The 50,380-nt window shown below is 70.2% G+C and carries 53 protein-coding genes, 1 tRNA gene and 1 pseudogene; 29 read left to right on the forward strand and 26 right to left on the reverse strand.

Going from position 1 to position 50,380, the window contains the following annotated elements:
* Nucleotides 1–275 precede the first annotated feature (275 nt).
* From CJZ86_RS13520 to CJZ86_RS13535, 4 genes are all read left to right on the forward strand, one after another.
* Entirely contained in the window at nt 276–539 is a 264-nt protein-coding gene (locus tag CJZ86_RS13520; protein ID WP_094586658.1) for a UPF0367 protein family, read from the forward strand.
* Nucleotides 536–1,246, forward strand: coding sequence for an ABC transporter ATP-binding protein (locus CJZ86_RS13525; RefSeq protein WP_094586660.1), 711 nt, complete (start codon nt 536–538; stop codon nt 1,244–1,246). The genes CJZ86_RS13520 and CJZ86_RS13525 overlap by 4 nt, the downstream gene beginning before the upstream one ends.
* A gap of 30 nt (nt 1,247–1,276) precedes the next feature.
* Nucleotides 1,277–1,348: transfer RNA gene (locus CJZ86_RS13530), tRNA-Asn, on the forward strand.
* 203 nt (nt 1,349–1,551) lie between these two features.
* On the forward strand, nt 1,552–2,349 hold the full coding sequence (locus tag CJZ86_RS13535) for a response regulator transcription factor (protein ID WP_094586662.1): 798 nt from the start codon (nt 1,552–1,554) through the stop codon (nt 2,347–2,349).
* A gap of 23 nt (nt 2,350–2,372) precedes the next feature.
* Here the strand turns inward: CJZ86_RS13535 and CJZ86_RS13540 are convergent, their stop codons facing one another.
* Genes CJZ86_RS13540 through CJZ86_RS13550 form a run of 3 tightly spaced genes read right to left on the reverse strand, consistent with a single transcriptional unit; the run spans nt 2,373 to nt 6,404 of the window.
* Complete coding sequence (locus CJZ86_RS13540) at nt 2,373–3,350, reverse strand: DNA polymerase III subunit delta' (RefSeq protein WP_094586752.1); 978 nt, start codon at nt 3,348–3,350, stop codon at nt 2,373–2,375.
* Nucleotides 3,343–3,996: a dTMP kinase gene (gene tmk / locus CJZ86_RS13545; protein WP_094586664.1), complete on the reverse strand. Its 654-nt coding sequence runs from the start codon at nt 3,994–3,996 to the stop codon at nt 3,343–3,345. The genes CJZ86_RS13540 and tmk overlap by 8 nt, the downstream gene beginning before the upstream one ends.
* Nucleotides 3,993–6,404 (reverse strand): heavy metal translocating P-type ATPase, encoded by a 2,412-nt coding sequence (locus CJZ86_RS13550; protein WP_094586666.1) that lies wholly within the window; start codon nt 6,402–6,404, stop codon nt 3,993–3,995. Before CJZ86_RS13550 ends, tmk begins: the two co-directional genes overlap by 4 nt.
* 117 nt (nt 6,405–6,521) lie before the next feature.
* Here CJZ86_RS13550 and CJZ86_RS13555 point away from each other — a divergent pair, with 117 nt between their 5' ends.
* Nucleotides 6,522–7,043 (forward strand): photosystem I assembly protein Ycf3, encoded by a 522-nt coding sequence (locus tag CJZ86_RS13555; RefSeq protein WP_094586668.1) that lies wholly within the window; start codon nt 6,522–6,524, stop codon nt 7,041–7,043.
* Nucleotides 7,044–7,064: 21 nt separating this feature from the next.
* Here the strand turns inward: CJZ86_RS13555 and radA are convergent, their stop codons facing one another.
* Entirely contained in the window at nt 7,065–8,498 is a 1,434-nt protein-coding gene (gene radA / locus CJZ86_RS13560; RefSeq protein ID WP_094586670.1) for a DNA repair protein RadA, read from the reverse strand.
* Between the two features lie 103 nt (nt 8,499–8,601).
* On the opposite strand from radA, the gene rpaB reads away from it, so the two are divergent.
* The 5 genes from rpaB (at nt 8,602) to CJZ86_RS13585 (ending at nt 13,384) form a co-directional block, all read left to right on the forward strand.
* Nucleotides 8,602–9,348 (forward strand): response regulator transcription factor RpaB, encoded by a 747-nt coding sequence (rpaB, locus tag CJZ86_RS13565; RefSeq protein WP_015110442.1) that lies wholly within the window; start codon nt 8,602–8,604, stop codon nt 9,346–9,348.
* Nucleotides 9,329–10,681: a phosphate acyltransferase PlsX gene (gene plsX, locus CJZ86_RS13570; RefSeq protein WP_094586672.1), complete on the forward strand. Its 1,353-nt coding sequence runs from the start codon at nt 9,329–9,331 to the stop codon at nt 10,679–10,681. Before rpaB ends, plsX begins: the two co-directional genes overlap by 20 nt.
* Nucleotides 10,682–10,754: 73 nt before the next feature.
* A complete protein-coding gene (locus CJZ86_RS13575) occupies nt 10,755–11,762 on the forward strand; it encodes a beta-ketoacyl-ACP synthase III (protein ID WP_094586674.1) in 1,008 nt (335 codons plus the stop codon).
* A gap of 27 nt (nt 11,763–11,789) precedes the next feature.
* Entirely contained in the window at nt 11,790–12,662 is an 873-nt protein-coding gene (fabD, locus tag CJZ86_RS13580) for an ACP S-malonyltransferase (RefSeq protein WP_094586676.1), read from the forward strand.
* Nucleotides 12,659–13,384 (forward strand): lysophospholipid acyltransferase family protein, encoded by a 726-nt coding sequence (locus CJZ86_RS13585; RefSeq protein WP_094586678.1) that lies wholly within the window; start codon nt 12,659–12,661, stop codon nt 13,382–13,384. The genes fabD and CJZ86_RS13585 overlap by 4 nt, the downstream gene beginning before the upstream one ends.
* On the opposite strand, the gene CJZ86_RS13590 is transcribed toward CJZ86_RS13585, so the two are convergent.
* Genes CJZ86_RS13590 through CJZ86_RS13600 form a run of 3 tightly spaced genes read right to left on the reverse strand, consistent with a single transcriptional unit; the run spans nt 13,326 to nt 14,940 of the window.
* Nucleotides 13,326–14,036, reverse strand: coding sequence for a YdcF family protein (locus tag CJZ86_RS13590; RefSeq protein ID WP_353615230.1), 711 nt, complete (start codon nt 14,034–14,036; stop codon nt 13,326–13,328). The genes CJZ86_RS13585 and CJZ86_RS13590 overlap by 59 nt on opposite strands.
* Nucleotides 14,030–14,686 (reverse strand): tRNA (adenosine(37)-N6)-threonylcarbamoyltransferase complex dimerization subunit type 1 TsaB, encoded by a 657-nt coding sequence (gene tsaB / locus CJZ86_RS13595; protein ID WP_094586682.1) that lies wholly within the window; start codon nt 14,684–14,686, stop codon nt 14,030–14,032. The genes CJZ86_RS13590 and tsaB overlap by 7 nt, the downstream gene beginning before the upstream one ends.
* Nucleotides 14,683–14,940 carry a Ycf34 family protein gene (locus tag CJZ86_RS13600; protein WP_094586684.1) on the reverse strand — a complete coding sequence of 86 codons (258 nt, stop codon included), beginning with the start codon at nt 14,938–14,940 and terminating at the stop codon, nt 14,683–14,685. Before CJZ86_RS13600 ends, tsaB begins: the two co-directional genes overlap by 4 nt.
* A 94-nt stretch (nt 14,941–15,034) precedes the next feature.
* On the opposite strand from CJZ86_RS13600, the gene CJZ86_RS13605 reads away from it, so the two are divergent.
* Together CJZ86_RS13605 and CJZ86_RS13610 are read left to right on the forward strand one after the other, a co-directional pair.
* Nucleotides 15,035–16,300: a tRNA nucleotidyltransferase/poly(A) polymerase-related protein gene (locus CJZ86_RS13605; RefSeq protein ID WP_233134026.1), complete on the forward strand. Its 1,266-nt coding sequence runs from the start codon at nt 15,035–15,037 to the stop codon at nt 16,298–16,300.
* Nucleotides 16,301–16,366: 66 nt separating this feature from the next.
* A complete protein-coding gene (locus tag CJZ86_RS13610) occupies nt 16,367–16,795 on the forward strand; it encodes an RNA recognition motif domain-containing protein (RefSeq protein ID WP_094586688.1) in 429 nt (142 codons plus the stop codon).
* 51 nt (nt 16,796–16,846) lie between these two features.
* Here CJZ86_RS13610 and CJZ86_RS13615 read toward each other — a convergent pair whose 3' ends face one another.
* Together CJZ86_RS13615 and CJZ86_RS13620 are read right to left on the reverse strand one after the other, a co-directional pair.
* Complete coding sequence (locus CJZ86_RS13615; RefSeq protein ID WP_094586690.1) at nt 16,847–17,026, reverse strand: hypothetical protein; 180 nt, start codon at nt 17,024–17,026, stop codon at nt 16,847–16,849.
* A 38-nt stretch (nt 17,027–17,064) separates the two neighbouring features.
* On the reverse strand, nt 17,065–17,583 hold the full coding sequence (locus tag CJZ86_RS13620; RefSeq protein WP_094586692.1) for a Crp/Fnr family transcriptional regulator: 519 nt from the start codon (nt 17,581–17,583) through the stop codon (nt 17,065–17,067).
* A 157-nt stretch (nt 17,584–17,740) separates the two neighbouring features.
* Between CJZ86_RS13620 and CJZ86_RS13625 the strand changes: the two genes are divergently transcribed.
* Entirely contained in the window at nt 17,741–18,763 is a 1,023-nt protein-coding gene (locus CJZ86_RS13625; RefSeq protein ID WP_094586694.1) for an aromatic ring-hydroxylating dioxygenase subunit alpha, read from the forward strand.
* Between the two features lies 1 nt (nt 18,764).
* Nucleotides 18,765–19,781, forward strand: a complete 1,017-nt coding sequence (locus CJZ86_RS13630) for a Rieske 2Fe-2S domain-containing protein (RefSeq protein ID WP_094586696.1) — start codon at nt 18,765–18,767, stop codon at nt 19,779–19,781.
* 23 nt (nt 19,782–19,804) lie between these two features.
* Here CJZ86_RS13630 and CJZ86_RS13635 read toward each other — a convergent pair whose 3' ends face one another.
* On the reverse strand, nt 19,805–21,013 hold the full coding sequence (locus CJZ86_RS13635) for an MFS transporter (protein WP_158219573.1): 1,209 nt from the start codon (nt 21,011–21,013) through the stop codon (nt 19,805–19,807).
* 161 nt (nt 21,014–21,174) lie between these two features.
* Here CJZ86_RS13635 and CJZ86_RS13640 point away from each other — a divergent pair, with 161 nt between their 5' ends.
* The 5 genes from CJZ86_RS13640 to CJZ86_RS13660 are packed head-to-tail and all read left to right on the forward strand — an operon-like array spanning nt 21,175 to nt 26,168.
* Nucleotides 21,175–22,218, forward strand: a complete 1,044-nt coding sequence (locus tag CJZ86_RS13640; RefSeq protein ID WP_158219574.1) for an aromatic ring-hydroxylating dioxygenase subunit alpha — start codon at nt 21,175–21,177, stop codon at nt 22,216–22,218.
* Entirely contained in the window at nt 22,215–23,312 is a 1,098-nt protein-coding gene (locus CJZ86_RS13645; protein WP_094586700.1) for an HlyD family efflux transporter periplasmic adaptor subunit, read from the forward strand. Before CJZ86_RS13640 ends, CJZ86_RS13645 begins: the two co-directional genes overlap by 4 nt.
* Nucleotides 23,309–24,496: an ABC transporter permease DevC gene (gene devC / locus CJZ86_RS13650; protein ID WP_094586702.1), complete on the forward strand. Its 1,188-nt coding sequence runs from the start codon at nt 23,309–23,311 to the stop codon at nt 24,494–24,496. Before CJZ86_RS13645 ends, devC begins: the two co-directional genes overlap by 4 nt.
* Before the next feature lie 5 nt (nt 24,497–24,501).
* Nucleotides 24,502–25,185 carry an ABC transporter ATP-binding protein gene (locus tag CJZ86_RS13655; protein ID WP_094586704.1) on the forward strand — a complete coding sequence of 228 codons (684 nt, stop codon included), beginning with the start codon at nt 24,502–24,504 and terminating at the stop codon, nt 25,183–25,185.
* Between the two features lie 20 nt (nt 25,186–25,205).
* Complete coding sequence (locus tag CJZ86_RS13660) at nt 25,206–26,168, forward strand: alpha/beta fold hydrolase (protein ID WP_094586706.1); 963 nt, start codon at nt 25,206–25,208, stop codon at nt 26,166–26,168.
* Here CJZ86_RS13660 and CJZ86_RS13665 read toward each other — a convergent pair.
* The gene (locus tag CJZ86_RS13665; RefSeq protein ID WP_094586708.1) at nt 26,159–26,458 is read right to left on the reverse strand and encodes a hypothetical protein; all 300 of its coding nucleotides are present in this window, start codon (nt 26,456–26,458) and stop codon (nt 26,159–26,161) included. The genes CJZ86_RS13660 and CJZ86_RS13665 overlap by 10 nt on opposite strands.
* Entirely contained in the window at nt 26,445–27,221 is a 777-nt protein-coding gene (locus CJZ86_RS13670; protein ID WP_190610503.1) for a MinD/ParA family ATP-binding protein, read from the reverse strand. Before CJZ86_RS13670 ends, CJZ86_RS13665 begins: the two co-directional genes overlap by 14 nt.
* A gap of 110 nt (nt 27,222–27,331) precedes the next feature.
* Between CJZ86_RS13670 and CJZ86_RS13675 the strand changes: the two genes are divergently transcribed.
* The gene (locus tag CJZ86_RS13675; protein ID WP_143594163.1) at nt 27,332–28,819 is read left to right on the forward strand and encodes a HAMP domain-containing protein; all 1,488 of its coding nucleotides are present in this window, start codon (nt 27,332–27,334) and stop codon (nt 28,817–28,819) included.
* Here the strand turns inward: CJZ86_RS13675 and CJZ86_RS13680 are convergent.
* From CJZ86_RS13680 to pds, 3 genes are read right to left on the reverse strand one after another with little or no spacing between them, the layout of a single operon-like run.
* Nucleotides 28,710–30,323 (reverse strand): TolC family protein, encoded by a 1,614-nt coding sequence (locus CJZ86_RS13680; RefSeq protein ID WP_094586712.1) that lies wholly within the window; start codon nt 30,321–30,323, stop codon nt 28,710–28,712. The genes CJZ86_RS13675 and CJZ86_RS13680 overlap by 110 nt on opposite strands.
* Nucleotides 30,320–31,249: a phytoene synthase gene (locus CJZ86_RS13685; RefSeq protein WP_502690438.1), complete on the reverse strand. Its 930-nt coding sequence runs from the start codon at nt 31,247–31,249 to the stop codon at nt 30,320–30,322. The genes CJZ86_RS13680 and CJZ86_RS13685 overlap by 4 nt, the downstream gene beginning before the upstream one ends.
* Nucleotides 31,246–32,667 carry a 15-cis-phytoene desaturase gene (gene pds / locus CJZ86_RS13690; RefSeq protein ID WP_094586714.1) on the reverse strand — a complete coding sequence of 474 codons (1,422 nt, stop codon included), beginning with the start codon at nt 32,665–32,667 and terminating at the stop codon, nt 31,246–31,248. The genes CJZ86_RS13685 and pds overlap by 4 nt, the downstream gene beginning before the upstream one ends.
* Before the next feature lie 164 nt (nt 32,668–32,831).
* Here pds and CJZ86_RS13695 point away from each other — a divergent pair, with 164 nt between their 5' ends.
* Nucleotides 32,832–33,179, forward strand: coding sequence for an NAD(P)H-quinone oxidoreductase subunit M (locus tag CJZ86_RS13695; protein ID WP_094586716.1), 348 nt, complete (start codon nt 32,832–32,834; stop codon nt 33,177–33,179).
* Entirely contained in the window at nt 33,176–33,907 is a 732-nt protein-coding gene (locus CJZ86_RS13700; RefSeq protein ID WP_094586718.1) for a DUF3172 domain-containing protein, read from the forward strand. Before CJZ86_RS13695 ends, CJZ86_RS13700 begins: the two co-directional genes overlap by 4 nt.
* On the opposite strand, the gene CJZ86_RS13705 is transcribed toward CJZ86_RS13700, so the two are convergent.
* Complete coding sequence (locus CJZ86_RS13705; RefSeq protein WP_094586720.1) at nt 33,882–34,883, reverse strand: LysR family transcriptional regulator; 1,002 nt, start codon at nt 34,881–34,883, stop codon at nt 33,882–33,884. The genes CJZ86_RS13700 and CJZ86_RS13705 overlap by 26 nt on opposite strands.
* Before the next feature lie 119 nt (nt 34,884–35,002).
* Here CJZ86_RS13705 and CJZ86_RS13710 point away from each other — a divergent pair, with 119 nt between their 5' ends.
* The 6 genes from CJZ86_RS13710 (at nt 35,003) to CJZ86_RS13735 (ending at nt 42,320) form a co-directional block, all read left to right on the forward strand.
* Complete coding sequence (locus tag CJZ86_RS13710) at nt 35,003–35,755, forward strand: NnrU family protein (protein WP_094586722.1); 753 nt, start codon at nt 35,003–35,005, stop codon at nt 35,753–35,755.
* Nucleotides 35,756–35,852: 97 nt separating this feature from the next.
* Nucleotides 35,853–37,865 carry an NAD(P)H-quinone oxidoreductase subunit 5 gene (locus CJZ86_RS13715; RefSeq protein ID WP_094586724.1) on the forward strand — a complete coding sequence of 671 codons (2,013 nt, stop codon included), beginning with the start codon at nt 35,853–35,855 and terminating at the stop codon, nt 37,863–37,865.
* 69 nt (nt 37,866–37,934) lie between these two features.
* Entirely contained in the window at nt 37,935–39,554 is a 1,620-nt protein-coding gene (locus CJZ86_RS13720) for an NAD(P)H-quinone oxidoreductase subunit 4 (protein ID WP_094586726.1), read from the forward strand.
* 144 nt (nt 39,555–39,698) lie between these two features.
* A complete protein-coding gene (locus tag CJZ86_RS13725) occupies nt 39,699–40,091 on the forward strand; it encodes a lipopolysaccharide assembly protein LapA domain-containing protein (RefSeq protein ID WP_094586728.1) in 393 nt (130 codons plus the stop codon).
* A gap of 97 nt (nt 40,092–40,188) precedes the next feature.
* Nucleotides 40,189–41,091 carry a segregation/condensation protein A gene (locus tag CJZ86_RS13730; RefSeq protein ID WP_094586730.1) on the forward strand — a complete coding sequence of 301 codons (903 nt, stop codon included), beginning with the start codon at nt 40,189–40,191 and terminating at the stop codon, nt 41,089–41,091.
* A gap of 47 nt (nt 41,092–41,138) precedes the next feature.
* The gene (locus CJZ86_RS13735; RefSeq protein WP_094586732.1) at nt 41,139–42,320 is read left to right on the forward strand and encodes a nucleotidyltransferase family protein; all 1,182 of its coding nucleotides are present in this window, start codon (nt 41,139–41,141) and stop codon (nt 42,318–42,320) included.
* Here the strand turns inward: CJZ86_RS13735 and CJZ86_RS13740 are convergent.
* Nucleotides 42,255–43,211 (reverse strand): methylenetetrahydrofolate reductase, encoded by a 957-nt coding sequence (locus CJZ86_RS13740; protein WP_502690439.1) that lies wholly within the window; start codon nt 43,209–43,211, stop codon nt 42,255–42,257. The genes CJZ86_RS13735 and CJZ86_RS13740 overlap by 66 nt on opposite strands.
* 114 nt (nt 43,212–43,325) lie before the next feature.
* On the opposite strand from CJZ86_RS13740, the gene pedR reads away from it, so the two are divergent.
* Entirely contained in the window at nt 43,326–43,589 is a 264-nt protein-coding gene (pedR, locus tag CJZ86_RS13745; RefSeq protein WP_094586736.1) for a photosynthetic electron transport-dependent transcriptional regulator PedR, read from the forward strand.
* Between the two features lie 18 nt (nt 43,590–43,607).
* Here pedR and CJZ86_RS13750 read toward each other — a convergent pair whose 3' ends face one another.
* From CJZ86_RS13750 to CJZ86_RS13790, 9 genes and pseudogenes are all read right to left on the reverse strand, one after another.
* On the reverse strand, nt 43,608–44,192 hold the full coding sequence (locus CJZ86_RS13750) for a CYTH domain-containing protein (protein ID WP_094586738.1): 585 nt from the start codon (nt 44,190–44,192) through the stop codon (nt 43,608–43,610).
* Nucleotides 44,193–44,229: 37 nt separating this feature from the next.
* Nucleotides 44,230–45,216, reverse strand: coding sequence for an NAD(+) kinase (locus CJZ86_RS13755; RefSeq protein WP_094586740.1), 987 nt, complete (start codon nt 45,214–45,216; stop codon nt 44,230–44,232).
* 27 nt (nt 45,217–45,243) lie between these two features.
* A complete protein-coding gene (gene nuoK / locus CJZ86_RS13760) occupies nt 45,244–45,573 on the reverse strand; it encodes an NADH-quinone oxidoreductase subunit NuoK (RefSeq protein WP_094586742.1) in 330 nt (109 codons plus the stop codon).
* Nucleotides 45,570–46,196 carry an NADH-quinone oxidoreductase subunit J gene (locus tag CJZ86_RS13765; RefSeq protein WP_094586744.1) on the reverse strand — a complete coding sequence of 209 codons (627 nt, stop codon included), beginning with the start codon at nt 46,194–46,196 and terminating at the stop codon, nt 45,570–45,572. Before CJZ86_RS13765 ends, nuoK begins: the two co-directional genes overlap by 4 nt.
* Nucleotides 46,196–46,798, reverse strand: a complete 603-nt coding sequence (gene ndhI / locus CJZ86_RS13770) for an NAD(P)H-quinone oxidoreductase subunit I (protein WP_094586745.1) — start codon at nt 46,796–46,798, stop codon at nt 46,196–46,198. The genes CJZ86_RS13765 and ndhI overlap by 1 nt, the downstream gene beginning before the upstream one ends.
* 78 nt (nt 46,799–46,876) lie before the next feature.
* Nucleotides 46,877–48,028: an NADH-quinone oxidoreductase subunit NuoH gene (gene nuoH / locus CJZ86_RS13775; protein WP_094586747.1), complete on the reverse strand. Its 1,152-nt coding sequence runs from the start codon at nt 48,026–48,028 to the stop codon at nt 46,877–46,879.
* A 51-nt stretch (nt 48,029–48,079) separates the two neighbouring features.
* Nucleotides 48,080–49,222 (reverse strand): citrate synthase, encoded by a 1,143-nt coding sequence (locus tag CJZ86_RS13780; protein WP_094586749.1) that lies wholly within the window; start codon nt 49,220–49,222, stop codon nt 48,080–48,082.
* 143 nt (nt 49,223–49,365) lie between these two features.
* Nucleotides 49,366–49,896 carry a phosphohistidine phosphatase SixA gene (gene sixA / locus CJZ86_RS13785; RefSeq protein ID WP_094586750.1) on the reverse strand — a complete coding sequence of 177 codons (531 nt, stop codon included), beginning with the start codon at nt 49,894–49,896 and terminating at the stop codon, nt 49,366–49,368.
* A gap of 2 nt (nt 49,897–49,898) precedes the next feature.
* A pseudogene (locus CJZ86_RS13790) lies at nt 49,899–50,380 on the reverse strand (DUF3352 domain-containing protein); the annotation flags it as partial.

A 50,380-nucleotide genomic window follows, 5' to 3' on the forward strand; every position in this document is an offset into this window, starting at 1 on the left:
ACCCCACGAAAACGAAGCGGTCGCGCTTGAGCCAGTCGTCGAGGACGTCGAACCATCCACGCGTGGCCGGTGCACGCCCTAGGGCGATCGTCATGGGAGGTGCTTCACGAAGCGTTACAAGCCGATCGTAAGAGAAGAGCCCCTTTCTGTGCGGCCAAGGGGGCCGTTGCCATCAGGGAATGAGTACAAGTACCCACCTCTCCCGGACGGCCGGCGATTCGCCAGAGTGGCCTGGCTCGCCCTCTCCACCGTCCCGGCCCCCAGCCCCCTCCACCATGTACGTCGTCGAGATCTCCCTCCGGCTCAGCCCCATGCCCGTTGCCGTCCAGCGCAAGGAACTGGACGGCGCCCAGGCCCTGTACGGGGACGTGCGTCAGGCGCTCGAGAGCGGGCACCCCAAGGTGCTCGAGCTCACTTGCGAGAAGGACGAGCAGAAGCGCGTCAGTCTGCTGAGCGGCGAGATCGTCGCCGTGCAGATTTATGAGAAGTCGTCGGTCGCCGGCGGTGGCAAGCGTCCCGGCTTCAACTTCGAGCCTTGAGCGCATCGGCGACCTCCGGGGCGGTCGAGCCCCCCCTGGAGATCGAGGGACTCCGCTTCGGCTGGGGCGAAGGCGTTCCGGCCCTGCAGGACTGCCGGCTGCGGATTCCGGGGCCGGGCCTGTGGATGCTCGTCGGCAGCAACGGCAGCGGCAAGAGCACCCTGCTGCGCCTGGTCGCCGGCCTGCTCACGCCGACGGCCGGCCGTATCACCTGCCAGGGCCGACCGGCCCTGGTGTTCCAGAACCCCGACCACCAGCTGCTGCTGCCCAGTTGCGGCAGCGACCTGCAGCTGGCCCTCCCCGAGGGACTCGACGACGCGGCCCGTGCCGGGCGGGTGGCGTCGGCCCTGGCCCAGGTGGGGCTGGAGGGCCTGCAGCAGCGCCCCATCCACACCCTGAGCGGCGGCCAGAAGCAGCGGCTGGCGATCGCCGGGGCCCTGGCCAGCGCCGCGACACTGCTGCTCCTGGATGAACCCACCGCCCTGCTGGATCCGGACAGTCAGAAGGAGGTGCTGGAGCTGATCCATCGGCTCTGCCACCGCAGCCCATCCCCCCTCACCGCGCTGTGGATCACCCACCGTCTCGAGGAACTGGAGTGCTGTGACGGGGCCGCCCGCATGGAAGCCGGTGCGGTCGGCCCCTGGCAGAGCGGCGAAAGCCTGCGCCGCTCCCTGGCCCCCTTGCCCGCCGGCGGGGCCGAAAGGTAAGGTCTTCGGATCCCGGTCCGCCGGGTGTCTTCCTCGGTAGCTCAGTGGTAGAGCGGTCGGCTGTTAACCGATTGGTCGCAGGTTCGAATCCCGCCCGGGGAGTTTCTCCTTCCGCCCGTTGCCGGGCCCCATCACTCCGGTAACGGCCGGTGGCAGTGGTCGGCTGAGCCGGATTCAGCCCCCGGCCAGGTGCGCACCTGCACCCTCATCCCTGCAGTGTCAACGCAAAACCGCGACACTGTCCTCTCCCGTCCCCGTGCTCCCTACCCAGGCACCCACGACGACTCGCCTCGCCTCGAACACCCATGAAGCCCTCCATCCTGCTCATCGAAGATGACGGCGACATGCTCGATCTCGTCGCCGGACACCTTGAGCACGGCGGCTTCGATGTCCAGAGGGCCGCTGACGGCATCAAGGGCCAGGCCCTTGCCGTTCAGTACTGCCCCGATGTGATCCTGCTCGACCTGATGCTCCCCAAGGTCGACGGTCTCACCCTCTGTCAGCGCCTGCGGCGCGACGAGCGCACCGCCAAGATCCCCATCCTGATGCTCACGGCCCTCGGCAGCACCAAGGACAAGGTCAGCGGCTTCAACTCCGGCGCCGACGACTACCTCACCAAGCCCTTCGATCTCGAGGAGCTCATGGTCAGGGTCAAGGCACTCCTGCGGCGCAGCGAGCGCGCCCCCCTCTCCGCCAAGCACAACGAGATCCTCAGCTTCAGCTCCCTCACCCTCGTCCCCGAGCGCTTCGAGGCCATCTGGTTCGACGCGCCCGTCCGCCTCACGCACACCGAGTTCGAACTCCTCCACTGCCTGCTGCAGCGCCACGGCCAGACCGTTGCCCCTTCCCTGATCCTCAAGGAGGTCTGGGGCTACGAGCCGGACGACGACATCGAGACCATCCGGGTCCACATCCGCCACCTGCGCACCAAGCTCGAGCCCGATCCCCGCAAACCCCGCTTCATCAAGACCGTCTACGGCGCCGGCTACTGCCTCGAGCTGCCTCCCATCGATCAGATCGAACCCCTCGCCGCCGCCATCCGCTCCGCCAGGGAGGCCAGGCTCGCCGCGGTTCCCAAGACGGGCGAAGGGGCGGTGGCCTGAAGGCAGCCCTCAGCCGCCACCTCTCACCCGCCTAGATCCAGCAGGGCCACCTCCCAGGCCAGCCGCGGCTGCACGTAGGCCAGCAGGTGGCTGCGCAGCTGCTCGATGCGCCGCAGGGGTGCCGGTTCCTGGCGCCGCCGCCAGAGGTGCAGCTGCCACCAGTCGAGCAGCCAGAGCTGCTGCTCGCCATCGAGGGCCTCGCTGAGGTCGCGGGCCAGGCCCAGGGCCTCCATCGGCTCCCGGCCCAGGGCCAGCAACCGCTCCGCCAGTCCCTCGGGCAGGCCCTGCCAGACCCGCCGGTGGTGCAGCAGGGCGCCGGGAGATCCGGCGGCCAGCTCCAGCAGCTCGGGGGGATCGGCCACGGCCCGCTCCGGCGTCCCCTCAACCACCGGCAGTCGCCCCAGCACCTGGCGCACCAGGGCGGGGGACAGCCGCGCGAAGGGGATGGCCTGGCAGCGGGAGCGGATCGTGCTCAGCAGCCGGTCCGGCGTCGCCGTGAGCAGGATCAGCAGGCCGTGGCCCGGTTCCTCGAGGGTCTTGAGCAGGGCATTGGCGGCCGCTTCGGCCATCGCTTCGACCGTCTCCAGCACCACCAGGGAACGCTCCCCCTCCACCGGTCGGCGGGCCAGGAACCTGGTCACCTCCCGCACCTGCTCCAGGCGCAGCTGGGGGGGACTGCGGCGGCTGAGGCCCTGGGCCTCGGCCTCGGAAGCCTTCACCAGCCGGCCCTGGTGCAGGTAGGTGGGCTCGACCCAGAGCAGATCGGGGTGGTTGCCCGCCGCCAGGCGTCGCCGCAGCGGCACCGAACCGGCTGTGCCACCGGCGAGCACCCCCTCGAGCAGGCGCAGGGCCGCCAGCCGCCGGCCCACCCCGTCGGGGCCGACGAACAGGTAGGCGGGCGCCAGCCGCCGCCGTTCGAGGGCGGCCGTGAGCAGGGCCACGGCCTGGGGCTGGCCCACCAGATCGGCGAACAGCTCGGCATCGGCGAGCAACTCAGCCATGGCCCCCTGCGCCGGCGGCACCCAGGTGTTCCGTGATCAGGGAGCGGCAGCGGCCCGTCACCTGCTCGATCGGCCCTCCGGCCGCAACGCGGTGCCAGCCCCTCTCGGCGGCCAGGCTGGCGAAGCCGTCGCTGACCCGCTGCAGGAAGGCCTCGCCCGCGGCCTCGATGCGGTCGGCGGGCCGGTCGCCGCGGCGCTGCAGGGACCCGGCCAGGGGGAGATCCAGCCAGAGGGTGAGATCGGGCTCCAGGCCGCCGGTGGCCATCACTTCGAGCTGCCGGATGGTGGCCAGGGGCAGGCCGCGGCCATAGCCCTGGTAGGCCGCGGTGGAGCCGCTGAAGCGGTCGCTCAGCACCCAGTCGCCGGCGGCCAGGGCCGGACGCAGGCACTCCTCGACGTGCTGGGCCCGGTCGGCGGCGTAGAGCATCAGCTCGCAGAGGCTGCAGGGGGCGGCCCCCTCCGGCGGCCGCAGCAGCAGGGCGCGCAGGGCCTGGCCCAGGGCCGTCCCGCCCGGCTCCCGCGTCACCACCAGCCGGGCGCCGGGCGCCATCAGGCCGCTGAGCGGCAGCCAGGCACGCAGGGCCTCGATCTGGGTGGTCTTGCCGCAGCCGTCGATGCCCTCCAGCACCAGGAAGCGCCCGCTCATGGCGCGGAATCCCTTGGGAGACCCTGCAGGAGCAGGGCGTTGCCGACCACGGTGATCGAGCTGAAGGCCATCAGCAGGGCCGCCAGTTCGGGCGAGAGGCTCAGGCCGAAGCCCGGCAGGAGCGCACCGGCGGCGATCGGCAGCACGATCAGGTTGTAGCCGAAGGCCCAGGCCAGGTTCTGGCGGACCTTGGCCATGGTGCGCCGGGCGATCTCCAGAGCCCGGACGATGCCGTCGAGCCCCTCGCCCATCACCACCAGGGCCGCGCTCTCCTGGGCGATCTGGGTGCCCGTGCCGACGGCGATGCCCAGGTCGGCGGCGGCGAGGGCAGGGGCATCGTTGATCCCGTCACCCACCATCGCCACGGCCCCCTGGCGATGGGCCAGCAGGAGCCGTTCCAGCTTCTGCTCGGGTCGCAGTTCCCAGGCCAGCTCCTCGGGCCGCAGGCCCAGCCGGTGGCCCAGACCCTCGACGCTGGCGCGCCGATCACCGCTGAGCAGGCCCAGCCGCAGCCCCAGCCGCCGCAGGCGGGTCACGGTGGCGGCGGCATCGGCCCGGGGCCGGTCTTCCACGGCCAGGAGTCCCAGCAGCCGCCCCTCGGCGGCCACCGCCAGCAGGGTGGCACCACCGGCCTCCAGGTCCTGCTGCAGGGCCGTACCAGCGGGCTCCGCCATCACCCCCTGGCGGGCCAGCCAGTCCAGCCGGCCCACCCGCACCAGGCCGGTGCCCTCCACCAGCCCCTGCACCCCTTCGCCGGGGAGGGCCTGGGCCTCGCTGACGCTCAGGTGGGGAAGCCCCCGGCACTGGGCCTCCTGAAGCACGGCGTGGGCCAGGGGATGGCGGCTGTGCTGCTCGAGGCTCGCCGCCAGCTGCACCAGCCGGGCGGCCTCAGCCGCCTCCGCCGGGCTGCCCGGGGCCGCCCCCACGACCCGGACGGCCGTCACCAGGGGACGGCCGATGGTGAGGGTGCCGGTCTTGTCGAACAGCACCGCCTCCAGCCGGGAGGCGGTCTCGATCGCATCGCCGCCCCGGAACAGCAGGCCGGAACGGGCCGCCAGCCCGGAGCCCACGGTGATCGCCGTCGGCGTGGCCAGGCCAAGGGCGCAGGGGCAGGCCACCACCAGCACCGCGATGGCCAGCTGCAGCCCCAGGCTGAAGGGGGTGCCGGTCCCCACGACCCCGTGAGCCAGAGCTCCATGCCCATGGGCCCCGTGGCCAACGGCCGCGCCCATGGTGAGAACCTCGGGCCAGTGCCGGCATCCCCACAGCCACCAGAACAGCAGGGTGGCCAGCGCCAGCAGCAGCACCACGACGGTGAAGCGGCCGGCGACCCTGTCGGCCAGGCCCTGGATCGGCGCCTTGCGGGCCTGGGCCCGCTCCACCAGGCGCACGATGCGGGCGATGGCGCTGTCGGCACCACGGCGGCGCACCTCCAGCACCAGGGAACACTCGAGGTTGAGCAGGCCGGCGGCCAGCTCGCTGCCCGGCTCGACGGACTGGGGCAGGGGCTCGCCGGTGAGGCTGGAGGCATCGACGCGCGAGCAGCCCTCCAGCACCACCCCATCCACCGGCACCCGGTCGCCCGGCAGCAGCCGCAGCCGGTCCCCCGGCCGCAGCCCGCCCACCCGGACCTGGCGGGGGGGGCCGTCGCCCAGGAGCAGCAGGGCATGGTCGGGCTGGAGGGCGCCCAGCTCCTCGATGGCCCGGCCGGTGCGGTAGCGGGCGCGCTCCTCCAGGAAACGGCCGGTGAGGACGAAGCCGAGCAGCATCACCGGCTCGTTGAAGTAGCAGGGCCAGCCGCTGGCCGGCCACAGCCAGCCCACCAGGCTGGAGAGGTAGGCGCTGGCCACCCCCAGTCCCACCAGGGTGTCCATGCCGGGCACCCCGGCCAGGGCCGAGCGGACGCCGCGGACCAGGATCGGCCGGCCGGGGAAGGCCAGGGCCAGGGTGGCCACCAGGGCATGGAACCAGGGGCTGCCCAGCAGCGGCCAGGGACCGCTCCAGGCCAGCAGACCGGCGTCGGCCAGGTGCCCCAGGCCGGAGACAAGCAGCAGCAGCAGGGCCACCAGCAGCTGGCGCCAGTGGCGCCACCACTGCTCGGCCTGGCGCCGCTCCCGCTGGCTGGCGGGCTCCGGCTCCTGGGGGCGCAGCCGGGCCTGGAAGCCCAGGCCCTCGAGGCTGCCCAGCAGGGCGGGCAGCGGATCCACGCCGTCCCCATCGGGACCGTCAGAGCGGGGCTCCAGGTCGACCCAGGCCGTGCGGGTCAGCAGGTTGACGCTCGCCTGGCGCACCCCTTCGGTCTGGAGGAGGCGCTGCTCCACGGCGCGGACGCAGCCGCCGCATTTCATGCCCTCCACATCGAGGAGCAACGGCTCGCGGGAGCTGCTGGCGGGGGGGGTGGCGCTCAAGCGGGGGGTGCCGGTGCTGGGTGCCGGAGCGGGGGGCCGGGCCCCAGGCTAGGGAGCCGCCACGCCGTTGCCCCGGCCGCCCAAGGCAGGATGGGTGGAAGATCCGGACCTGGACCCTTGCCCCGCTCGCAGCGCAACGACAACTTCATCGACAAGAGCTTCACGGTCATGGCCGACCTGATCGTCAAGCTGCTGCCGATCGATCCCAAGGCGAAGGAGGCCTACGTCTATTACCGCGACGGCCTGTCGGCCCAGAACGACGGCGACTACGCCGAGGCGCTGGAGAACTACGAGGAGGCCCTGAAGCTCGAGGAGAACAGCATTGACCGGGGAGAGATCCTCAAGAACATGGCGATCATCTTCATGAGCAACGGCGAGGAGGAGAAGGCCCTCGACTTCTATCGCCAGTCCCTGGACGCCAACGGCAACTCCCCCTCCTGCCTCAAGAACATGGGCCTGATCTACGAGAAGTGGGGGCGGCTGGCGGAGGAGACCGGCGACCAGGACGCGGCCGACCGCTGGTTCGACGAGGCCGCCGCCTACTGGACCAAGGCGGTGCGCCTCTACCCGGGCGGCTACCTGGACATCGAGAACTGGCTCAAGTCCTCCGGCCGCAGCAACGTCGACGTCTACTTCTGAGCCGCGCTCCCTGGGCCGCACTCACGCGGCGGGGTTGACCCCCAGGCCGGCCACTAGGGCCTCGGCCACCGTGGCCGCCTCCAGCAGCTGCAGGCCCAGGCCGGCCGCCACCGGCCCGAGGGCGCTGCCGCGGGGCACCACCGCCCGGGCGAACCCCAGCCGGGCCGCCTCCTGCAGGCGCAGCTCCAGCTGGCCCACGGGCCGCAGCTGCCCCCCCAGGCCCAGTTCCCCCAGCAGCACCGTGCCCGCCGGCAGGGTGAGGTCGCGGTAGCTGGCCACCACGGCGGCCGCCACCCCCAGGTCCGCCGCCGGCTCCTCCACCTCCAGGCCGCCGGCCACCGCCAGGTAGCAGTCGAAGCGGGACAGGGGCAGGCCCATGTGCTTCTCCAGCACCGCCAGGATCTGGTGCAGGCGGTTGGTGCCGATGCCGGTGGCGGTGCGCCGCGGGCTGGCATAGCTGGTGGGGCTGACCAGGGCCTGAACCTCCACCAGCAGCGGGCGGGTGCCCTCGCAGGCCACGATCGTGGCGGTGCCGGGGCTGGGGCCATCCCCGGCCAGGAACAGCTCGCTGGGGTTGCTCACCTCCACCAGCCCCGCCCCCCGCATCTCGAACACCCCCAGTTCATGGGTGGCGCCGAAGCGGTTCTTCGCCGCCCGCAGCAGCCGGTGGCTGGCGAAGCGATCCCCCTCGAAGGTGAGCACCGCATCCACCAGATGCTCGAGCACCTTGGGGCCCGCCAGCATCCCCTCCTTGGTGACGTGCCCCACCAGCACCAGGGCGGTGTGCTGTCGCTTGGCGATGCGCTGGAGGGCGGCGGCACATTCCCGCACCTGGGACACCGACCCGGGGGCACTGCCCAGCTCGGCGTCGTGCAGGGCCTGGATGCTGTCGATGATCGCCACCTCGGGCCGCAGGGTCTCCAGCTCCTGCAGCACCAGCTCCAGGTCGGTCTCCGCCAGCAGGCGCAGGCCCTCGCTCTCGCCATCGCCCAGGCCGTCCTCGGCCAGGCGCCGCCAGCGCAGCTTCACCTGCTGGGCCGACTCCTCGGCGCTGACGTAGAGCACCACCGCCCGGGCGGCCATGGCCCGGGCGCTCTGCAGCAGCAGGGTGCTCTTGCCGATGCCCGGGTCGCCCCCCAGGAGCACCAGGGAACCGGGCACCAGGCCGCCCCCCAGCACCCGGTCCAGTTCGCCGTAGCCGCTGGCCAGACGCTGCAGGGGCCGGTCCCCCACCGCCTGGATCGGTTCGGAGCGGCGCGGCCGCCCCGGCGTCCCGGCCCCGTCAGCCCCCGGAGCGGCGGCGGCGGCCACCGGCCGGCGCCGCCGACTGTCGCCGCTCGGCTCGCTCTGCTCCACCAGGGTGTTCCAGCCGCCGCAGCCGGAGCAGCGGCCGAAGAACTGCCGCGTCCTGGCCCCACAGGCCTGGCAGACGAACGAGGAACCGGGACGGGCCAAGGGGAGCGGGCGGTGTGTATGAAGAAAGGTGGCGTTCGGTGAATTCCCGACCTTCCGGCCGGTTCAGTGGGTCGGAACCGTGTTGCATTCTCCTCGCCGCGCAATGACGGCCTCCCCCACCGCCAAGGAAACGATCCTCGTCGTCGATGACGAGGCCAGCATTCGCCGGATCCTCGAGACGCGCCTCTCGATGATCGGCTATCAGGTGGTCACCGCCAGCGACGGCGAGGAGGCCATCGAGGCCTTCCACCGCGTCCTGCCGGACCTGGTGGTCCTCGACGTGATGATGCCCAAGCTCGACGGCTACGGCGTCTGCCAGGAGCTGCGCAAGGAATCGGACGTGCCGATCGTCATGCTCACCGCCCTCGGTGACGTGGCTGACCGCATCACCGGCCTTGAGCTCGGCGCCGACGACTACGTCGTCAAACCCTTCAGCCCCAAGGAGCTGGAGGCGCGCATCCGCTGCGTGCTGCGGCGGGTCGAGAAGGACCCGGGCGCCGGGATCCCCAACTCCGGCGTGATCCAGGTGGGCGATCTCCGCATCGACACCAACAAGCGCCAGGTGTACCGGGGCGACGAGCGCATCCGCCTGACCGGCATGGAGTTCAGCCTGCTGGAGCTGCTGGTGAGCCGCTCCGGCGAGCCCTTCAGCCGCGGCGAGATCCTCAAGGAGGTGTGGGGCTACACGCCCGAGCGTCACGTGGACACCCGCGTGGTGGATGTCCACATCTCGCGGCTGCGCTCCAAACTGGAGGATGATCCGGCCAACCCCGAGCTGATCCTCACGGCGCGGGGCACCGGCTATCTGTTCCAGCGCATCGTTGAACCCGTTGCCACCGAAGGATCCTGAAGGCGCAGGGCGCGACGGCCGTCGCTTCGCCTCCAACCGCCCCAAACCCAACCGCACGATCCGCCGCCTGGTGATCTGGTACCGCCGCAATGCGGCTGTCACCAGCCTCGTGGGCACCGCCACCGCCACCGCCAGCGGCGCCGCCTCCGGGGCGGTGTCCGTGGCCGGCAGCATGGCCGGCGCCGCCACCAATGTGGCGGGATCCGTGCTCCAGCCCCTGGTGTTCGACCCCCTGCGGCGTCTGCAGCAGGGCAGCCACACCGGCGCCGCCATCGACGACCGCCAGCGCCTCTGGGTGGCCGTCGACGGCATGGGCGGGGACCACGCCCCGGGGCCGATCCTGGAGGGCTGCCTGAGGGCCGTGGCCCTGCTGCCCCTGCGCATCCGCTTCGTGGCCGAGCCGGAGCCGCTGCGGCAGGCGGTGACGGCCATGGGCCTGGGCCAGGAGCTGGAGGAGGCGGTGCAGCGTGGCCTGATCCAGCTGGTGCCCAGCGGCCCGTCGGTGGGCATGCACGAGGAGGCCACCGTGGTGCGCCGCAAGCGCGACGCCAGCATCAACGTGGCCATGGACCTGGTCAAGAAAGGCGAGGCCACCGCCGTCTATTCCGCCGGCAACTCCGGCGCCGTGATGGCGGCGGCGATCTTCCGCCTCGGCCGGCTGGCCGGCATCGACCGCCCGGCCATCGGCGCCCTGTTCCCCACCAAGGACCCCAGCCAGCAGGTGCTGGTGCTCGACGTGGGGGCCAACATGGACTGCAAGCCCGAATGGCTGCACCAGTTCGCCCTGCTCGGGAACATCTACAGCCGCGACGTGCTGCAGGTGAAGCGGCCCCGCATCGGCCTGGTGAACATCGGCGAGGAGGAGTGCAAGGGCAACGACCTCTGCCTGCGCACCCATCCGCTGCTGGCGGCCGACGAGCGCTTCGTGTTCGCCGGCAACTGCGAGGGGCGCGACATCCTCTCCGGCGACTTCGACGTGGTGGTCTGTGACGGCTTCACAGGCAACGTGCTGCTGAAGTTCCTCGAATCGGTGGGCAGCGTCCTGCTGGACGTGCTGCGGGCCGAGCTGCCCCGGGGACGCCGGGGCAAGGTGGGCTCGGCGTTCCTGCGCAGCAACCTGGTGCGGATCAAGAAGCGCCTCGACCACGCCGAGCACGGCGGCGCCCTGCTGCTCGGGGTCGATGGCATCTGCGTCATCGGCCACGGCAGCAGCCGGGCCCTCTCGGTGGTCAGCGCCCTGCGGCTGGCCCACTCCGCCGCCAGCCACGGCGTCATGGACGACCTGCACGCCCTCGGCGAGGGGAGCGCCGGAGTGGCAACCACCTGTGGTTGACTGTGGCCACCTGTGAACCGAATGGGTGCCGCTCGGCTCAGACAAGACGGTGACCACGGCCGCCTTGCGGGGCATGGCCCTGGTGGGCTGCGGACGCGCCCTCCCCGCCGCCAGCATCAGTAACGACCAGCTGAGCGAGCGGGTCGAGACCAACGACGACTGGATCCGCAGCCGCACCGGCATCGGTGCCCGGCGGGTGGCCGGCCCCGGGGAAACCGTCACCAGCCTGGCCGCCGAGGCGGGCCGGGCGGCCCTGGCCCATGCGGGCTGGGACCCTGAGCAGGTGGATCTGATCCTGCTGGCCACCTCCAGCCCGGACGACCTGTTCGGCACCGCCCCGCGGGTGCAGGCGGCCCTGGGGGCCCACCGGGCGGTGGCCTTTGATCTCACCGCCGCCTGCAGCGGCTTCCTGTTCGCCCTGATCACGGCGGCCCAGTACATCCGCGGCGGCACGATGCGGCGGGTGCTGGTGATCGGCGCCGACCAGCTGAGCCGCTGGCTCGACTGGGACGACCGCCGCACCTGCGTCCTGTTCGGCGACGGGGCCGGCGCCCTGGCCGTGGAGGCCTGTGACCCCGCCGAAGACGGCCTGGTGGGCTTCCGCATGCGCTCGGACGGCAGCCGCAACGCCTGCCTCACCCTGGCCCAGGTGGCCGACCACCAGCCGTTGGTGGGGGATCTCTCCGCCCAGGTGGGCGGCTTCGCGCCGATCCACATGAACGGCCAGGAGGTCTACAAGTTCGCCGTGCGCGAGGTGCCTGCCGTGCTGGCGGAGCTGCTGGAGGCCACGGGCACCGCCGCCGCCGACGTGGACTGGCTGCTGCTGCACCAGGCCAACCAGCGCATCCTCGACGCGGTGGCCGACCGCTTCGCCATGCCCGCCGAGCGGGTGCTCAGCAACCTTTCGGCCTACGGCAACACCTCCGCCGCCACGATCCCGCTGATGCTCGACGAAGCGGTGCGCGATGGGCGGGTGGGCGCCGGCGACCTGATCGCCAGCAGCGGCTTCGGCGCCGGCCTCAGCTGGGGCGCCGCCCTGTTCCGCTGGAGCGGTCCGGGGGTCCCCCCTACCGAGCCCTAATCTCCTGCCGTTGCACGGGAGGCTTGCATGGCCATCGCCTGGGTGTTTCCGGGACAGGGTTCGCAGAAGCCGGGGATGGCCGAGGGGGTGATCGACCTGCCGGGGGCCCGGGAGCGTTTCGATCGGGCCTCCGAGCTGCTCGGCCGCGACCTGCTGGCCATCTGCGCCGGAGACGAGCTCAACGACACCCGCAACACCCAGCCGGCCCTGTTCGTGGTCGAGAGCCTGCTGGTGGATGCGCTCCACGGCCAGGGCCGCAGCGCCCGGCTGGTGGCGGGCCACAGCCTGGGGGAACTGGTGGCGCTCTACGCCGCCGGGGTCTTCGATGCCGAGACCGGCCTGAAGCTGATGCGCCGCCGCAGCGAACTGATGGCCGCCGCCGGCGGCGGCGCCATGACCGCCGTGATGGGCTTCGACCGGGACGAGCTCGAGCAGGCGGTGGCCGCCACCGAGGGGGTGGTGATCGCCAACGACAACAGCGCCGCCCAGGTGGTGCTCTCCGGCACCCCGGAAGCGTTGGCCAGTGTCACGGCGACGGTGCGCTGCAAGCGGGCCATCCCCCTGGCGGTCTCCGGCGCCTTCCATTCCCCCTTCATGGCCGGCGCCGCCGAGGCCTTCGCCGCCGAACTGGAGGCGGTGCCGTTCGCTGACGCCCGGATCCCCGTGCTCAGCAACGCCGATCCCCGGCCCGAGACCGACGCCACGGTGCTCAAGGAGCGCCTGCGCCAGCAGATGACCATGGGGGTGCGCTGGCGGGAGACGATGGACCGGCTGCAGGCCGAGGGGATCAGCACCGCCGTGGAGATCGGGCCGGGCAACGTGCTCTCCGGCCTGATCAAGCGCAGCTGCCCCGGGCTCGGCACCGCCCAGATCGCCACCTCCGGCGACCTGGGCCAGTGAGACGCCGCCGCCGCCCCCCCGCCGATCCCCCCGCCCTGCTGAGCACGCCGAAGCCGAGCCTGACCTACCGGCTGATCAGCTACCTGCTGGTGTTCCCTGTGTTCCGGGTGCTGTTCCGGGGCCGGACCACCGGCAACGACAACGTGCCCCTGGAGGGGGCCGTGGTGGTGGTGGCCAACCACGGCTCCCACCTGGATCCGCCGCTGCTGGGGCACGCCCTCGGCCGGCCGGTGGCCTTCATGGCCAAGGCGGAGCTGTTCCGGGTGCCCCTGCTGGGGCCGATCATCCGGGCCTGCGGCGCCTACCCGGTGGAGCGCGGTGCCGGCGACCGCGAAGCGATCCGCACCGCCACCGACCGGCTGCTGCAGGGCTGGGCCACCGGCGTGTTCATCGACGGCACCCGGCAGGCGAACGGCCGCGTCAATGCCCCCCAGCCAGGGGCAGCCCTGCTGGCGGCCCGGGCCGGGGTGCCGCTACTGCCGGTGGCGATCATCAACAGCCACCGGGCCCTGGGACCCGGCGGCCACGGCCCGAGGCTGGTGCCGATCCACATCCGCATCGGCACACCGATCCCGCCGCCGGCCTCCCGGCGCCGCCCCGACCTGGACGCCGCCACCCGCGCCGCTCAGGAGCAGATCAACCGGATGCTCGACCTGGGTCCGATCAGCGGATCCCTGCTTTTTCCAGCCAGGGAGCCACCCGCTCTTCCACCCACGGCCTGATGTCCTGACCGCTGATCACCCAGAGGGCCGCCCGGGCGCCGTCGCCCCAGAGGCGCCGCCGGCCCTCGACGACGCAGAGCTCGCCGCAGGACACGGGCACCGGAGTGAGATGGATGCCGCGGCTGCCGGCCACGATCCGTCCCACCAGCAGGGCCCGCTCCATGTGGTCGGCGGAGGTGACCAGCAGGGCATGGCGGATGCGTGCCTTGCGCAGGTCGTCCACCAGGGAGGTGAAGTTGGACATCGTGTCGCGGGCCCGGTAGTCGAGCTGGACCTGGCGGGGGGACAGACCCTCCTTCTGCAGGAACAGCCAGTGGGCGTACTCGGGGTTGGTGCCGCCGGTGACCACCACCGGCAGGCCGTCCACCCGGGCCAGGCGGGCCGCCGCCGCCTCCCGATCCGCATCCCCCCCCAGCACCAGGATCATCTGGGGCGGCGGCGGCGTGGGCCACCACCCACCCCGCGACAGCCACAGCAGGGCCAGTCCCGCCAGGCCCGCCAGCACCACCCGCCCCGAAACCGGTCGCCGGCGGCGTGGCCCGCGGCGCGAGCGCTGGGGGGCGACGGCCGGGGGCATGGCGGCGGCGGCTGGGCGACGGGAGCGGCGACGGCGCGGCCGCGGCTCGGGGCGGGGTCCGGGGCGGCTCAGCATGGGAGCGCCTCCACCGGGCTGGTGGGATAGAGGGGCAGCACCGGTTGCCAGGGGGCGTCCCGCCCTTCCGCGGCGTTGGCAGCACCGATGCCCAGCAGCTGGATCACATCCTCCGGCAGCTGCACCTCGGCCGGATGGATCGGGTACGGGGTCAGCGCCTCGCTGCCCCGATGGAGACGGGGCGCCTCCAGCTCGGCGACGCCACCGGGCTGGTCCGGGTCGGCGCCGTAGAGCCCCGTCACCACCCCCCGCCGCGGCAGTTCCTGCAGCAACCAGAAGGGGCCTTCGCTGGGGGGCTCGGATCCGGTGAGCAGGCGGCGGGCCATCAGGCGGAAACTGCTGATCCCGTCCAGGGGCAGCGCCAGCTGCTGGGCCAGGGTGCGGGCCAGCACCACCGTCAATCGGGTGCCGGTGAAGCCTCCGGGGCCGGTGGCCACCGCCAGGCGGCCCAGCCGGGGCCAGGCGCTGGCCGGCAGCACCGACTCCAGACACTCGAACAGTCCGTTGGAGAGGGAGCGGCCGAGGGGGAACGTCTCCAGCCGCTCGGGCGCCGCCGCCCCGAGGCGCTGCAGCCCCACGCCGAGGCTTTCGCTGGAGCTGTGCAGCGCCAGCAGCCAGGGGCGCCCGTCCGGATCGGGGAGGACACTCATCGGGGCAGGGGTCCGTCGGGGCGACAGCGACGCCAGCGGCCCGGGTCGGAGCGGAAGTCGGAGCAGGCGCGCACGTCCCACTCCACCCCGACGCTGGTGCCGGCGGTGTCGAGATCGATCACCTGCACGTGGATGCGCGGCTGGCGGGGGCTGAAGTCAGGATGGGGATTGAGATGGGCGACGCCATGCTGGCGCTCGACGGCGTGGTAGGCCTGACACCGCTCGACCCAGTGGCAATCCACGCAGATGCACATGCCGCCGCGGCCCAGCAGGGCGCCCATTGTGGCGTGGGAGCCGGGACGTCAAGTCCCTGAACTGTGGCGGGCCCTGGCGCCGGAGACCTGGCCGGTGGCCCTCCACCAGCTGCCGGCGGGCACGGCGCTAGTGGGGGGGGCGGTGCGGGACGGCCTGCTGGGCCGCCTGAGCGCCCGGCCGGATCTGGACCTGGTGGTGCCCGTGGACGCCATCGACCTGGCCCGTCGCCTGGGGCGGCAGCTGGGCGGCAGCTGTGTGGTGCTGGACCAGGAGCGCTCGATCGCCCGACTGGTGCTGCAGGGCTGGACGATCGACCTGGCCCGCTGCGCCGGTGAGGATCTGGCCGCCGATCTCACCCGCCGGGACTTCACCGCCAACGCCATCGCCCTGCCCCTGGAGGGAGCGACGCCGTCAGGCCGCAAATCGGCCGCGGATCTGCGGCTGATCGACCCCTGCGGCGGCCTGCCGGATCTGGCGGCAGGCCGGCTGGTGGCCATCAGCGAAGCCAACCTGCTCGATGACCCCCTGCGGCTGCTGCGGGGGGTGCGGCTGGCCTGCGAACTGGCGTTCAGCATCGCTCCGGCCACCTGGGAGCTGATCGGGCGCCATCGGCAGCGGATCACCGCCGTGGCCGGGGAGCGGGTGCTGGCGGAGCTGGAACGGCTGGCCGCCGCTCCCGAGGGGCACCGGGGGCTGGAGCTGGCCCTGGAGGCGGGGCTGCTCCAGCCCTGGGGGGCCGCCGACGGGTCCGGGCCCCGGCTGGAGCCCCTGGGGCCGCAACGGCCGGAAGCCTGCGGCCTGATGCCGACGGAGGCGGCCTGGGCCCTGCCGCTGGCGCGGCTGGCGGCCGTGCTCGACGGCCCGACCCTGGAGCGGCTGCGGGCCAGCCGGCGCCTGCAGCAACGCTGCCAGCGGCTGCGTCACTGGCACGACCGTCTCCAGCGCAGCGATTCGCCCCGGGGCGGGCCGTCCCTGGAGGCCCTGGACGAAGCGGATCGGCTGCAGTTGCACCGCCAGCTGGAGGAGGATCTGCCCGCCCTGCTGTTGCAGCTCGATCCCATGGCGGCACGGGCGGCCATGGTGCGGTGGCGCAACCCGGCGGATCGCCTGTTCCACCCCCGCCCGCCCCTCGACGGCCGCCGGCTGCAACAGCTCCTGGCCATCCCGCCAGGGCCCCGTCTGGGCCAGCTGATCGATCACCTGACGGCCGAACGGGCCTTCGGTCGACTTGGCGGAACCGCAGCGACGGACACAGCGGAGTTGACCGACCCGCATGCAGTTGATGAGGCCGTTGCCGCGGCCCGGCTCTGGCTTGACCGCCGGGGACCCGGCGCGGACCCGGACCCACGGCGTGATTAACTGCTGGATGCAATGGCGCGATCGCACCGCCTGCCAGAGTTTTTTTCCTTTCCTGAGCCCCTCCCCATGAGCGTTCGTCTCTATGTCGGCAACCTGCCGCAAACCTTTGATGCCAAAGAGCTGGATGCTCTCTTCTCGAGCGTGGGAGAAGGGGTTCGCTTCAAGGCCGTGAACGACCGGGAGACCGGAACCTGCCGTGGCTTCGGCTTCGCCAACGTCGACGACCTGGCCCAGGCTGAGGCCGTGATCGCCCAGCTCAACGGCAAGGACTTCGGCGGCAGCACCCTGCGCATCGAGATTTCCGAGCAGCGCCGTGAGGTCCGCGGTGCCGCCGGCAACGACCGCCGCCCCGGCAGCGCCCCCACCGCCGCCCGCAAGAGCGTCAACAAGGTGGTCCATGCCGACGCCGTCGGCGAAGGCGCCCCCGATCCCCGCTGGGCCGGCGAGCTGGCCAAGCTGAAGAGCCTGCTGGCCAACCAGAAGGCCGCAGTCTGATCCGGCACCGCCACTCCCCTGGCCCTCCATCCCGCCGGAGCGGAGGCGGTGTCAGGGGAGAACGGCCATCAGCCCGACAACGCCCACGAAGATCGCCAGGAACAGAAAGCCCATGCGGCTCATCCTGCGCTCGTGGCTGTCGATGCCGGCCTCGACGTCGGCACTGATCAGCTCCCGGAATTCGGAGAGGGCGTGCTCCTTGTCTTCAGGGGGGACCGGCTGGATGCTCATGGAACGGGACCAGTGGAGATGGGCTGCGTGAACGGGGCTCAGCCCCGGTGAAAGTACCAGTAGGAACCGATCGCCAGAAGCACCATCAGCACGATCGGAACGGCGATGGCAGCCATGCCGCTGTGGCTGCGCACCACGCGGCCCTCATGGGCGACGACCGCATCGCGGATGCTCGCCTGCATCTCCTCGCGCAGCCGGGCCAGGTCGGACTCCAGGGTCTCGTTGGTGTAGAGGTCCCGGAGGCGGTCGAAGACGCTGCGTCCGAGCACCAGGCTGCGCTCGGGATGCTCGAACAGCAGGTCCATCAGCTCGTCGCGGTTGAAGACGAGCAGTTCCGTGGGCTGAGAGGCCCTGGCGGTGTGGGTGCGGGCCCGGCCGTCGATCAGCTCCACCTCACCGAACACGTGGCCCGGGCCATGGCGCCCGTCGATGCCTTCTCCGGTTTCGGGATAGAGGGTGACCAGTTCGATCGCCCCGGTGCGGACGAGATACACCTCCTGACCACTGTCTCCACTTCGGTAGGCGAACTCACCGGGGTCCAGGTGAAGCTTGCGCAATGGTCGCCACTCAACAGAAACCGATTCTAAATCGTTCAGCAATTCCTTCAGCCGGTTCATCTTGGATCCAGGCCCCATCGGTGCTAAACAGGGTCGGTCGGCCCGTGGAACCCGTGTCGCACCCAGCTCAGGAACGACCCGAGGAACGACCCGAGGAATGACCCAGGGACTCGAGAACTTCTGGTATGCGGTGGAGCATGCCCACGGGCTTCGCGACCAACCCGTCTCCGTAACCCTCCTGGGGCGCCGCTACCTCCTCTTCCGCGACGCGGGCGGCCAGGCCCATGCACTGGCCGACTACTGCGCCCACCGCGGCGCCAGCCTGGCCAGGGGGTGGGTGGAGGGCTCCTGCGTGCGCTGCCCGTACCACGGCTGGAGCTATGACGTGGATGGGCACTGCGTCCGGATTCCGGCCGACCCCCCGGGAACACCCATCCCGGCCCGGGCCCGGATGGCCACCTTCCCCATCCGGGAGCAGTCCGGCTTCCTCTGGATCTTCCCCGGCGAGGCCGATCGGGCCTCCGAGGTGCCCATCCCCCCCTTCCCGGAACTAGGTCAGCCGGGCTGGCGGGCGGTGAGCGGGTCCTACACCTGGAACGCCCACTTCAGCCGGGTGGTGGAGTCGGCGCTGGACACCTCCCACGCCCCCTTCGTCCACCGGCCCTTCTTCGGCAACCGGGAGGACGCGAGCGTGGAAAGCCTGGAGATCGTGAGCGAACCGGGTCTGGTGTCCACCCATCACAAGCTGAAGCCGCCGGCCCGCGTGGGCCTGCTGAAGTACATCGTCAAGCGGAAAAGGAGCCACTCCAGCTCCACCCTCACCGGCTACCTTCCCAACGTCAACAGGATCGCCCTGGACTTCAACTGGAAGGGGTATCAGTACATCTATTTCGCCAGCAACATCCCCGTCGACGACCACACCACCCTCACCAAGTGGATCGGCGTGCGCAATTTCCTCCCCTACGGCTGGGCCGACGGCAACTCGATCCGCAACACGGTCGACACCTACGAGGAGGACAAGGCGGTGGTGGAAACCCAGCCCCCGGGCCCGTCCTGGAGCACCCAGGGGGATGAGCTGCTGCTGGCCTCCGACCAGCTGATCCTGGCCTACAGGCGTGCCCTGGCCCGGGCCTGCCCGGCCACCGCCCCCGTGCCCACGCCCCCCGTCCCCACGCCCTGAGATGCCGACGCCGTCCCCCTGGCCCACCGACTGCTGGTATGCCGTCGGACTCTCCAGCCAGGTGGGCGACCAGCCCCTGGCCCACCGCTTCCAGGGCCGGGAGGTGGTGCTGATGCGCGATGGCGGCGGCCGGGTGCTGGCCTTCGATGGCCGCTGCGCCCACCGGGGCTGCTCTCTGGCGGGGGGCTGGGCGAAGGGGGACAGCCTGGTCTGTCCGTACCACGGCTGGCAGTACGACGCCCAGGGCACCTGCGTGCACATCCCGGCCCTGCGGGTCGAGGAGTCGATCCCGCGCCAGGCGCGGCTGCGCACCTTCCCCACCCGGGAGCGGCACGGGTTCGTCTGGCTGTGGCTCGCCGGCGGCCAGGCCAGCCCCGATGGCGATGTGCTCGACATCCCGGAACTGGACGGGCTGACCCTGCGGGCCGGCGGTGACATGGCCTACACCTACGCCACCCATTTCACCCGCACGATCGAGAACGGCATCGACCCCACCCACGCCGCCTTCGTGCACGGCAAAAGCATCGGACGGGTGGACCCGACCACGGATTTCAGCCTCGAGCACTATCCGGTGCAGGTGGAACCCGGCAGCCTTTACGGGCGCATGCCGATCAAGGTCAAGAAGCTCAACGGGCTCACCCGCCTGCTGCTGAAGGGGGACAGCGCCAATGCCTACAAGGAGTACCGCTTCCTCTACCCCAACGTGGTGGTCTCGATCATCCATTTCGGCGCGGTGACCCTGGCGGCCCTGCAGGCCCATGTGCCCGACAACGACGGCGAAACCACCGTCCGGGTCACCAACGGCCGCAATTTCCTCACCGCCACGCCGGTGCTGAATCGCCTGTTCGATCGCGTCACCCTGGACACGGGCCTGCAGATCTCCAAGGAGGACGCCGCCGTGATCAGCGAACAGCAGCCCAAGCGGGTGAGCTTCCGGGGCTCGAATGAGGTGCTGATCGAGTCCGACCTGATCCTGGTGGAGTACCGGCGGATGATGCGCGAACACGCCCGCGCCTGAGACGCCGACATCAGAGCGCCAGTTCAGCCGGCGATGTCGACGGGGACCGGCACCGGCTCCCTGACGCCGCGCAGCAGGGGCGCCCCCAGCAGGCAGACCACCGCCTGGAGCAGGAAGCAGAGGGTGGGGGAGAGGTCGTAGAGCACCCCCGCCAGCATCGGACCCAGGGCACTGGCCAGGCCCGTGATGGCCAGCAGGCTGCCCAGCATCACGCCCTGCCGGTTCTCCGGGACCAGCCGCGAGACCAGGCTGCGGGCCGTGGGGATCACGCAGGCCGCCCCCACCGACAGCATCACGGCGGCCGTGACAATCACGACGGCGGCAGCGGCTCCAAAAACACTGGCCAGGGGGATCAGGGCGATGCCGGCGGCGACCGCCAGCAGACCGTAGATGTTGAGGCGGGCCTCCCCATGGCGCCGCACCAGCGGGCCGGTGAGGGCCACCTGCACATAGGTGACGGTGAGGCCGACGATCACGAAGATGCCGCTCGACTGGGAGGCCGACCAGGAGAACTGATCCTTGAGATAGAGCACCAGCAGGGTGGTGAAGCCGCTGAAGGCGAAGTTGAAGCAGCAGAAGGCCAGCGCCACGCGGTTCGCCTTCGGCAGCGCCAGCAGGGCCATGACCGGGGCCAGTCCGTTGATCTGGGACCACTGGAAGCGGGGCCTGTTCGGGAGCGGCAGCGTCTCCTTGAGATACAGAAACGCCATCAGGAAGTTGTAGGCCGCCAGGGCGGCGGCCACGAACACCGGAATGCGCATGCCGAATCCCACCAGCGCCCCCCCCAGGGCCGGGCCGGCGATGGCCCCGAGGCCGAAGGCGGCGCCGCTGATGCCGAAGTTGCGGGCCCGGTTCGCCGGGGTGGAGATATCGGAGATGTAGGCCTGGGCGGTGCCGACGGTGGCCGTGGAGACGCCGTTGATCGCCCTGGAGAGAAAGATCAGCCCCAGGGTTCCGGCCAGGCCGAACATGAACAGGGACAGACAGTTGATGGCCACGCAGAGAAGGATCACCGGCCGCCTGCCGCAGGCATCACTGAGGGAACCGATGATCGGTGACGCCAGCACGGAAAACAGGGTGGCCGTGGAGGCCAGCAGCCCCAGGGTGAGTCCGTCGGGAGAGAACTTCTCGAGGATGAAGGGAAGCAGGGGATAGACGATGTTTTCGCCCAGCTTGTCCAGCAACAGGGTGAGAAACACGATCGCCAGGGGACTGCGCAGCTTGCGAATCACTTGCGAATCATTCGGACGGCAGTGTGGGGCGACCCAACCTTGGCGGCGGCGCCAATCTAGGGGGTGTCGCTCTCTCGATCGGGACGCTTCGCTTAAGATCCGCGCAGCATCGGCAGAGCATGTCATTGGCTGGGAGCGCCTCAGAGACATCCCCTCCCCAGGTGTCTCAACTGGCCCGGAACTGCTGGTACGCCGTCGCCTCTTCGTTCGCCTTCCGCCAGGGTCCGGTGGCCGTCCCCTTCGCGGGCCACGATTTCGTGCTCTTCCCGGATGCGGAAGGCCGGCCCAGGCTGTTCAGCGACCGCTGTCCCCACCGGGGGGCCTCCCTGGCCCTGGGGCGGCTGGAGGAGGGCGGCTGCCTGCGCTGCCCCTTCCACGGCTGGAAATTCGCCGCCGACGGGACCTGCCTGGAGGCTCCCGCCGAGCCGGCCGGCTCCAGCCCTCCGGCGCGCAGCGACCTGGTGGGTGAGCGGCCGGCGGTCGAGTCCCGGGGCTTCATCTGGATGTGGTGGGGCGAGGGCCCGCCCGATCCTGCCCTGCTGCCCGATCTGCCCGTCTTCCCGGACGACGCCTGGGGCCATGTGGAGAGCAGCTTCGACTGGGACACCCACTTCAGCCGGGTGATCGAGTCCAACCTCGACAATTCCCATGCTTACTGGGTGCACAAGAGCACCTTCGCCAGCCAGGATTCACCCCTGTCGATCCCCGTCGATCTCCGCAAGGAGGACCGCATGATCGCCGCCACGGTGAGCTTCGAACTGCCGGTGAAAGGGGTCCTGAAGCTGCTGCGCACCCTGAGCGGCCAGAGCGGCCCCCTGTGCGCCACCACCACCTTCAGCTTCTATTACCCCAACCTCAACATCGTCGACACCAGCATCGGCGACCAGCTGCGCTTCGTCTTCTTCAACGCCAGCCTTCCCCAGAGCGACACCCACACCCTGGCCCGCTGGGTGAAGTATTCCAAACGCAAGCGCCTGCGGCTGCCCGGCAGCGAAGCCCAGTCGATCGCCATCTCCCGCACCATCTTCCAGGAGGACCATGGGGTGGTGCGCAGCCAGCGACCGACCCCCGTCCCCCTGGATCTCACCCAGGAGCGGCATGTGGCCTCCGACATCCTCTCGATCGAGTACCGCCGCATGCACCGCCGCTGGCTGGGCGCGGATCCCGCGGTTACCATGGCGCGCCCGGAGCCCCTCGGTTCGTGACGGAAACGCCGCACGGCGACAGGCTGGAGGGCCTGCAGCGCACCTGGCGGGAGCGGGCCTGGGGCAGCGGCCGCCGCAAGGTCGTCACGGTGTCGGTGCTGGCCGTGCTGGGGCTGGCGGGCTGGCAGCTGACCCACCGGCCCGCCCCGCCGCCGCCGCCCCTGGCGCCCCGGGCCGTGACCGCCCTGGGACGCCTCACCCCCCAGGGGGGCGTCGTGTCCCTCTCCACCGCCTCAGGCAACAGCGGCGGCTCGGAGGTCGTCGACAAGTGGCTGGTGCCCGAGGGGGCAGCGATCCGCCGCGACCAGCTGCTGGGGTTCCTCAGCAGCTGGGCCAGCCTGCGCAAGGGAGTCGTCCAGGCCGAGAGCCAGCTGGCCCTCAGCGAGGCCAAGCTGGCCCAGGTGGATGCAGGGGCCCGCCAGGGGGCCCGTGCCAAGGCCGAGGCGGATCTCAAGGCCGAGCAGGTGGTGATTCCCTATCTCAAGATCAGCCAGCAGAAGAGCGTGGAGCTGTTCAAGGCCGGGGCGATCTCCGAGGAGGAACTCGGCAAGGCCGATGCGGCCCTCGCCCAGGGCCAGGCCAACATCCAGGCCCTCAAGGGCACCCTCTACGACAACCTCACGGTCCGCCCGGTCGACCGCGAGGTGGCCCTCGCCGACGTGGCGGTGGCCAAGGCCAACCTGGCCCAGGCCCGCAGCCAGCTGCGGAACGCCGAGATCCGCTCCCCCCTCGACGGCAAGCTGCTGCGGATCTACAGCTGGCCGGGCATGAAGGAAACCGACCAGGGGCTCGCCCAGATCGGCAAGATCGGCGCCATGCAGGTCTGGGCCCAGGTGTTCCAGAGCGACATTCCCCAGGTGCGACCTGACCAGCCCGTCGAGATCTGGCCGGAGAGCGGCGGCTTCAGCGGCAAGCTGCAGGGCCGGGTCCTGGACATCACCGGGGAGGTCTCCGACCGGGATCTTTTCAGCGTCAATTCCAACAACAACGTCAATGCCCGGGTGGTGCTGGTGAAGATCGCGCTGACCCCCGCCGACTCCGCCCGCCTCGCCAAGCTCAGCGGGCTGAACGTGAACGTCCGCTTCCTGCCGTGATCGGCCGCTCCCTGAAACGCAGCCTGGGCGATCTGCCGGTGGCCTGGCTGCAGCTGAAGCGCCAGCCGATCCGCTACCTGGTGGCCGTCACCGGCATCGGCTTCGCCGCCCTGCTGATGTTCATGCAGCTGGGCTTCCAGTCGGGTCTGCTCACCAGCGCCACCACCTTCTACCAGGCCCTGATCACGGATCTGGTGGTGATCAGCCCCGGCACCCGGGACAGCGGCGCCTTCCAGCAGTTCCCCCAGTCCCAGCTCTATCAGTCGCTGGGGGTGCCGGGGGTGGCCGATGTCATCCCCGTCTATGTCGCCAATGTGAACGCCCAGCAGATGGGCGGGATCAAGCCCACCAGCCTGCGACTGATCGGTTTCGATCCCGACCAGCAGATTCTCGATCTGGCGCCGGTGCGCGAGCAGATCGACCGCATCCGCACCCCCGGCTACGTGCTCTTCGACGCGGCCGGCAACAGCAACACCGGACCGGTCGCCGCCGCGGTCAAGGCCCAGGGGAGCCAGACGATGATCCTCTCCGACTACTCCAAGACCTTCCGGGTGGTGGGCCTGTTCCGCCTCGGCTCCACCTTCGCCGCCGACAGCAACCTGATCAGCAGCGACACCACGGCCCTGCAGCTGGCCTACAAGCAGATCAACGAGGGCGAGATCTCCATGGGCCTGATCCGCGTCAGCGATCCGGCCGCCATCGCCCCCGTTCAGCGTCACCTGCGGGCCCTCTACGGCAGCCAGCTGCAGGTGTTCACCAAGCCCGAATTGATCGCGAACGAGCAGAACTACTGGAACACCAGCTCCTCCTTCGGCATCATCTTCGGCTTCGGCACGATCATGGGTCTGCTGGTGGGTGGGGTGATCGTCTATCAGGTGCTGTACACCGATGTCAGCGACCACCTGCACGAGTACGCCACCCTCAAGGCCCTGGGCTTCCGCAACCGATTCCTGCTGATCCTGGTGCTGCAGGAGGCCTCGATCCTGGCGATCTCCTCGTTTGTTCCCGCCCTGGTGGCGAGCGCCGCCCTCTATGCCTTCCTCACCGCCGTCTCCGGCATCCAGATCGTGATGACCACCGGCAAGACCGTGCTGGTGTTCAGTCTCACCATCGGGGTCTGCGCCGTGGCGGCCGCCATCGCGCTCAACAAGCTGCGGGATGCGGATCCGGCCAGCGTCTTCTGAACCCGATGCTGCCTGTCGTCGCCGAGAATCTGCGCCACGCCTACGGGGAAGGTCCACTGCGCAGCGAGATCCTGCACGGGATCAGCTTCACCGTGAACCCCGGCGAGATCACCCTGCTGGTGGGGCCCTCCGGCAGCGGCAAGAGCACCCTGCTCACCCTGGTGGGGGCGCTGCGATCGGTCCAGGAGGGCTCCCTGCGGGTGCTGGGCAGTGAGGTGCGGCGCTCCAGCGAGCGGATGCGGGTGGAGATCCGCCGCCGCATCGGCTTCATCTTCCAGAGCCACAACCTGGTGGCCTCCCTCACCAGCCTGCAGAACGTGGCGCTGGTGCTGCAGCTGAGCGAGCCGGACCCCGAGCGGCGCCGGCACCGGGCCACCGCCCTGCTCGAGGCGGTGGGTCTGGGCCACCGCCTGCACCACTTCCCTTCCGAACTCTCCGGCGGCCAGCGGCAGCGGGTGGCGATCGCCCGGGCCCTGGCCCCCGAGCCTGATCTGGTCCTGGCGGACGAACCCACCGCCTCCCTCGACAGCAGCTCCGGCCAGGAGGTGGTGGCCCTGCTGGGCGACCTCTGCCGCAAACGGGGCAGCTCCGTGCTGCTGGTGACCCACGACCTGCGCCTGCTGGATGACGCCGATCGGATCTGGGCCATCGAAGATGGCAGGGTCGAACCCTGGAAGGGGTCCCATTGAGTCCCCCGACCCCAGGCCCCATGTCCGTCTCACTCCCGGCCGACGACGGCACGATCTTCCCGGCGGACTGGCTGGGCACCTGGTCGTGGCAGGGGCAGACGATCAGCTACGTGACCCAGGCATCGGCGGCCCCGGAGGCGAGCGGAGCGCTGCCCGTGCTGCTGATCCACGGCTTCGGCGCCTGCAAGGAGCACTGGCGCCACAACCTGCCGGCGCTGGCCGGCCGGCGCCCGGTCTACGCCATCGACCTGGTGGGTTTCGGGGCCAGCAGCAAGCCCCCCTCCCGGCTCGAGGATGAGCCGGAGGATGGGCTGGCGCTCCGCTACGGCATCGACCTGTGGGCCGACCAGGTGGCCGCCTTCGTGCGGGAGGTGATCGGCACGCCGGTCCAGCTGGTCGGCAATTCGATCGGGGGCGTCGTGGCCCTGGCCGCCGCCGCCAGGCTCGGCGACGACGCCCGCCAGGTGATCCTGATCGACTGTGCCCAGCGCAGCCTCGACGACCGCCGCCTGAGCGAGCAGCCGCCCCTGCGCAGGATCGGCCGGCCCCTGCTCAAGCGCCTGGTGCGCCAGCGGTGGCTCACGGGCCGCCTGTTCCGCTGGGTGGCCAACCCTGGCGTGATCCGCCGGGTGCTGGGCGCCGCCTACCCCTCCGGCGAGGGCATCGACGACCAGCTGGTGCAGCTGCTACTGACCCCGGCGCGCAGCCCCGGCGCCGACGAGAGCTTCCGGGGCTTCATCAACCTCTTCCGCGACCGCCTCGCCCCCGACCTGCTGGCGGAACTGACCATCCCGGTCCGGCTGCTGTGGGGGGAAGCGGATCCATGGGAGCCGGTGGCCGAGGCGCGGCGCTGGGCCGGGGCCTTCGCCGCCGTCCGCGACCTGCGCGTCCTGAGCGGCCTCGGCCACTGCCCCCACGACGAAAATCCCTCCCTGGTGAACCCGGCGCTGGAGGAGTGGCTGGCGCTGGCGGATCAGCCCTGAGGTGGCGCCGCCGGCCTGGTGGCGCCCAGCCGGGTGCGCCAGCGCTGGCGATCGGGATCCCAGGCCAGCCAGCCCCGCTCCTGCAGAAGGGCCCGCAGCTCCGCCGGCGCCTGACCCGGGGCCACCGCGGCCGCACAACCGGCGTCGAGCTCGGCCTCGGCCAGTCCGGCCCGCAGGCCCGTCGTCAGCAGCTGGCGCAACGCGGCGGGTTCGAGCGCCAGCAGCCGGGCCATGGTCAGCGGGCCGGCGGCGGCGGGATCAGCACCGTTGTCGGGCTCAGAGGAGCGCATCGGCGAGGTCAGCCGCGAGTTGGGTCACACCGGTGCTCCATGGATGGGTGGGGACATCCATCAGGGCCAGGCTGCCACTGGCGATGGTGAGCAGGTCGTCGCTGAGGGGCAGGATCGCTCCGACGGGAATGCCATAGCTCTGGGCCACCCGGGCGCGCACCTGTTCGGCATCGAAATGGGCCGGCAGCTTGTTCACCACCAGGCGGGCCTCGGGCACCATCAGCCTCTGGGCCACTTCGATCGCCACGGCCGTGCCGAGGTAGTCCTGCTGGTCGGGGCGCATCACCATCACCAGACAGTCGGAGATGGCGGTGGTGAGCAGGGTCTCCTCATTGATCCCGGGGTGGGTGTCCACGATCAGCAGATCCAGGTGCTGGCTCTGGCCCAGGCTGAACAGGGCATCGTTGAGCCGCTCCACTTCATAGCCTTCCCGCAGCAGCCGGGCGATCCGGTCGCCCTCCATGGCGGCAGGCACCAGAAAGATGCGCCCCTTGCCGCCCGCCATCGAGGCGGGGGTCACGTCATGGGAGCACTGTTCAATCGGAATGGAGCCCTGAAGATGATCATTGAGCGTATGGGATTCCGGCCCTGCCGTGAACCCAAACAGCACATGAATACCTGGTGAAGCAAGATCGGTGTCGAAGACGCCGACCCTGAGTCCGCGGGCCGCGAATGCGGCCGCCAGATTCGCCGAGAGGTTGGATTTTCCCGTTCCACCGCGGAAGGAATGGACGGAAAGGATCCTGGTCATGAAGCGATCCATCTCACGGACGTGGGAAAATCATAGGCATGGCGTTGAAGGCCCTTTTGACGATTCGCCAACGGCTCGCGGGACGGCCTCAACGGACAGCGGGGGTGAGGAGGGGGCGACCCTTGCGCCTGTCCGTGCGGCTGATGCTCCTGGGGGTCAGCGGCCCGCTCGTGAGCCTGGCGATCTTCCTGGCGCTGGCCACGATCGGCTCGATCCGCCTGGCCCAGAAGGCCCGGATCGAGATCAGCACCATGTTCGACCACGACAACCTCTCCTCCCTGGCGGTCACCACCTCCATCATCGAGAAGTCGGCCGAGGAGTTCAGCCGGGTCATCCGTCAGGACTCCAAGGACCTGCGCAAGGCCCTGGCGCCGTTGCGGATGGACACCGAAGGCCGCCTGTCCTGGAAGGGCCAGCCCCTGACGCAGGACCAGGCCCCCGCCCTGCTCAACGACCGGCTGCGACTCCCCCTGGCCCTGCTGCGGGAGCGGGCCGCCGTCTACTACCGCGACCGCAGCGGCACCTGGCGCCGGCTCACGGGCATCACCAGCCAGGGCCAGGCCCTGGAGCCCGGCGCCCCTGCCCTGCCAGCCACGGTGGACGACTTCCAACACCTCTTCAAGGGCGCTCCGGCTGCGGAGATGAGTCGCAGCGCCATGCTGCAGCTGGATGGGGAATGGCGGATGGCCCGGCTGACCGTTCTTTCGGGTCGGAAACCCGGCGAAGGCCACCTGGCCCTGCTGGTGGACGTCAGCACCCAGGCCGCTTCCAAGCTCCTCGCCGCCGGCTCCAGCCTCTTCCCCGCCGAGACCCACCAGGCGGCCTTCTTCGGCATCACCCCCACCGGTGGGCTGTACTGCAGCTACCAGACCGTGGACACCCAGGCCTGCATCGACCTGGCCATGGCCCTGCGCCAGAACGGCGGCATTCCCGATCCACGCACCCTCGGCCATAGCGAGCCCTTCGAGCGCAAGGCCATGGTGCGCCCCCCGGGCTCCACCACCCCGGTGCTGCAGCACCTGTACATCGCCGCCTTCCCGGAGTGGAACTGGCTGGCGGTCGTCTCCGTGGAGGAGGAGGCCCTCGCGGATGCCCTCCTGCCGATGCAGGAGGCCAAGGACGAGATGGTCCGCCGGCTGGTGATCCTCACCTTGATCCTGATCAGCGCCAGTGGCGTCGCCGCCTGGCTGATCGCCCGCGGCATCCGGCGGGAGCTGCGGGAGCTGGCGACCGCCGCCGATGCCATCGCCGACGGCCAGGGCCATCAGGCCCTCACCTACCCGTCGGACGACGCCATCGGCCGGCTGGTGCGGGCCTTCAACCGCATGTCGGGGGCGGTGGCGGACCGGGAGAACTCCCTGCGGGACCAGATCCGGCAGATGGAGATCAACATCAACGCCAGCGAACTGCAGGGCCAGGTCTGCTCGATCCTCAACGACCCCGGCTTCGAGCAGCTCAGTGCCCGGGCCCGGGCCATGCGCCAGCGACGCCTGGAGCAGATCAGCGCATCTGCCCCATCCGTGTCGGCAGACGCAGGGTCTGCAGAGGATTGCCCACCGCCTGGAGCAGGGCGGGATCAGGCTGAACCTGCAGGCCGCTCGAGCGGCTGAGCTGCACCAGGGTGTCGTTGTAGGTGGCCAGGTTCTGGATGTAGGAGCTCACCGCCTGGCTGATCTCCTGCTGGGCCTGCACCACATCGGTGATCGTGCCGTAGCCGGCGTTGAAGCGCAGGGTCTGGAGGCGCAGGGCCCCGTTGGCCGCTTTGACCCGTTCGGCGCCGGCCAGCACGATGCTGCGGCCGGAGCGGGCCTGGGCCACCAGGGATTGCACGTCGCTGCGCACCTGCAGCACGGTGGCGCTGTAGGTCTCGGCGGCGGCCGCCGCCTGGCGGCGGGCGGCGGCGGCGTTCATACGGGCCTGGCCGCCGTCGAAGCCCGTGAACGTCAGTTGCAGCAAGGCCGATCCGTTCCATTCGTCGGAGCGGGCATTGGGCACGAACGGGGGGCCCTGGTTGAGATAACCCACCCCCTTGGTCCAGTAGAGGGACGTGATCAGCTGCAGGGTGGGGCGGTAGGTGGCCAGGTAGATCCGCGCCTGGGCCTCGTTGGTCTGGACGGCGAGGAGCTGCTGCTCGAGCACCTTGCGGTAGGCGAGGCTCGCCGTGATCGAGTCGTCGAGGGAATGCTCCCAGGCGCCGAGGGGCGCGAAGGGCGTGGCGGGGGTGAGGGCGTCGGGACTGGGGGTGGCCAGCAGCTGGGCGAGGTTGGCCCGGGCGGTCTCCACCTGCTGCTCGGCGGCCAGCAGGGCCTGGCGATCGGCCAGCAACACCGTCTGCTGCTTATAGACCTCCAGCCGGGAGGCCACCCCCATCTGCACCCGGGTCTGGGCGAGGCGATACAGCAGCTCGTCGTTCTCGACGATCTGACGGCCGGTCTGGACGGCGGCGAGGGCCCGCTGCAGATCGATGTAGGCCGACTGGGTCTTGAGGCGCTGGTCGCGGCGGGTGATCACATAGGTGTCGGCCGCCTGGCGGACCAGGTACTTGCTCTGCCAGATCGTGGCCGACCGGGTGGGATCGATCAGGTTCCAGGTGGTGTCGATCTGGCCGATCGCCTGGAAGTAGCTGGCCTCGAACACCCTCTGACTGCTGAGACCGGAGCCCGAGATGGAGAAGCCCGCGGAGGCACTGAAGGGGTAGTTGTAGAAGGTCTTGGAGGCGTAGGGCCCGCCGTTGAGGCTGAGGTTGAGGGTCGGCCACCAGCTGGCGTAGGCGGCGCCGAGGCTGTTCTGGGTGGCCACCAGCGACTGATAGGCGGAGCGCACCACGGGATTGCGATCCACGGCCCAGGCTGCCGCCTGCTCCATCGTCAGGGCCCCCAGGAGCTCTGGGGGCAAGGGGGGCAGGCGGTCGCCGCTGGGCATCGGGCCGGGCCATCCCGCCCCCAGTCCCTCGACCGCCTTCACCTCGGGAGGGCTGACCGTGGCCGGCAGGGACTGGGCCAGGGCCGGGCCCGGCAGCGTCAGCCCGGCGGTGGCGGCGAGGGTGAGGCGTACAGACGCAGGCAGCAGCAGCTTCAGCGGCCCGATGGCCTGGCGGATGGGGCGCCGCTTCATCGCGTCTGGGCGATCACATAGGAGAGGGGGAGATCCAGCAATTTGCCGACCCTGGGCACGAAGGCGCGGTGATTGAAGACGTCATAATCCAACCTCTCGATGACATCAAGGATCCCCCGATACAGCCGCAGCGATGCCCACACCGGCCAGCGGGCATCCGGAGCCAGCCAGCGCACCCCGGCCTCGGAGCGGTTGAACCAGTCCCGGGCCCGCTCCAGCTGGAACCGCATCAGCGCCTGCCAGTTCTCATTGAGACGCCCGGCCATCAGATCGGCTTCGGAGTAACCGAAGCGGTCGAGATCCTCCTGGGGCAGGTAGATGCGGCCACGACCGCGATCCTCACCCACATCCCGCAGGATGTTGGTCAGTTGGTTGGCGATGCCCAGGGCCACGGCCGCTTCGGAGGTGTCGGGACGCTCGCTCCAGGGAGCGGAGGTGTAGGCCGCATCGACCCCCATCACCTCCTGGGTCATCAGACCCACGGTGCCCGCCACCCGGTAGCAATAGAGCTGGAGATCGGAGAAGCTGGCGTAGCGGTCGCGCAGCACGTCCATCCGCTGACCCTCGATCATGTCGAGGTAGGCCTGCAGGGGCTGGGGAAAGCGCTCGATCGTGTCCAGCATCACCCGGTCGAGGCCATCGACGGCATGGCCGGCGAACAGGGCGCGGGTGCGCTCCTCCCAGGCATCGAGACGCTCCAGCAGGACCTCGGCCGACAGCGTCTGGGCCTGGGCGCTGTCCATCAGTTCGTCGGTGCGGCGGCACCAGACGTAGATCGCCCAGATCGCCCGGCGCTTGGCCGGCGGCAGCAGCATCGTGCCGAGATAGAAGGTCTTGGCCCACTGCGCCGTCTCCTGTCGGCAGGATTCGTAGGCCTCCTCCAGGTCGGAAGCGCGATCGAGGGGCAGCGGGGCCAGCACACTCACACCGTCGCCAGGCTCTGGGCGGGGGCCGGACCCTGGCCACTGCCGGAGAGGTGGGCGTCGACAGCGGCGGCGCAGAGCTTGCCGCTCAGCACCGCCCCCTCCATCGAGGCCAGGTAGCGCTGCATGGTGAAGCAGCCCGCCAGGAAGAAGTTCGGGATGGGGGAGTCCTGGGAGGGCCGCAGCTGCTGGCAGCCCGGCACGGTCTTGTAGACGGAGAGGGGCGTCTTGACGACCACCGACTTGCGCAGCACGGCCGGGGTGTCGCCGGTGAAGTGGATGGGGAACAGGCGCTTGAGCTCCTCCATGGTGGCGGTCACGATCTCCGCATCGGGGCGGCCGATCCAGTCGGCGGCCGGGGCGAACACCAGCTCCAGCATGGAGCGGTCGGGATCCTCGTACTCCCGGCAGGTGTTGCTCATGTCGGCATAGACGCTGAGCAGGTCGGAACGGCTGAACAGCAGGTGGTCGATGTCCGTGAGCTTGCGGTCAAACCAGAGATGGATGTTGATCACCGGCACCCCCCGCAGCCCCTCGAGCTTGCTGAAGTAGGGCAGCGACTTCCAGGCGTCCGGCAGCAGCAGCTTGAGCGGATCAACGGGCATGGCGCTCACGTAGGCGTCGGCCTGGATCTCGCGCTCGGGCCGCCCCTTGATGCCGCCGATGCGGAAGCCCGTCACGGCGCCGTCCTTGTCGATGCGGATCTCCCTGAGGGGCGACTCCAGATGGACCTCACCACCCCGGGCCTCGATGTACTCGACCATCGGCTGGCAGAGCCGCTCCGGCGGGTTGCCGTCCAGGAAGGCCATTTTGGAGCCGTCCGTTTCCTGGAGGAAGCGGTTGAGGGCGGTGAGCACCACCGTGCTGGAGATCTCTTCGGGATTGATGAAGTTGAGCGCCTTGCTCATGGCGAGAAAGACTTCATCGTTGACGCGCTCGGGGATATTGTGAATCCGTAGCCATTCGCTCCAGCTGTACTTGTCGCATTCCTCCACATAGGCCTGGCCGCGCAGCATGGCCGGCACCAGGCCGAGGCCGAAGGCGATCTTCTCCGGCCAGGTGAGCATGTCGTTGTTGCCCAGGATCGCCGCCACCCCGTTCAGCGGAGCCGGCAGATCCGGAAAATCGAAACGGCTGTAGGTGCCGGGAACTTCCTTCTGGTTGAAGATCATGGAGTGGGACTTCCACTGCAGGCGATCCTCGATGTCCAGCTCGGCGAAGAGTTGGCGCATGTTGCGATAGGCGCCGAAGAAGATATGCAGACCGGTTTCGTACCAGTCGCCATCGGCGTCCTGCCAGGCCGCCACCTTGCCGCCCAGCACGTCTCTGGCTTCGAGCACGATCGGGGTGTGGCCGGCGTCGCAGAGGTATTTGGCGCAGGACAGGCCGGCCAGACCGGCCCCGGCGATGACAACCCGCATGTCGTACCCGAGATCAGCAGCAACCTTATCGGGCCTCCCAGGGCAGGGGCGACCGGCGCCGGGGGGCCGCGGCGACGGAATCGGCCGCCGACCTACCTAAAGTTGGAGCAGCACTCAATGGGTGCCACCCCCTTCTGACGATCCCCGCCCCCGAGGCCGAGCCCATGGTCGAGACGCTGCTCAAGTCCACCACCCGCCACATCCGGCTGTTCACGGCGCGGGTCGAGAACAACGACCTCATCCCTGACCCGGATCAGCTCACCCTCGACATCGATCCCGACAACGAGTTCCTCTGGGACGAGGCGGCCCTCGAGAAGGTGCGCGCCCGGTTCCGGGAGCTGGTGGCGGCCCAGGCCGGCCAGGAACTGAGCGACTACAGCCTGCGCCGCATCGGCTCCGAGCTCGAGGGGCTGGTGCGTCAGATGCTCCAGGCCGGTGAACTCAGCTACAACCCCGAGGCCCGGGTTCTGAACTACTCGATGGGCCTGCCCCGCAGCCCGGAAACCCTGTGACCCGCTCCCGCAGCAGCGCCGGCCGCCCCGAACCGGGCGGCTACGCGCCCCGACCCGACCGCAACGACCCCCGCAGCGACCGCTACGACGACCGGGCCGATCGCTTCGCCACCGGCTATGACCGCCGGGAGGATCCCCGTTACGGGCCCCAGGGCCGCCGCGGCAGCAACGGTGGCGGCGGCGGCCGGCCCCCCGCCGGCAACGGCGGCGGCGGCGGCGGGGGCGGACCCAACATCCAGCTGAACGTGGCCACGGTGGCGGTGCTGGCCGGCGTGCTGGTGGTGGGCATCGGCATCGGCAGCGCCGTGACCAGCACCACCCAGGGGAACCAGGGCAACATCGCCAGCGCCCAGCAGCTCGACATGGCGGTGCCCGACCCCGAGTTCTGCAAGCAGTGGGGCGCCAGCGCCTTCGTGATGGACATCGAGCTGTACACCACGATGAACCCGAGCAGCAGCTTCGTGACCCAGCCGACCCTCCAGCCCGGTTGCGTCATCCGCCGGGAGAACTGGTCGGTGCTGCAGAAGGAGGGCGCCGTGACCGCCGAGCAGATGCGCCAGTGCAAGCAGCGCATGAACACCTTCGCCTACATCGGCTCGGTGCGCGACAAGCCGATCGTCCGCTGCGTCTACCAGACGGACATCACCGGCAACAAGTTCCAGACCCGCGGGGTCGCCGGCGCCGCCGATGACGCCGTCGGCATCACACCGGAGGCCGATCAGTTCTGAGCCCGTTGCGCTCGGCCAGCCCCGGCGTCGTCTGCACCTGGCGCAGGGGGCTGTCCGGGCTGGCGAACACCGGCAGCACCTCCCGGCGGAAGGCGTCGGCGGCCCGCGAGCAGTAGCGGGCCGGGTGGGTGATCAGCTTCAGCTGGCGCCGCACCATCAGGTCGGCCACCTGGGGCCGGTGCAGGGTGCCGGCGGCCAGCTCCCGCTCGATCGACACCACCGGCAGGAACGCCGCCCCCAGGCCCGCCTGAACGGCGTTCTTGATGGCCTCGAAGGAGTTGAGCTCCATCTCGATCTTGAGCCGCTGCACGTCGAGCTTGGAGCGGCTGAGCAGCTGGTCCACCATCTTGCGGGTGGTGGACTGGGCGTCGAGACAGACGAAGCCGAGGCGGTAGAGATCGTCCTTGGTGAGCTCGGGCAGGCGGGAGAGCGGGTGCTTGGGGGGCAGCACCAGGGCCAGTTCGTCGTTGGCGTAGGGCACCACCTGCAGCAGGTCGTTGAGATCCGCCGGCAGCTCGCCGCCGATGATCGCCAGATCGATCTGCCCGTTGGCCACGCTCCAGCCGGTGCGGCGGGTGCTGTGCACCTGCAGCTGCACCGCCACGTCCGGGTACTTCTGGCGGAACAGGCCGATCATCCGGGGCATCAGATAGGTGCCCGTCGTCTGGCTGGCCCCCACCACCAGGGAGCCGCCGCGCAGGTTGTGGAGATCGTCGAGGGCCCGGCAGGCCTCCTGGCACTGGCTCAGGATCCGGTCGCAGTAGCTGAGCAGCAGGTGGCCGGCTTCGGTGAGCTGGGCCTTGCGGCCGCCGCGGTCGAACAGGGAGACGTCGAGCTGTTTCTCCAGGTTCTGGATCTGCAGACTCACCGCCGGCTGAGTGACGTAGAGGCTGTCGGCCGCCTTCTTGAAGCTGCCCTCACTGGCGATGGCGCGCAGGATGCGCAGCTGGTCGAGGGTGAAAGGCAGATCTGCCATGGGTCGGGGAGGCCGCGGGGGGACCGTTCGCCGGAGCCGGCAGGCCGTGCGGAACTCTAGGGGGCTCGCCCTGTGGCAAGAATCGGCCTGTCACATCCGCTCCAGGACGCCCCATCCCCATGGCCTCGCTTCCCCTGCTGACCGCGGGCCCCCAGCACAGCAGCGTGGTGATGCTGGCCCTGCTGGTGCTCTTCGCCCTGATCCACAGCGGCGGGGCCTCCCTGAGGGTCTGGGGGGAGGAGCGGATCGGGGCCCGGCTCTGGCGCCTGCTGTTCGCCGGGCTCAGCATTCCCTCGGCGGTGGTGGTGGTGGGCTACTTCCTGGCCCACCGTTACGACGGGGTCAGGCTCTGGAACCTGCAGGACCAGCCCTGGGTGGTGCCGCTGGTCTGGACCGGCACGGCCATCAGCTTCCTGTTCCTGTATCCGGCCACCTACAACCTGCTGGAGATCCCGGCGGTGCTCAAGCCCCAGGTGCGTCTGTACGCCACGGGGATCATCCGGGTGAGCCGCCATCCCCAGGCCGTGGGCCAGGTGCTCTGGTGCGCCACCCACCTGCTCTGGATCGGCACCAGCTTCACCCTGGTGGCCTGCGTGGGGCTGATCGGCCACCACCTGTTCGCCGTCTGGAACGGGGACCGGCGCCTGCGCCACCGCTTCGGCGCCGCCTTCGAGGAGCTGCGGGCCTCCACGTCGGTGCTGCCCTTCGCCGCCGTTCTGGACGGCCGCCAGACGCTGGTGCCGGCGGAATTCCTGCGGCCCTCCCAGCTGGGGATCGCCATCGCCATCGGCGTGTTCTGGTGGGCCCACCGCTGGATCGGCCTCGGCGCCACCACCTTCTCGCGCACGGCCCTCGCCCACTGGCTGGGCTGAAGCCCCCACCAGCCGGCGGGGGTCGATGGGCAGGCCACCACAGAGGCGGAGCCAGGCCGACGGGCCTGCCTAAACTCGCGCCAACAGAGCCCCCAGGATGCCCGCCGCTTCCGAACTTGCCTGGCTGATCCCGGTGCTTCCCCTGCTGGGGGCCTGCCTCACCGGGCTGGGGCTGATCACTTTCAACCGCACCGTCAACCGCCTGCGCAAGCCGGTGGCCCTGCTGCTGATCACCAGCGTGGGCATGGCCGCGGTGCTGAGCTTCGCGATCCTGGCCGAGCAGCTGGCCGGGGCCGGTGCCACGGAGGTGCTGTTCGACTGGGCCGGCGCCGGCACCTTCCACCTGCAGATGGGCTTCCGCGTCGACGCCCTCGGGGCGGTGATGCTGTCGCTGGTCACCACCATCGCCCTGCTGGTGATGGTCTATTCCGACGGCTACATGGCCCACGACAAGGGCTATGTCCGCTTCTTCACCTACCTGGCCCTCTTCAGCAGCTCGATGCTGGGGCTGGTGATCAGCCCCAACCTGCTCGAGATCTACGTGTTCTGGGAGCTGGTGGGCATGTGCTCCTACCTGCTCGTCGGCTTCTGGTACGACCGTGACGCCGCCGCCAACGCCGCCCAGAAGGCCTTCGTGGTCAACCGGGTCGGCGACTTCGGCCTGCTGCTGGGGATCCTGGGCCTGTTCTGGGCCACCGGCAGCTTCGGCTTCGAGGAGATCGGTGAACGTCTCTCGGCCGCCGTCGCCGGTGGCGGCCTGCCCACCGGGGTGGCCGTGCTGCTCTGCCTGCTGGTGTTCATGGGTCCGATGGCCAAGTCGGCCCAGTTCCCCCTGCATGTGTGGCTGCCCGACGCCATGGAGGGCCCCACCCCCATCTCGGCCCTGATCCACGCCGCCACGATGGTGGCGGCCGGCGTGTTTCTGGTGGCCCGGCTGCAGCCGGTCTACGAGCCCTTTCCGCAGGTGCAGCTGGTGATCGCCGTGATCGGCACCATCACCCTGTTCCTGGGGGCCTCGATCGCCCTCACCCAGATGGATCTGAAGAAGGGGCTGGCCTACAGCACCGTCTCCCAGCTCGGCTACATGATGCTGGCCATGGGCTGCGGCGCCCCGGTGGCGGGCATGTTCCACCTGGTCACCCACGCCTTCTTCAAGGCGATGCTGTTCCTGGGCTCCGGCTCGGTGATCCACGCCATGGAGGAGGTGGTGGGCCACGAGCCGGTGCTGGCCCAGGACATGCGCCTGATGGGCGGCCTGCGCCAATACATGCCCATCACCTCCGCCACCTTCCTGATCGGCTGCATTGCGATCAGCGGCATCCCCCCCCTGGCGGGTTTCTGGAGCAAGGACGAGATCCTCGGCCAGGCCTTCAACAGCTTCCCGCTGCTCTGGGCCATGGGCTTCCTGACCGCCGGGATGACCGCCTTCTACATGTTCCGCCTCTATTTCCTCACGTTTGAGGGCTCCTTCCGCGGCCAGGACGCCGGCATCCGCGCCCAGCTGCTGAGCGCCGCCGGCCAGCCCTCCGGCGGATCCGCCGACGACGACCACCACGCCCACGCCAGCCACCCGCACGAGTCGGGCTGGCAGATGGCGGCCCCCCTGGTGGTGCTGGCGGTGCCGTCGGTGCTGATCGGCCTGCTCGGCACCCCCTGGAACAGCCGCTTCGGCAACCTCGTCGACCCCGTCGAGGCCGCCGAGGTGGCCAAGGAGTTCAGCTGGGGCGAGTTCCTGCCCCTGGCGGGCGCCTCGGTGGCCATCTCCAGCCTCGGCATCGGCCTGGCGGTGCTCGCCTACGCCCTGCACCGCATCGACCTGGGCACCGCCGTGGCGGGTCGCTTCCCGGCCATCAACCGGTTCCTGGCCAACAAGTGGTACCTCGATGCCATCAACGAGAAGCTGTTCGTGCAGGGCAGCCGCCGCCTGGCCCGCCAGGTGCTCGACGTCGACTCCAAGGTGGTGGATGGGGTGGTCAACCTCACCGGCCTGCTCACCCTGGGCAGCGGCGAGGGCCTGAAGTACTTCGAGACCGGCCGGGTCCAGTTCTATGCCCTGATCGTCTTCGGCGGCGTCATCGGCCTGGTGCTCCTGTTCAGCGCCTTCGGCTGAGTCCCTCTGTGTGTGACAACGCCCATCCGGTGGGTGTGTCGGAGGCAGGGATTTCTACACTCCGGCCAGATGGACAGCACCGTTTCTGTGCCCTTTCCCTGGCTGAGCACCGCGATTCTGTTCCCGATCGGCGCCGCTCTGCTGATCCCCTTCGTGCCCGACAAGGGCGATGGCAAGCAGGTCCGCTGGTACGCCCTCGGCGTCGCCCTCACCACCTTCCTGGTGACCGTGGCGGCCTACCTGCGCGGCTATGACCCGGCCGATCCCGGCCTGCAGCTGGTGGAGCGGGTGCAGTGGCTGCCCGACCTGGGGCTGGCCTGGTCGGTGGGGGCCGACGGCCTCTCGATGCCGCTGATCCTGCTCACCAGCTTCATCACCTCCCTGGCCTGCCTGGCCGCCTGGCCGGTCACCTTCAAGCCCAAGCTCTTCTACTTCCTGCTCCTGGCCATGGACGGCGGCCAGATCGCCGTGTTCGCCGTGCAGGACATGCTCCTGTTCTTCCTGGCCTGGGAGCTGGAACTGCTGCCGGTGTACCTGCTGCTGGCCATCTGGGGCGGCAAGAAGCGCCAGTACGCCGCCACCAAGTTCATCCTCTACACCGCCGGCAGCTCGCTGTTCATCCTCCTGGCGGGCCTGGCGATGGCCTTCTACGGCGGCGGCGCCCCCAGCTTCGAGTACACCGTGCTGGCGGCCAAGGAGTTCGGCACGGGCTTCCAGGTGCTCTGCTACGCGGCCCTGCTGATTGCCTTCGGCGTCAAGCTGCCGGTGGTGCCCCTGCACACCTGGCTGCCCGATGCCCACGGTGAGGCCACCGCGCCGGTGCACATGCTGCTGGCGGGCATCCTGCTGAAGATGGGCGGCTACGCGCTGCTGCGCTTCAACGTGCAGCTGCTGCCCGAGGCCCACGTCCAGTTCGCCCCCCTGCTGGTGATCCTCGGGGTGGTCAACATCATCTACGCCGCCCTCACCTCCTTCGCCCAGCGCAACCTCAAGCGCAAGATCGCCTACAGCTCGATCAGCCACATGGGCTTCGTGCTGATCGGCATCGGCAGCTTCAGCGCCCTGGGCACCAGCGGCGCCATGCTCCAGATGATCAGCCACGGCCTGATCGGGGCCAGCCTGTTCTTCCTGGTGGGGGCCACCTACGACCGCACCCACACCCTCCAGCTCGACGAAATGGGCGGGGTGGGCCAGAAGATGCGCAAGATGTTCGCCCTCTGGACCGTCTGCTCCCTGGCCTCCCTCGCCCTGCCGGGCATGAGCGGCTTCGTCTCCGAGCTGATGGTGTTCGTGGGCTTCGCCACCAGTGAGGCCTACAGCCTCAGCTTCCGCATCGTCATCGCCGTCCTGGCGGCCATCGGCGTGATCCTCACCCCCATCTACCTGCTGTCGATGCTGCGGGAGATCTTCTTCGGCAAGGAGAACCCCGAGCTGGCCTCCCACACCCACCTGGTCGACGCCGAGCCGCGGGAGATCTACGTCATCTCCTGCCTGCTGGTGCCGATCATCGGCATCGGCCTCTACCCGCGCCTGGTCACCGACAGCTACCAGGCCGCGATCGAGGCCCTGGTGGAGCGGGAGTCCGTCGCCCTGGTGAAGGTGGGCCGCGCCCCGGTCCCGGCGGTGATGGCCACCGGCGCCTTCGGCCACCTGCCGCCTGCCCTGCTGCACGCCCCGGCCCTCGGCTGAGCCCAGGCCGTCCGCTGAGCCCCGTCCACGCCACGGCGGTGGGCCGCCTGGGGGCCGGTTACGAAACCCTGCGCAGGCCCGGGGCCATGGCGCCATCCTCCGGGGAGGATGCCTACGCTCCTCCATCGCACAGCGAGGGTCTCCATGCGGCAGATCAACTTCCTTCTGATCTTCAGCTTCGGCTTGGCCACGGTGATGTTCACCCTGGAGAACACCACCGCCACCACGGTGCATTTCCTGCCGGGCGTGAGCACCACCCTGCCGCTGGCGGCCCTGCTGCTGCTGGTGGGCGGTCTCGGTGCCACCGCCGCCTGGATCTACGCCGTCTGGAGCGGCGTGGTGCGCAAGGTGGAAACCCTGCAGACCGCCGGCGAAGCGGAGGCCCAGCAGGTGCGGATCAGCGAGCTGGAAAACGATCTGCGCCGCTACCGGGCCACCGTGGATGCCCAGCTGGGGCTGCTGCCTGCCGCCGGCGAGAGCTCGGCGTCGTCCCGTGATGAGGGGGGCGACGGCAGCCTCTCGCTGGCCGCCGACTGAGGCCCTGGGGCCGGTTCGGTCATCACCGCGACTGGTGCCATCGGGCCGCAGCCGGTAGCTTGCCCAGGGACGGCACCCTCCGAGCAGGACATCGCGCGTGGCAGAAGCGGGCGCCAGACTCGCCATCCGGTTGCTCCAGGACGCGGCCGAACGGGGCGACATCGATCCCTGGGACGTCGATGTGATCGCCGTCGTCGACGGTTTCCTCGACCAGCTGCGCCAGCGCATCGAGCTGCCCAGGCGCCTGGCCCCCCAGGGAGGGAGCTACGAACGGGATCTGGCCGAGTCCAGCGAGGCCTTCCTGGCCGCCTCGGTGCTGGTGGGGCTCAAGGCGGAACTGCTGGAATCGGCCACCTTCCCGCCCGAGCCGCTGCTGGAGGACCCCTTCGACGCCGAGGAGGACGGCGGCTGGGACCCCTCGGCGGTGGCCCTGCCGCGGCGGCCCGAACGGCACCTGCAGCGCCGGCCGGTGGCGCCACCCCCCCTGCAGCGCCCCGTCACCCTGGGGGAACTGATCCGCCAGCTCGAGGACATCGCCGAGCGGCTCGAGCAGGAGGGAGGGGAAGGGCGGCACAGGCCCCGCGCCCGCCGTTACAGCGAACGGGCGGCGATCGCCCAGGTGGCCTCCCTGGCCCACCGGGAGAAACTGCCGGAGACCACCGCCGCCCTGAGCCGCTTCCTGCTGGCGTGGGAGCCCACCGCCGAGGCCCTCGCGTGGGTGACCTTCGACGCCCTGGTGGGCGCCTGGGCGGAGGCCCTGGCCAGCCTCACCGCCGGCTCTGCGGAGGACGCCGATCTGGACAGCGATCGGGTGGGGGTGTTCTGGGCCCTGCTGTTCCTCTCCTCCCAGGGCAAGGTGGAACTGGCCCAGGAGGGCGGCCTCTACGGTCCCCTCAGCCTGCGCCGCCGCGGGGAGGAACGGGTCGAAGCGCTCAGCCTGCCGCGGCTGCCGGGGCAGGGGTCAGATAGGGGGCCGGCTCTGGAGGCAGTGGCCGCCTGAGTTTTCTCCGTAGGGTGGGTCTTCACCTCCGACCTGAAACGACGCCGATGAAGGCGATGATCCTGGCGGCAGGCAAGGGAACAAGGGTGCGTCCGATCACGCACACAACGCCCAAGCCGATGATTCCGATCCTCCAGAAACCCGTGATGGAGTTTCTGCTCGAGTTGCTCCGGGAGCACGGTTTCAACGAAATCATGGTCAATGTCTCCCACCTTTCGGAGGAGATCGAGAACTACTTTCGCGACGGCCAGCGCTTTGATGTCCAGATCGCCTACAGCTTCGAGGGACGCATCAAGGACGGTGAGCTGATCGGCGAAGCCATGGGTTCGGCCGGAGGCCTCAAGAAGATCCAGGACTTCCAGTCCTTCTTCGACGACACCTTCGTGGTGCTCTGCGGCGATGCCCTCATCGATCTCGACCTCACCGAAGCCGTGCGGCGACATCGTGAGAAGGGGGCCATGGCCAGCCTGATCACCAAACGGGTGCCCCGCGACCAGGTGAGCAGCTACGGGGTGGTGGTGACCGACGAAGCCGGCCGGGTGCTCTCCTTCCAGGAGAAGCCGTCGGTGGAAGAGGCCGCCAGCGACATGATCAACACCGGCATCTACATCTTCGAACCGGCCGTCCTGGATTTCATCCCCAGCGGCGAACCCTTCGACATCGCCGCCGACCTGTTTCCCAGGCTGGTGGAATCCGGGGCCCCCTTCTACGCCCTGCCCATGGAATTCGAGTGGGTGGACATCGGCAAGGTGCCGGATTACTGGCAGGCGATCCGCAGCGTGCTGCAGGGGGATGTGCGCCAGGTGCAGATTCCTGGCAAGCAGGTCCGCCCCGGCATCTATGCAGGCCTCAACGTGGCGGCCGACTGGGACCAGATCCACGTCGAGGGGCCGATCTTCGTGGGCGGCATGACCCGCATCGAGAACGGCGTCACGATCATCGGGCCGGCCATGATCGGGCCGAGCTGCCACATCTGCGAAGGGGCCACGATCGACAACTCGATCATCTTCGACTACTCCCGGATCGGCCCCGGGGTCCAGCTCGTCGAGAAGCTGGTCTACGGCCGCTACTGCGTCGACCGCAACGGCGACCACTTCGATCTCCAGGAGGCCGCCCTCGACTGGCTGATCACCGATTCGCGCCGCCAGGACGTGGGCACCCCCTCACCGCAGCAGAAGGCCATGGCCGAGCTGCTGGGCACCGACCTCGCCGCCAGCGGCGCCCCCTAGGCCCGCCAGCCGCAGGATCTGGGGAATGCGGTGTTCGGCCTTGATGGCCATCAGGTGCACCCCCTGGGCGATGGAGCGGTAAGCGGCCACCTGTTCGGCGGCGATCGCCACCCCCTCCGCCGCCGGATCGGCCGCGCCGGCGAGGCGGTCGATCAGGGACTGGGGGATGCAGGCCCCCGGCACGACGCGGTTGATGAACTGGGCATTGCGGGCCGACTTGAGCAGAAACACCCCGGCCAGCACCGGCAGTCCGAGGGGGCCGGTGATCTCCTCCACGAAGCGGCGCAGGGCGGCCGCATCCATCACCATCTGGGTCTGGAGGAAACGGGCGCCCGCCTCCTGCTTGCGGCGCACCCTGGAGAGAAGCCCACTCCAGCTCCGCGACTGGGGATCGGCGGCGGCGCCGGGGAAGAGGGCCGTGGCCCCATCCGGCAGCTCCCCCTTCACCGGATCCTCGCCGGCGTTGAGGCCCCGCACCAGCTGCAGCAGCCGCACCGCCTCCAGCTCGTTCACCGCCCGGACCCCGGGCTGATCGCCGGCCCGCACCGGGTCACCGGTGAGGCAGAGCAGGTTGCGGATGCCGAGGGCATGGGCGCCGAGCAGATCAGCCTGCAAGGCGATGCGGTTGCGGTCGCGGCATGTCATCTGCAGCACCGGCTCGATGCCGGCCTCCAGCAGCAGACGGCACACCGCCAGGCTGCTCATCCGCATCACGGCCCGGCTGCCATCGGTGACGTTGACCGCATGCACCAGACCCCGCAGCGCCGTCGCCGCCTCGAGGGTGCGCGTGGCATCGCCCCCCCGGGGCGGTGTCACCTCCGCCGTCACGGCGAACCGACCGTCCGCCAGGGCCTGTCGAAGCTGCAACGGCCATCTCCAAGACAGGGGCATCATGGAGCAGCCGCTGCCTAGAGTGAAACAGCCCTCGCCGAGGAGCCGATGGCTGAGCGCAGGTCCATGGCGGCTTCCAGCTCACTGTCCCCATCCCCGTCCCTGGAGCGGCCCATGGTGCATCCACACAGCGAGTTATCTGAGCGGGAAATCGAGATCATCGAGCTGGTGGCCACAGGACTGACCAACCTCGAGATCGCCGGCCAGCTCACCATCAGCAAGCGCACGGTCGACAACCACGTCAGCAACATCTTCACCAAGACCGGCGCCAAGAACCGGGTGGCCCTGCTGAACTGGGCGATGGATCACGGCAAGATCTGCCGTGACGGATTCAACTGCTGCGCCCTGCCCCCTGACGCCGGCACCGGCCCCGGCTGAGCGGCACCGGTGGGGTCCTCAGTCGGGTCCTCCGTGGGCCTGGACCAGCAGGGCCTGCCGGTCGGCCTCCGGCCACATCGCCAGGGGACGGTGTGCCAGGGCGGCATTGCTGAGCTCACGGCGGCCGGTGATCTCCAGGGCGCACCAGGGGGGAACGGCCACCGGCTGGTCGGCGCGCTCCAGTTCCACCTCCGCCACCACCAGGGGCGCATTGGCCCCCTCGAACACATCCAGGACCCAGTCGCCCCCGGGCAGGTCCAGGCCGAAGCGGATCTTGCCGAGCCGATGGTCGCACCGCTCCAGCAGGGCCTCGGCGTCGTCGGCCGGAATCGGATACTCGTACTCCTGCCGCGTCAGGGCCTGACCGGCCGCCGGGATCGGCTCCCCATGCTCCGGCCCCATCAGGCCCCCGCCGGCGGCCGGCAGCTTGAGGGTGAGGAAGGCCGCCATCGGGCCCTCCGGGGGGCGGGCCAGCCGCACCCGCAGGGTGAGGTCGTCACGGCCGCTGGCCAGATACCCCTGGCGGATCAGGTTCTCTCCGACCGCATGGGGGCGCCACAGCTCGCCACGGACGAGGAAGCGGCGCTCGATTTCCAGGGCCATGGGTCAGGGTGGGCGTCGGGGCGTGGATGGGCGCGGATCAGTTGCGGGACGGCTCGCCGGCGGTGAGGCTGCCGGCCCAGTGGAGCTTGTGGGTGAGGGTGCTGTAGTACGAGGGGCTCTGCTCGAGCTGGAGCATCAGCACCGGATGGCGGCCCCGCTGCAGGACGCAGCGATCCCCGGGTTCCAGCACGGTGGCATGGGCCCCGTCCTTCCAGAGCTTCACCCGGCGGCTGGCCTCCCCCAGGGGCCACACCGACAGCCTGGAGCCGGGGGGCACCACCACCGCCCGGCTGGAGAGACTCATCGGGCAGATCGGCGTGACCACGATCGCTTCGATGCCCGGGTGGAGGATCGGCCCCCCGGCGGCCATCGCGTAGCCCGTGGAGCCGGTGGGGGTGGCGATGATCAGCCCGTCTCCCCGGTACTGATCCACCACCTCCCCGTCGATCTCGAGTTCGAGCATGCAGGTGGGGGAGAGCTCGTCGAGGGCGGGACGGAAGTAGAAGTCATTGAGGGCCGTGTGGGGGCCATCGCCGCCCCCGCTGAGGTCGACGTCGGAGGCCACGTCCCCCTCCTGGGGCACGCCGTCGCCGCGGTCGACCCGGGCCTCCAGCATCATGCGCCGCTCGATCGCGAAGCGGTCGTCGCGCAGGCGCTGCCAGAGGGTGTCGTCCGGATCGTGGCCCGGCTCCCCGTGGCCGTCGCCCTGCAGCCTGAGCAGGCGCCGCTCGTGGGTGAGGAAGCCCAGGTGGCCGCCGACGTTGAAGCTGAGCACCGGCACCCCGTAGCTGGCCAGATGACGGGCCGCGGCCAGCACGGTGCCGTCTCCGCCGAGCACAACGGCCAGATCCGGCAGCTCGGCCTCGGTGGCCAGAAGGCCGGGGAAGGGGTTCAGCCCCAGCCCGCTGACGGCGGTGGTGACGCTGGCCCCCTGGGAGCGCAGGTCCTGGGCACAGCGACGGGCCTGGCGCTGGGCAGCCTGGCTGCCCTTGCGCAGGATCAGCCAGACCCTCTCAAGCCGCATGGGCGGAAGCCGGGGACGCTGGCACCGCTACCAGCGCAGCAGGTTGAAGCGCTCCATGTCGACGGTTTCGCGGTTGCGATAGAGCGACAGCAGGATGGCCAGACCGACGGCCGCCTCGGCCGCGGCCACGGTGATCACGAAGATCGCGAACACCTGCCCCCGGATCAGCTGACCATCGAGGTAGTCGGAGAAGGCCATCAGGTTGATGTTGACGGCGTTGAGCATCAGCTCGATGCTCATCAGCACCCGCACGGCATTGCGGCTGTTGATCAGCCCCCAGACACCGACGCAGAACAGCATGGCCGCGACGGCGAGAAAGGCCTCGAGGGGGATCGGGGAGGCGGCGTCGGAGATCATGGCTTGGTGAGCAGGGTGGGGGCGTTGGCGGACGTCTCGATCAGCAGGGGGGTGCGATCCTTCTCGATCAGACCCTGATCGGCCGGCTCACCGGTGATCACGTCGGTGCTGAAGACGTCGCGGCGGGCCAGGACGATGGCCCCGATCATGGCCATCAGCAGCAGCACCGACGCCAGCTCGAAGGGCAGGAGATAGTCGGTGAAGAGGTGCTCGCCGATGCGGATGGTGGCTTCCTCGCCGACCGGCGTGGGGCCCGGCAGCGCCCATGGGGTGGTGAAGGCCACCCGCAGCAGCAGGGCGAACAGGCCGGCGCAGACGGCGCCGGACAGGAGACGGCGGACCAGCAGGCCGGGGATCGCGGCGAGGGTTTCCTTCTTGTTCACGAGCATGATCGCGAACAGGATCAGGACATTGACCGCCCCGACGTAGACGAGGATCTGGGCGGCCGCGACGAAGCTGGCATTGAGCAGCAGGTAGAGGCCGGCCACCGAGAGGAAGACGCCGCCGAGCAAGAAGGCGGAATAGACGATGTTGGGCAGCAGGACAACGCCCAGGGAGCCGATCACCGTGGTGGCCGAGAGCACCAGGAAACAGATCTGCTGGGTGGTGGAGGCGATCGACATCAGGACTCTGCGGTGCTGTCGGAGGGGAGGGTTTCCAGCACCTGGGACGGCAGCCGGCCGGCCCGGGGCTCGCTGGCGGGAACCCCATGGGGATCCATGGCGCCCTTGGGAAGGTAGGCCAGTTCCCGCAGGGCGAACACCGCCGGGTCGGAGGTGACGCTGGTGGGAAGGCGACCGAGGGCGACGTTGTCGTAGTTGAGGCTGTGACGATCGAAGGCCGCCAGCTCGTACTCCTCGGTCATGGAGAGGCAGTTGGTGGGGCAGTACTCCACGCAGTTGCCGCAGAAGATGCACACCCCGAAATCGATCGAGTAGTTGCGCAGCTCCTTCTTCTTGGTGGCCTTGTTCATCACCCAGTCCACAACGGGCAGGTTGATGGGGCAGACCCTCACGCACACCTCGCAGGAGATGCACTTGTCGAGCTCGTAGTGGATCCGGCCCCGGTACCGCTCGGAGGGGATCAGCTTCTCGTAGGGGTACTGGACCGTGATCGGCCGCCGCCGCAGGTGATCGAAGGTGACCGCCAGCCCCTGGGTCATCGTCTGGGCCGCGCTCACCGCCTCCCGGGTGTAATCACCGACTTGCTTGAGAAACCCGAACATGGCTGGGGCGTGGGGGTTACGGGATGGGGACCATGATGGCCCCGAGGGGGCCGCTGTGTTGGTATCCGGGGAACGGGTTCAGCCGCCGAAGGCCACCGGGAAGGCCAGCTTGAGGCCGGCGGTGACCAGGAGGTTGACCAGGGCGATCGGCAGCAGGAACTTCCAGCCCAGGTCGAGCAGCTGGTCGATCCGCACCCGCGGAGTGGTCCAGCGCAGCAGGATCGCGAAGAACACCAGCAGATAGGCCTTGATGATCGTGCTGACGATGCCGATCGAGCCGGTGATCACCTGGACCAGCGGGGCGTCGGGGGAGAGACCCAGCCAGCCGGTGATCCACTCGACGGGCAGCGGGAAGCCCCAGCCGCCCAGGTAGAGCACCGACACCAGCAGGGCCGAGAGCACCAGGTTGATGTAGCTGCCCAGGTAGAAGAGGGCGAACTTCATGCCGGAGTACTCGGTCTGATAGCCGGCCACCAGCTCCTCCTCCGCCTCCGGAAGGTCAAAGGGGAGGCGCTCACATTCCGCCAGGGCACAGATCCAGAAGATCACGAAACCGACGGGCTGACGCCAGATGTTCCAGCTGAAGATGCCGGCCCCGGTCTGCTGGGCGACGATGTCGACGGTGCTGAGGGAGTTGCTCATCATCACCACCGCCAGCACCGCCAGGGCCAGGGGGATCTCGTAGCTGATCGACTGGGCGGCGGCCCGCAGACCACCCAGCAGGGAGTACTTGTTGTTGCTGGAGTAGCCGCTCATCAGCAGGCCGATGGGCTGGATGCTGCTCAGGGCGATCCACAGGAAGATGCCCACCCCCACATTGCTGATCAGGAGGTTCTGGCCGAAGGGCACCACCAGCCAGGACAGGATCACGGGCACCACCACCAGCACGGGGCCGAGGCTGAACAGCAGGCCATCGGCCCGGGCCGGGATGATGTCCTCCTTGAAGACGAGCTTGAGGCCATCGGCCAGGGGCTGGAGCACCCCCAGGGCGCCGGCGTACTCAGGGCCAATGCGCTGCTGCACGGCCGCCGAGATCTTGCGCTCGAGCCAGACACTCACCAGCACGCCGACGACGGCCCCCACCAGCACCAGCACCATCGGCAGGGGCAGCCACAGCAGGCGGGCCGCCCCGGGGGTGAGGCCCATGGCCTGGGCGAGGTCGAGGAAGCTCGACTGGAGGTCGAGACCGGGGGGAGCAACGGCGGCACCCAGCAGGCCAGTGGACAGCATCAGAGAACTCCGTTGGGGGGGAACCTAGGGGGAAACGGGTCAGCCAGTGACTCAGCCAGGAACCGGACGGCTTTCCAGGGGGAGCCAGCCCCGCTCGGTGGGGCCGGTGTAGATCTGCGAGGGACGGTAGATGCGGTTGGCACCCAGTTGTTCCTTCCAGTGGGCCAGCCATCCTGCCGTACGGGCGATGGCGAAGATGGGGGTGAACAGGTCGCGGGGAATACCGAGCTTCCGGTAGACGAGACCGGAGTAGAAGTCGACGTTGGGGTAGATGCCCTTCGGCCCCAGCCGCCGGCCGGCCACCTCCTCCAGCTTGAGGGCCACGTCGTACATGGCGTCGTGGCCGAAGCGCTGGAAGAGCTCCTCCGCCAGACCCTGCAGGATCACGGCCCGGGGATCCTTGACCCGGTACTCCCGGTGGCCGAAGCCCATGATCTTCTGCTTCTGGGCGATGGCCCGGTCGAGCCAGGGTTCCACCTGGTCGATGCTGCCGATCTGGTCGAGCATGTCGAGCACATCCTCGTTGGCGCCGCCGTGCAGGGGGCCGGCCAGGGTGCCCACCGCCGAGGCCACCACCGCGTAGGGGTCGGTGAGGGTGCTGGCCGTGACCCGGGCGCTGAAGGTGCTGGCGTTGAGGCTGTGCTCGGCGTGCAGGATCAGGCAGGCGTCGAAGATCCGCGCCGCCAGTGGGTCGGGCTCCCGCTCGGTGAGCATGTAGAGGAAGTTGGCCGAGTAGGCCAGGTCGTCCCGGGGCTGGATCGGGTCCTGGCCCTTCCGGATCAGCTGGAACGCCGCCACCATCGTCGGGATCTTGGCGATCAGCCGCACCACCGCATCGACGATGTACTGGGGGTCGTAGAGGGCGCGGCGGGAATAGAAGAGCCCCAGGGAGGCCGCGCTGGCCTGCAGGGCATCCATCGGATGGCCCGTGGCCGGGAAGCACTTCATCATGTCGCGGATGCGGAAGCTGAGCCGCCGGTGCATCTGCACCTCCTGCTCGAACTCCCGCAGCTGGAAGATGGTGGGCAGCTCACCCCAGATCAGCAGGTAGGCGGTCTCCAGAAAGCTGCTCTGGCTCGCCAGCTGCTCGATCGGGTAGCCCCGGTAGGTGAGCAGGCCCCGCTGGCCTTCGATGTCGCACACCGCCGACTGGGTGGCCGGCACCCCTTCCAGACCGGGGCGGAACGTGGGCATGGCCGGCGCCGGGGGCGATGGAGAGGGAGGGGTGCCCTGAGGGTCGTTGGCCTCTGGGGTGCTCACCGCCGCCATGCCGAATCCTGTGGATGGGATGAACTTAGGCGCAGGAACGGGCTTCTGCCGTAGCGCCGGCTGCCGGCTCAGGGGCGGGGCAGCCAGAGCTTCGGCCGCACCAGCCATTCCAGACGGGCGCTGCCGGCCAGCGCCGCCCCGGCCGGCACCACGGGCAGGCGCAGCAGGGCCAGGCCCGCCTTGCGCAGGGTGATGGCCCCGGGCGGCGCCCCCAGGAGGCGGGCCGCCAGCAGCCCCAGGTCCGGTTCATGGCCCACCAGCAACAGCCGGAAGGGCGCCGCCACGTCCCCCTCCGCCAGGGTCCGCCAGGCCGGCAGCAGGGGCAGGGGGTCACCCCCCGGCTCCAGGGCCTGGGCCAGTTCCAGGGCCGGGGCCAGCCCGGCCTCGCGGGCGATCTCCCCGGTCTGCCGGGCGCGGGCCAGGGGGCTGGAGAGCAGGCGATCGGCCCGCAGCCCCAGGCCGGCGGCCCGCTCCAGCACGGCCCGGGTGCGGGCCCGGCCGGCGGCGGTGAGTTCCCGCTCGGCGTCGACGCGGTCAGGGCTGCGCTCCTCGGCGATGCCATGGCGCAGCAGCAGCAGGTCCCAGCCCAGAGACGCCATGGTCAGGCGTCCCCGAAGTCGAGACGGGCGTCCACCGCCAGCACCCCGGACTCCCCCGTCAGGGCCAGGGCCAGCCCCGCCACCGGGTCACTGAGGGGGCCTCCGGCCAGGGCGGTGAGGCGCTGCCACGGCTGCCAGGAGGCCAGCAGGTCGCGGGCCCGCGGACCATCGAGGGCCCACTGCAAGGCCGCCGCCGGGGCCGCGAGGACCTCCAGCGGGTCCTTGGGCTGTGCAGCGCCCTTCGAACCCGGTGCGTCGAGGCTCTCCAGCTGCCCCAGGGACTCCCCCCACCAGGCCTGGTCGCCCCGTTGCCAGCGCCAGCCCAGCAGGGGGGCCTGCAGCTGCTCGGCCCTGTCGTCGCGGCGGCCGGTGCCGGCCCGCAGCCGCGTCCAGACCTGCAGCGAGCGGCCCTCCACGTCCAGGGGAGCGGCGATCAGGCCATCGGCCGCCAGGGAGGCCTCGACGGCGGCCGCCGCCGGGCGAT

The sequence above is a fragment of the Synechococcus sp. BO 8801 genome, from assembly GCF_002252675.1.
Classification (GTDB): Bacteria; Cyanobacteriota; Cyanobacteriia; order PCC-6307; family Cyanobiaceae; genus Cyanobium.

Coding starts and splice junctions, on each gene's coding strand:
- CJZ86_RS13520 (WP_094586658.1), top strand. CDS start 276: ATGTACGTCGTCGAGATCTCCCTCCGGCTCAGCCCCATGCCCGTTGCC.
- CJZ86_RS13535 (WP_094586662.1), top strand. CDS start 1,552: ATGAAGCCCTCCATCCTGCTCATCGAAGATGACGGCGACATGCTCGAT.
- CJZ86_RS13540 (WP_094586752.1), bottom strand. CDS start 3,350: ATGGCTGAGTTGCTCGCCGATGCCGAGCTGTTCGCCGATCTGGTGGGC.
- tmk (WP_094586664.1), bottom strand. CDS start 3,996: ATGAGCGGGCGCTTCCTGGTGCTGGAGGGCATCGACGGCTGCGGCAAG.
- rpaB (WP_015110442.1), top strand. CDS start 8,602: ATGACGGCCTCCCCCACCGCCAAGGAAACGATCCTCGTCGTCGATGAC.
- CJZ86_RS13575 (WP_094586674.1), top strand. CDS start 10,755: ATGGCCCTGGTGGGCTGCGGACGCGCCCTCCCCGCCGCCAGCATCAGT.
- fabD (WP_094586676.1), top strand. CDS start 11,790: ATGGCCATCGCCTGGGTGTTTCCGGGACAGGGTTCGCAGAAGCCGGGG.
- CJZ86_RS13590 (WP_353615230.1), bottom strand. CDS start 14,036: ATGCTGAGCCGCCCCGGACCCCGCCCCGAGCCGCGGCCGCGCCGTCGC.
- tsaB (WP_094586682.1), bottom strand. CDS start 14,686: ATGAGTGTCCTCCCCGATCCGGACGGGCGCCCCTGGCTGCTGGCGCTG.
- CJZ86_RS13600 (WP_094586684.1), bottom strand. CDS start 14,940: ATGTGCATCTGCGTGGATTGCCACTGGGTCGAGCGGTGTCAGGCCTAC.
- CJZ86_RS13610 (WP_094586688.1), top strand. CDS start 16,367: ATGAGCGTTCGTCTCTATGTCGGCAACCTGCCGCAAACCTTTGATGCC.
- CJZ86_RS13615 (WP_094586690.1), bottom strand. CDS start 17,026: ATGAGCATCCAGCCGGTCCCCCCTGAAGACAAGGAGCACGCCCTCTCC.
- CJZ86_RS13625 (WP_094586694.1), top strand. CDS start 17,741: ATGACCCAGGGACTCGAGAACTTCTGGTATGCGGTGGAGCATGCCCAC.
- CJZ86_RS13630 (WP_094586696.1), top strand. CDS start 18,765: ATGCCGACGCCGTCCCCCTGGCCCACCGACTGCTGGTATGCCGTCGGA.
- CJZ86_RS13655 (WP_094586704.1), top strand. CDS start 24,502: ATGCTGCCTGTCGTCGCCGAGAATCTGCGCCACGCCTACGGGGAAGGT.
- CJZ86_RS13660 (WP_094586706.1), top strand. CDS start 25,206: ATGTCCGTCTCACTCCCGGCCGACGACGGCACGATCTTCCCGGCGGAC.
- CJZ86_RS13665 (WP_094586708.1), bottom strand. CDS start 26,458: ATGCGCTCCTCTGAGCCCGACAACGGTGCTGATCCCGCCGCCGCCGGC.
- CJZ86_RS13670 (WP_190610503.1), bottom strand. CDS start 27,221: ATGGATCGCTTCATGACCAGGATCCTTTCCGTCCATTCCTTCCGCGGT.
- CJZ86_RS13680 (WP_094586712.1), bottom strand. CDS start 30,323: ATGAAGCGGCGCCCCATCCGCCAGGCCATCGGGCCGCTGAAGCTGCTG.
- pds (WP_094586714.1), bottom strand. CDS start 32,667: ATGCGGGTTGTCATCGCCGGGGCCGGTCTGGCCGGCCTGTCCTGCGCC.
- CJZ86_RS13695 (WP_094586716.1), top strand. CDS start 32,832: ATGGTCGAGACGCTGCTCAAGTCCACCACCCGCCACATCCGGCTGTTC.
- CJZ86_RS13705 (WP_094586720.1), bottom strand. CDS start 34,883: ATGGCAGATCTGCCTTTCACCCTCGACCAGCTGCGCATCCTGCGCGCC.
- CJZ86_RS13710 (WP_094586722.1), top strand. CDS start 35,003: ATGGCCTCGCTTCCCCTGCTGACCGCGGGCCCCCAGCACAGCAGCGTG.
- CJZ86_RS13715 (WP_094586724.1), top strand. CDS start 35,853: ATGCCCGCCGCTTCCGAACTTGCCTGGCTGATCCCGGTGCTTCCCCTG.
- CJZ86_RS13720 (WP_094586726.1), top strand. CDS start 37,935: ATGGACAGCACCGTTTCTGTGCCCTTTCCCTGGCTGAGCACCGCGATT.
- CJZ86_RS13725 (WP_094586728.1), top strand. CDS start 39,699: ATGCGGCAGATCAACTTCCTTCTGATCTTCAGCTTCGGCTTGGCCACG.
- CJZ86_RS13735 (WP_094586732.1), top strand. CDS start 41,139: ATGAAGGCGATGATCCTGGCGGCAGGCAAGGGAACAAGGGTGCGTCCG.
- CJZ86_RS13740 (WP_502690439.1), bottom strand. CDS start 43,211: ATGCCCCTGTCTTGGAGATGGCCGTTGCAGCTTCGACAGGCCCTGGCG.
- pedR (WP_094586736.1), top strand. CDS start 43,326: ATGGTGCATCCACACAGCGAGTTATCTGAGCGGGAAATCGAGATCATC.
- CJZ86_RS13750 (WP_094586738.1), bottom strand. CDS start 44,192: ATGGCCCTGGAAATCGAGCGCCGCTTCCTCGTCCGTGGCGAGCTGTGG.
- CJZ86_RS13755 (WP_094586740.1), bottom strand. CDS start 45,216: ATGCGGCTTGAGAGGGTCTGGCTGATCCTGCGCAAGGGCAGCCAGGCT.
- nuoK (WP_094586742.1), bottom strand. CDS start 45,573: ATGATCTCCGACGCCGCCTCCCCGATCCCCCTCGAGGCCTTTCTCGCC.
- CJZ86_RS13765 (WP_094586744.1), bottom strand. CDS start 46,196: ATGTCGATCGCCTCCACCACCCAGCAGATCTGTTTCCTGGTGCTCTCG.
- ndhI (WP_094586745.1), bottom strand. CDS start 46,798: ATGTTCGGGTTTCTCAAGCAAGTCGGTGATTACACCCGGGAGGCGGTG.
- nuoH (WP_094586747.1), bottom strand. CDS start 48,028: ATGCTGTCCACTGGCCTGCTGGGTGCCGCCGTTGCTCCCCCCGGTCTC.
- CJZ86_RS13780 (WP_094586749.1), bottom strand. CDS start 49,222: ATGCCCACGTTCCGCCCCGGTCTGGAAGGGGTGCCGGCCACCCAGTCG.
- sixA (WP_094586750.1), bottom strand. CDS start 49,896: ATGGCGTCTCTGGGCTGGGACCTGCTGCTGCTGCGCCATGGCATCGCC.